The 57160-nt window shown below is 71.2% G+C and carries 49 protein-coding genes, 1 tRNA gene and 1 riboswitch (1 of these 51 running past the window's edge); of the genes, 23 read left to right on the forward strand and 27 right to left on the reverse strand.

Annotated elements, in window-relative coordinates; translation table 11 throughout:
* Window positions 1-98, reverse strand: the beginning of a protein-coding gene (locus ABZ622_RS03480; RefSeq protein WP_360539877.1) for a MerR family transcriptional regulator. Its footprint begins 358 nt before the window's first position; the window shows 98 of its 456 coding nt (coding positions 1-98); it begins with the start codon at window positions 96-98; the stop codon falls past the left edge of the window.
* A 24-nt stretch (window positions 99-122) separates the two neighbouring features.
* On the opposite strand from ABZ622_RS03480, the gene ABZ622_RS03485 reads away from it, so the two are divergent.
* Window positions 123-1592 carry an MFS transporter gene (locus tag ABZ622_RS03485; protein ID WP_360539879.1) on the forward strand — a complete coding sequence of 490 codons (1470 nt, stop codon included), beginning with the start codon at window positions 123-125 and terminating at the stop codon, window positions 1590-1592.
* A gap of 94 nt (window positions 1593-1686) precedes the next feature.
* Here the strand turns inward: ABZ622_RS03485 and ABZ622_RS03490 are convergent, their stop codons facing one another.
* The 3 genes from ABZ622_RS03490 to ABZ622_RS03500 form a co-directional block, all read right to left on the reverse strand.
* Window positions 1687-3597, reverse strand: coding sequence for an ABC transporter permease (locus ABZ622_RS03490; RefSeq protein WP_360539881.1), 1911 nt, complete (start codon window positions 3595-3597; stop codon window positions 1687-1689).
* A gap of 228 nt (window positions 3598-3825) precedes the next feature.
* Window positions 3826-4254, reverse strand: a complete 429-nt coding sequence (locus ABZ622_RS03495) for a hypothetical protein (RefSeq protein WP_360539883.1) — start codon at window positions 4252-4254, stop codon at window positions 3826-3828.
* Between the two features lie 206 nt (window positions 4255-4460).
* Window positions 4461-4925 (reverse strand): hypothetical protein, encoded by a 465-nt coding sequence (locus ABZ622_RS03500; RefSeq protein WP_360539885.1) that lies wholly within the window; start codon window positions 4923-4925, stop codon window positions 4461-4463.
* 568 nt (window positions 4926-5493) lie between these two features.
* Between ABZ622_RS03500 and ABZ622_RS03505 the strand changes: the two genes are divergently transcribed.
* A complete protein-coding gene (locus tag ABZ622_RS03505; protein ID WP_360539887.1) occupies window positions 5494-6327 on the forward strand; it encodes a hypothetical protein in 834 nt (277 codons plus the stop codon).
* A 182-nt stretch (window positions 6328-6509) separates the two neighbouring features.
* Window positions 6510-7751 carry a hypothetical protein gene (locus tag ABZ622_RS03510; RefSeq protein ID WP_360539889.1) on the forward strand — a complete coding sequence of 414 codons (1242 nt, stop codon included), beginning with the start codon at window positions 6510-6512 and terminating at the stop codon, window positions 7749-7751.
* Window positions 7752-8138: 387 nt separating this feature from the next.
* On the opposite strand, the gene groL is transcribed toward ABZ622_RS03510, so the two are convergent.
* The 4 genes from groL to thrC all read right to left on the reverse strand — a co-directional run bounded on the left by groL (window position 8139) and on the right by thrC (window position 12434).
* A complete protein-coding gene (groL, locus tag ABZ622_RS03515) occupies window positions 8139-9761 on the reverse strand; it encodes a chaperonin GroEL (RefSeq protein ID WP_358949377.1) in 1623 nt (540 codons plus the stop codon).
* Between the two features lie 424 nt (window positions 9762-10185).
* The gene (locus ABZ622_RS03520; protein ID WP_003967346.1) at window positions 10186-10392 is read right to left on the reverse strand and encodes a cold-shock protein; all 207 of its coding nucleotides are present in this window, start codon (window positions 10390-10392) and stop codon (window positions 10186-10188) included.
* Between the two features lie 422 nt (window positions 10393-10814).
* Window positions 10815-11093: a MoaD/ThiS family protein gene (locus tag ABZ622_RS03525; RefSeq protein WP_072487929.1), complete on the reverse strand. Its 279-nt coding sequence runs from the start codon at window positions 11091-11093 to the stop codon at window positions 10815-10817.
* Between the two features lie 30 nt (window positions 11094-11123).
* A complete protein-coding gene (gene thrC, locus ABZ622_RS03530; protein ID WP_360539892.1) occupies window positions 11124-12434 on the reverse strand; it encodes a threonine synthase in 1311 nt (436 codons plus the stop codon).
* Window positions 12435-12451: 17 nt separating this feature from the next.
* Window positions 12452-12578: riboswitch (SAM riboswitch) on the reverse strand.
* 153 nt (window positions 12579-12731) lie between these two features.
* Between thrC and ABZ622_RS03535 the strand changes: the two genes are divergently transcribed.
* Together ABZ622_RS03535 and ABZ622_RS03540 are read left to right on the forward strand one after the other, a co-directional pair.
* Window positions 12732-13709: a glucosyl-3-phosphoglycerate synthase gene (locus ABZ622_RS03535; protein WP_360539894.1), complete on the forward strand. Its 978-nt coding sequence runs from the start codon at window positions 12732-12734 to the stop codon at window positions 13707-13709.
* A 54-nt stretch (window positions 13710-13763) separates the two neighbouring features.
* Complete coding sequence (locus tag ABZ622_RS03540; RefSeq protein WP_360539896.1) at window positions 13764-15179, forward strand: trehalose-6-phosphate synthase; 1416 nt, start codon at window positions 13764-13766, stop codon at window positions 15177-15179.
* Window positions 15180-15193: 14 nt separating this feature from the next.
* Here ABZ622_RS03540 and otsB read toward each other — a convergent pair whose 3' ends face one another.
* From otsB to ABZ622_RS03555, 3 genes are all read right to left on the reverse strand, one after another.
* Window positions 15194-16075, reverse strand: a complete 882-nt coding sequence (gene otsB / locus ABZ622_RS03545) for a trehalose-phosphatase (protein ID WP_360539898.1) — start codon at window positions 16073-16075, stop codon at window positions 15194-15196.
* A gap of 345 nt (window positions 16076-16420) precedes the next feature.
* The gene (locus tag ABZ622_RS03550; RefSeq protein ID WP_360539900.1) at window positions 16421-16678 is read right to left on the reverse strand and encodes a DUF3263 domain-containing protein; all 258 of its coding nucleotides are present in this window, start codon (window positions 16676-16678) and stop codon (window positions 16421-16423) included.
* 56 nt (window positions 16679-16734) lie between these two features.
* A complete protein-coding gene (locus ABZ622_RS03555; protein ID WP_360540268.1) occupies window positions 16735-17955 on the reverse strand; it encodes an extracellular solute-binding protein in 1221 nt (406 codons plus the stop codon).
* A 343-nt stretch (window positions 17956-18298) separates the two neighbouring features.
* Between ABZ622_RS03555 and ABZ622_RS03560 the strand changes: the two genes are divergently transcribed.
* The 5 genes from ABZ622_RS03560 (at window position 18299) to ABZ622_RS03580 (ending at window position 23590) form a co-directional block, all read left to right on the forward strand.
* On the forward strand, window positions 18299-19204 hold the full coding sequence (locus tag ABZ622_RS03560; protein ID WP_360539902.1) for a sugar isomerase: 906 nt from the start codon (window positions 18299-18301) through the stop codon (window positions 19202-19204).
* A gap of 135 nt (window positions 19205-19339) precedes the next feature.
* Window positions 19340-20272 carry an ROK family protein gene (locus ABZ622_RS03565; protein ID WP_360539904.1) on the forward strand — a complete coding sequence of 311 codons (933 nt, stop codon included), beginning with the start codon at window positions 19340-19342 and terminating at the stop codon, window positions 20270-20272.
* On the forward strand, window positions 20272-21426 hold the full coding sequence (gene nagA, locus ABZ622_RS03570; RefSeq protein ID WP_360539906.1) for an N-acetylglucosamine-6-phosphate deacetylase: 1155 nt from the start codon (window positions 20272-20274) through the stop codon (window positions 21424-21426). The genes ABZ622_RS03565 and nagA overlap by 1 nt, the downstream gene beginning before the upstream one ends.
* A 169-nt stretch (window positions 21427-21595) precedes the next feature.
* Window positions 21596-22633 (forward strand): 1-phosphofructokinase family hexose kinase, encoded by a 1038-nt coding sequence (locus ABZ622_RS03575; RefSeq protein ID WP_360539908.1) that lies wholly within the window; start codon window positions 21596-21598, stop codon window positions 22631-22633.
* A gap of 105 nt (window positions 22634-22738) precedes the next feature.
* Window positions 22739-23590 carry a class II fructose-bisphosphate aldolase gene (locus ABZ622_RS03580; protein ID WP_360539910.1) on the forward strand — a complete coding sequence of 284 codons (852 nt, stop codon included), beginning with the start codon at window positions 22739-22741 and terminating at the stop codon, window positions 23588-23590.
* A 361-nt stretch (window positions 23591-23951) separates the two neighbouring features.
* On the opposite strand, the gene ABZ622_RS03585 is transcribed toward ABZ622_RS03580, so the two are convergent.
* Entirely contained in the window at window positions 23952-24926 is a 975-nt protein-coding gene (locus tag ABZ622_RS03585; RefSeq protein ID WP_360539912.1) for a carbohydrate-binding protein, read from the reverse strand.
* 153 nt (window positions 24927-25079) lie between these two features.
* Window positions 25080-26723, reverse strand: a complete 1644-nt coding sequence (cdgB, locus tag ABZ622_RS03590) for a diguanylate cyclase CdgB (RefSeq protein ID WP_360539914.1) — start codon at window positions 26721-26723, stop codon at window positions 25080-25082.
* Window positions 26724-27089: 366 nt separating this feature from the next.
* On the opposite strand from cdgB, the gene ABZ622_RS03595 reads away from it, so the two are divergent.
* Window positions 27090-27596, forward strand: coding sequence for a flavin reductase family protein (locus ABZ622_RS03595; RefSeq protein WP_360539916.1), 507 nt, complete (start codon window positions 27090-27092; stop codon window positions 27594-27596).
* A 99-nt stretch (window positions 27597-27695) separates the two neighbouring features.
* On the opposite strand, the gene arfB is transcribed toward ABZ622_RS03595, so the two are convergent.
* Window positions 27696-28130, reverse strand: coding sequence for an alternative ribosome rescue aminoacyl-tRNA hydrolase ArfB (arfB, locus tag ABZ622_RS03600; RefSeq protein WP_342284415.1), 435 nt, complete (start codon window positions 28128-28130; stop codon window positions 27696-27698).
* A 183-nt stretch (window positions 28131-28313) separates the two neighbouring features.
* Between arfB and ABZ622_RS03605 the strand changes: the two genes are divergently transcribed.
* Together ABZ622_RS03605 and ABZ622_RS03610 are read left to right on the forward strand one after the other, a co-directional pair.
* Window positions 28314-28889: a TerD family protein gene (locus ABZ622_RS03605; protein WP_266913805.1), complete on the forward strand. Its 576-nt coding sequence runs from the start codon at window positions 28314-28316 to the stop codon at window positions 28887-28889.
* A gap of 266 nt (window positions 28890-29155) precedes the next feature.
* Complete coding sequence (locus ABZ622_RS03610; RefSeq protein WP_360539919.1) at window positions 29156-30736, forward strand: M4 family metallopeptidase; 1581 nt, start codon at window positions 29156-29158, stop codon at window positions 30734-30736.
* A 29-nt stretch (window positions 30737-30765) separates the two neighbouring features.
* Here ABZ622_RS03610 and ABZ622_RS03615 read toward each other — a convergent pair whose 3' ends face one another.
* From ABZ622_RS03615 to ABZ622_RS03630, 4 genes are all read right to left on the reverse strand, one after another.
* A complete protein-coding gene (locus tag ABZ622_RS03615; protein WP_360539921.1) occupies window positions 30766-32190 on the reverse strand; it encodes a M1 family metallopeptidase in 1425 nt (474 codons plus the stop codon).
* A gap of 107 nt (window positions 32191-32297) precedes the next feature.
* Complete coding sequence (locus ABZ622_RS03620; RefSeq protein ID WP_360539923.1) at window positions 32298-33455, reverse strand: beta-propeller fold lactonase family protein; 1158 nt, start codon at window positions 33453-33455, stop codon at window positions 32298-32300.
* Window positions 33452-34048, reverse strand: coding sequence for an ankyrin repeat domain-containing protein (locus ABZ622_RS03625; protein ID WP_360539925.1), 597 nt, complete (start codon window positions 34046-34048; stop codon window positions 33452-33454). The genes ABZ622_RS03620 and ABZ622_RS03625 overlap by 4 nt, the downstream gene beginning before the upstream one ends.
* A gap of 85 nt (window positions 34049-34133) precedes the next feature.
* Window positions 34134-34691: a heme-binding protein gene (locus tag ABZ622_RS03630; RefSeq protein WP_360539927.1), complete on the reverse strand. Its 558-nt coding sequence runs from the start codon at window positions 34689-34691 to the stop codon at window positions 34134-34136.
* A gap of 320 nt (window positions 34692-35011) precedes the next feature.
* Here ABZ622_RS03630 and ABZ622_RS03635 point away from each other — a divergent pair, with 320 nt between their 5' ends.
* The 3 genes from ABZ622_RS03635 (at window position 35012) to ABZ622_RS03645 (ending at window position 37601) form a co-directional block, all read left to right on the forward strand.
* Window positions 35012-36289 carry a sensor histidine kinase gene (locus tag ABZ622_RS03635; RefSeq protein ID WP_360540271.1) on the forward strand — a complete coding sequence of 426 codons (1278 nt, stop codon included), beginning with the start codon at window positions 35012-35014 and terminating at the stop codon, window positions 36287-36289.
* Window positions 36286-36915 (forward strand): response regulator transcription factor, encoded by a 630-nt coding sequence (locus ABZ622_RS03640; protein WP_360539929.1) that lies wholly within the window; start codon window positions 36286-36288, stop codon window positions 36913-36915. The genes ABZ622_RS03635 and ABZ622_RS03640 overlap by 4 nt, the downstream gene beginning before the upstream one ends.
* Window positions 36916-37103: 188 nt before the next feature.
* Window positions 37104-37601 (forward strand): hypothetical protein, encoded by a 498-nt coding sequence (locus tag ABZ622_RS03645; protein ID WP_093540291.1) that lies wholly within the window; start codon window positions 37104-37106, stop codon window positions 37599-37601.
* Window positions 37602-37629: 28 nt separating this feature from the next.
* Here ABZ622_RS03645 and ABZ622_RS03650 read toward each other — a convergent pair whose 3' ends face one another.
* The gene (locus ABZ622_RS03650; protein WP_360540273.1) at window positions 37630-38319 is read right to left on the reverse strand and encodes a pentapeptide repeat-containing protein; all 690 of its coding nucleotides are present in this window, start codon (window positions 38317-38319) and stop codon (window positions 37630-37632) included.
* A gap of 190 nt (window positions 38320-38509) precedes the next feature.
* On the opposite strand from ABZ622_RS03650, the gene ABZ622_RS03655 reads away from it, so the two are divergent.
* Together ABZ622_RS03655 and ABZ622_RS03660 are read left to right on the forward strand one after the other, a co-directional pair.
* Window positions 38510-39190 (forward strand): rhomboid-like protein, encoded by a 681-nt coding sequence (locus ABZ622_RS03655; protein ID WP_360539931.1) that lies wholly within the window; start codon window positions 38510-38512, stop codon window positions 39188-39190.
* A 114-nt stretch (window positions 39191-39304) separates the two neighbouring features.
* Window positions 39305-40705 (forward strand): FAD-dependent oxidoreductase, encoded by a 1401-nt coding sequence (locus ABZ622_RS03660; protein ID WP_360539933.1) that lies wholly within the window; start codon window positions 39305-39307, stop codon window positions 40703-40705.
* An 82-nt stretch (window positions 40706-40787) separates the two neighbouring features.
* On the opposite strand, the gene ABZ622_RS03665 is transcribed toward ABZ622_RS03660, so the two are convergent.
* Window positions 40788-43397 carry a hypothetical protein gene (locus tag ABZ622_RS03665; protein WP_360539935.1) on the reverse strand — a complete coding sequence of 870 codons (2610 nt, stop codon included), beginning with the start codon at window positions 43395-43397 and terminating at the stop codon, window positions 40788-40790.
* 145 nt (window positions 43398-43542) lie between these two features.
* Entirely contained in the window at window positions 43543-44469 is a 927-nt protein-coding gene (locus ABZ622_RS03670) for an aminoglycoside phosphotransferase family protein (protein WP_360539937.1), read from the reverse strand.
* Between the two features lie 345 nt (window positions 44470-44814).
* Between ABZ622_RS03670 and ABZ622_RS03675 the strand changes: the two genes are divergently transcribed.
* Both ABZ622_RS03675 and ABZ622_RS03680 read left to right on the forward strand, forming a co-directional pair.
* Window positions 44815-46545, forward strand: a complete 1731-nt coding sequence (locus ABZ622_RS03675) for a 5-guanidino-2-oxopentanoate decarboxylase (protein ID WP_360539939.1) — start codon at window positions 44815-44817, stop codon at window positions 46543-46545.
* Window positions 46542-47765 carry a Glu/Leu/Phe/Val dehydrogenase dimerization domain-containing protein gene (locus ABZ622_RS03680; RefSeq protein WP_360539941.1) on the forward strand — a complete coding sequence of 408 codons (1224 nt, stop codon included), beginning with the start codon at window positions 46542-46544 and terminating at the stop codon, window positions 47763-47765. Before ABZ622_RS03675 ends, ABZ622_RS03680 begins: the two co-directional genes overlap by 4 nt.
* A 72-nt stretch (window positions 47766-47837) precedes the next feature.
* Here the strand turns inward: ABZ622_RS03680 and ABZ622_RS03685 are convergent, their stop codons facing one another.
* From ABZ622_RS03685 to ABZ622_RS03695, 3 genes are all read right to left on the reverse strand, one after another.
* Window positions 47838-48623, reverse strand: coding sequence for a MerR family transcriptional regulator (locus tag ABZ622_RS03685; protein WP_360539943.1), 786 nt, complete (start codon window positions 48621-48623; stop codon window positions 47838-47840).
* A 105-nt stretch (window positions 48624-48728) separates the two neighbouring features.
* A complete protein-coding gene (locus tag ABZ622_RS03690) occupies window positions 48729-49904 on the reverse strand; it encodes a serine hydrolase domain-containing protein (protein ID WP_360539945.1) in 1176 nt (391 codons plus the stop codon).
* Between the two features lie 179 nt (window positions 49905-50083).
* Window positions 50084-50157: transfer RNA gene (locus tag ABZ622_RS03695), tRNA-Thr, on the reverse strand.
* Window positions 50158-50335: 178 nt separating this feature from the next.
* Here ABZ622_RS03695 and ugpC point away from each other — a divergent pair.
* The 3 genes from ugpC (at window position 50336) to ABZ622_RS03710 (ending at window position 52853) form a co-directional block, all read left to right on the forward strand.
* Entirely contained in the window at window positions 50336-51472 is a 1137-nt protein-coding gene (gene ugpC / locus ABZ622_RS03700; protein ID WP_093540284.1) for a sn-glycerol-3-phosphate ABC transporter ATP-binding protein UgpC, read from the forward strand.
* 225 nt (window positions 51473-51697) lie between these two features.
* Entirely contained in the window at window positions 51698-52111 is a 414-nt protein-coding gene (locus tag ABZ622_RS03705) for a hypothetical protein (protein WP_124717235.1), read from the forward strand.
* 34 nt (window positions 52112-52145) lie between these two features.
* Window positions 52146-52853, forward strand: coding sequence for a nucleotidyltransferase family protein (locus tag ABZ622_RS03710; protein WP_360539948.1), 708 nt, complete (start codon window positions 52146-52148; stop codon window positions 52851-52853).
* Window positions 52854-52956: 103 nt separating this feature from the next.
* Here the strand turns inward: ABZ622_RS03710 and ABZ622_RS03715 are convergent, their stop codons facing one another.
* From ABZ622_RS03715 to cysS, 3 genes are all read right to left on the reverse strand, one after another.
* Complete coding sequence (locus ABZ622_RS03715) at window positions 52957-54579, reverse strand: DoxX family membrane protein (protein WP_360539950.1); 1623 nt, start codon at window positions 54577-54579, stop codon at window positions 52957-52959.
* A 117-nt stretch (window positions 54580-54696) separates the two neighbouring features.
* Complete coding sequence (rlmB, locus tag ABZ622_RS03720) at window positions 54697-55653, reverse strand: 23S rRNA (guanosine(2251)-2'-O)-methyltransferase RlmB (protein ID WP_124717238.1); 957 nt, start codon at window positions 55651-55653, stop codon at window positions 54697-54699.
* An 80-nt stretch (window positions 55654-55733) separates the two neighbouring features.
* A complete protein-coding gene (cysS, locus tag ABZ622_RS03725; RefSeq protein WP_360539953.1) occupies window positions 55734-57137 on the reverse strand; it encodes a cysteine--tRNA ligase in 1404 nt (467 codons plus the stop codon).
* Window positions 57138-57160 lie beyond the last annotated feature (23 nt).

Consider the following 57160-nt stretch of genomic DNA (forward strand, 5'->3'; position numbering starts at 1 on the left):
AGGGTGTGTGCGCTCACTCCGGTACGGCGGGCAGCCTCGGCGATGCTCAGCCCCGACTCGGGTACGGGTTCGGGAAGTTGCTGGTTGACTTCGACCACGCTCTCAAATCTAGCGTCCCGGGCATGCCCGAATCCGTGCCCGTACTCAGTCCACGCCGTCGGCTCCTGGTTCTCGCGATCTGCTGCGCGAGCGTGATCGTCGTGGTGATGGACATTTCCGTCGTCAACGTCGCCCTGCCGTCGATCCACCGCGACCTGCGGGCCTCGGTGTCCGGCCTGCAGTGGACGGTCGACGCGTACACCCTGGTGCTGGCCGGCTTCCTGGTGGCGGCCGGGTCCGCCGCGGACCGGTTCGGCCGTCGGCGCGTCTTCCAGGCCGGCCTTGTCGCCTTCGGGCTCGGCTCGCTGCTGTGCGGCCTGGCGCCGAGCATCGGCTGGCTGATCGCGGCGCGTGCGCTGCAGGCCGTCGGCGGCACGATGCTGAATCCGGTGGCGATGGCGATAGTCGCCACCACGTTTCCCGAACCGGCTTCGCGGGCCAGGGCCATCGGTGTGTTCGGCTCGATGACCGGCCTGTCGCTGGTACTGGGGCCGATCTTCGGCGGCGCCCTGGTCGACGGCTTCGGCTGGCACTCCGTCTTCTGGGTCAACGTGCCGATCGTGGCCGCCGCGATCGTGTGCACCGCGTTGTACGTGCCCGAGTCCCGGGCCCCCCGGGTACGCCGGTTCGACCCGGTCGGCCAGATCCTGGTGATCCTCGTCCTGGGTGGCGTCGTCCTCGCGATCACCGAGTCCCGGGGATCGGGCTGGACCTCGCCGTTCGTCCTCGGCCTGCTCGCCGTCTCCTTCCTCGGCGGGCCGGCCCTCCTCCGCTACGAATCGCGCCGCGTCGACCCGCTGTTGGAGCTGCGCCTGTTCCGCAGCGTGCCGTTCGGCTCGGCGATCCTGATGGCGCTCTTCGCCCTGTGCGGGTTCAGCGCCTTCCTCTTCATGACCACCCAGTACCTGCAGAACGTGCGTGGCATGTCGGCGCTCGCGGCCGGACTGTGCCTGCTCCCGGTCGGGGCGCTGGTCGTTGTGGTCTCGCCGTTCACCGGCCGGCTGGTCGGTGAGCGCGGCCCCAGAATGCCGCTGGTGGTCGCCGGGTGTGCGCTGGCGCTGGGCGGCGGCGCATCGCTCCGGCTCACACCGGACACCCCGTTGCCGGCCGTGCTCGCGGTCTACCTGCTGTTCGGCGTCTTCCTGAGCACCGTGAACCCGCCGATCACCAACACCGCGGTCTCCGGAATGCCCCGCTCGATGGCCGGGGTGGCCACCTCGCTGGCCTCCGCCGGCCGGCAGACCGGCACCACTCTGGGCGTCGCCGTCTCCGGAACGATCGCGGGACCGGCGTTGACCGACGGCGGGGCGGCGTTCGTCGGCGCGGAGCACGGTGTGTGGTGGATGGTGCTCGGGCTGGGCGTCGGCATCGCGGCCCTGGGGCTGTTCAGCACCGGGCACCGGGCCTTGGGCACCGCCGGGCGAGCGGCGGCACTGTTCGAGGAGGTGGACCGCGGCACGGGCCTTCGAACCACCCCTGCCGACCGCCGGTGACCGGCAGAGCGGCACAGCACGGTCGGACGGCGTCGAAGACCGCCAGGAGGACCGGAAACATCCCGGCCCAGGAGTCCGGGCCCCTCACCGCGGATCAGTCCCGCCGGATCAGCTCGGGGTTCACCCGGCGCCCCACCAACGGCAACGCCCCGACCGCCGCGACCACCACCACGCCCAACGCCGAGAGCAGCAGCAACGGAATGCCCTCTCCGTCCCAGAAAACCGCACCGCCACCGGTGATCAGATAGCTGGACTCGGTGAGCTTCCCGGTCACCAGCGCAAGCAGCAGCCCCACCGCCAGCGGGAGCACCACCTGGGCGCACTGGACCGCACGCAGCGTCCGGGGGCGGGCGCCGAGCAGGGTGAGCGCGGTGACCTGGGCTCTGCGTTCGACGGCCCGGTCGGTCACGGACACCAGGTAGGCGGCAACGCCGATCACCAGCCCCAACACCATCCCGGCCCCGAGCAACGCCTTGACGACCGCGATCTGCTGCATGCCCTCGACGTTCGTACCCACCAGATCGACCGTGGCAGTGGGCGCGATCCCTCCGATGCCATCGAGCACCTCACGCACGACCGCCGGGTCCGGACTGCTGGTCAGAACGAGTGTGGAACTGTCCGGCCGAGCGCCTTTGGGCAACATCGACGGGGGCACCAAGATGTCCGAGTCCACGGCTGACAGCGCATGGGCGTGGAAGTGGACCTCCTGACGCGGAACGGTGAAGGCCACGGACCTCTGCCGTGAGCCCTGCCGGAACCGGAAGGGGTACACCTCGCCGGGCCGGTTCGCCTCGGGCGGTAGACCGACCCGCGTGAGCCGCATGACCCTTCCGTCCACACACCCCGCGGTATCGATCACCGCCTCGGAGAGCTGTGCGCAGGTGGCCACCGTGGCGGAAATCTCCGGCGGAGGCTCATCCAGGTTCGGGTCGAACCAGGACCGCAGCTCAGTAACGCTTCCCTTCACACCGGGCAGGCGTGTCAGAGCCTTCTCGTCGACTGCGCCGATGCCATCCAGCAGGATGCGGTAGTCCTGCTGAACGGTGTTCGGACGGGACACCTGGTTCAACTCGACCAGCACGCCTTGGGCGAGAGAGGCGGCGAAGACCAGCAGCACCAGCCCGGAAGCGACCCTGAGCGCGCTGCCCGGCTCCACCTCGTTCCGGCGCATCGCGAGCCCGAGTGACAAGGAACCGGTAACGGCCGCCACTCGCCGTGAGAGCCGGTGACTGAGGATCGGAAGCGTCAACACCAGGCCGCCGCCGACCAGGACAACGGCGACGGGTACCAACAGAGCGGACACCGTCGTGTCGCGCGGCGGCCGGTCCAGGACACCGAGAACGCAGTACCCGACAACGATCCCCATGCCTGCGAACAGCAGCAGCGCACCCCAGGCCCGGGGCGGTTTCGCCACCGCGCTGCGCCGCGTAGCCAATGGATTCTCTGCTGTCCTGCCTGCCCCGGTCCTCCCCACGAACCACGCCAGCGCCGGGCAGCCGATGAGGCACACGGCCATCGTGGTGGCCGTGAGGGCGCCGTCGTCCACGTACCACTTCAGGCCGGGCAGCCCGACGCGGGCTACAAGCTGGTTCACGGCCCCGTACTCGGCGAGCCCGAGTGCCGCCCCGAACAGGGCGGCAACCACCGTCTCAGCGGCGTTCACCCGCTGAACGCCCTTGATGCTCAGACCGAGCAACCGCAGCGCCGCGAGACGACGGAGCCTTGTGGCCGCGGAAAGCCGGGCACACACGGAGAGGAAGACGGCCAGGGGCAGCAGAACCACGCCGGCCAGGGTGAAGCGGAGGATGTCGAGAGTCGACGGCTCGACGGCCGGGCTGTTGACGTATCTCTTCCCGAACCCGGCGACGCTCGTTCCTTCCGGAAGCTGATCGGAGCGCAGCCCGATGTATGCGAAAAGCTCGTTCGGATGCCCGAGGCCTTCGGGGCCGATCAGACCGTGCACCTTTCCCGGCAGCAGACCGCTCAGACCTGGCTCCCGGTCCAAGACTTCCTGCAATCGAGGCGAGACGAACACCACGCCGGGCCGGGGCACTTCGGGATCGCCACGACCTCACCGCGACTGACAGAGAGCCGAGCATCTCTGACCGCCAACGTGCTGCCGTAGGCGAGGTCGACGCCCTCGGCCGACAGAATCTCCGAACCACTGACCTGGTTGATCTGAACCCCCTCGGGAGAGCGGATCCAGGCGCTTCCGCCCGGCTCCTGGCAGTAGCTACTTCTTCTTGCTCGTGTAGTGCTTGGTCGGTGAGCAGTTGTCCGGACGGAGCGAACCGCGGTCACGGCATGCGCGGATGAAGGCCTGGCCGGTGTACTGGGCCGCACCGTCGAAGACGGTCTTGTGGAGATGAACTGTCTTCTTCTGCTTACCGTTGAAGCGATTCCAGCCGTACCCCTCGACACGCACCTGGGCGTACACGTTGTGGCCATCGCCCGCCTCGGTGTCCACGAGGTCGCCCTGCCATTCGAATCCTCCGTGATTCCGGCCCGCAGGATTGAAGCGGTATTTCGCCCCGGAGAGCTCTACGCCCGCGCTGTGCAGGCCCGTGATCTTCTGCCACCCGGCAGCCATTGCGGCCCCCGCCCCGCCGAAGAACAACCCGGCCGCGAGCACCGCACTCGCCACTGACTGCGACTTCCGCATTGCGCCTCCCGTTCGCCTCCCACCGGACCACCACACGACAGCCCGCGATTACAGAACGTAGCCGCACCTCGCACAGCAAATCCATCACTCTCCGTTACGTTCACCGCATCGAGTGGTTCCGGAGCGTGGTCACCAATGCGCCCCCACGGAGACGTGACCGGGCCCGGAGCTCAAGCCCCGGGCCCGGTCACGGAATGTGCGGCGGACTAGCCGAGCCGCTGCAGGATCCACTGGGGGCGGGCCTCGGGGAGCAGGACCGCACGGTCGCCCTGCGTGGTCAGGTAGCCCAGATCGCCCCGGCCGAGGGCGATGACGGCGGGCTCGCCGTCGCCCGTGTCCTGGATCGACCACTGGTCGGGCTGGTTGCCGCACCGGTCCACCCACACCGCCGGCGGGTAGATCCGGACCGGCGAAAGCGCCAGGCATCGGCCTTCGCCCCGCGCCTCGACGATCCGGGCCAGGCCGTTGCCCTGGTTCTGGATCTCCCACACGGTGCCGGGGTTGCACGGCTCGACGTGACCCCCGAGCGGGCCTTCGCCGCCCGCGAGACACGCGCCGCCGCGCACGTCACGGATGAAGTAGGAACCGTCGTCGGCGGCCTGGGCGGGGGTGGCGAGCGCCATGGCCGCGACGGCGGACACGGCGAGAGAAAGGATCGAACGGATACGCACGGGGATCCTCCGAGAAGTGCAGGAGAGCGGAAACGGGAAGGCGGGCCGACGGCCCGCAGGGTCAAGATCACAAGCACCCGCGTCCGACCGCACGCCCCCTGGCCCCGCGGCCCGCCTCTCCACCTCAACAGCAGGGGGCGCTCACGCATCACGGACAGCGCACTCCCCTCATTCGCGCGCCCCCGACGGAGTACGGATCACCCCCTGGTCACCCCCGGAGCTCAAGCCGCGAAGTCCGAGCGCTCTTTCCAAGGATGGGGAGGTGGGACACCTTCCACCCACCCCACCCGAGCGGCGAGTTGACTTTTCGTGACCGACTTGCCACATACGGTGGTGACGCTCTAGCGTTCCGAATGCAGGACACAACGCAGAACACTCCGCAGGCCCCTCCGCAGGTCACGAAGCGGAACACAAGACAAGACGCAGAACGGCCCCTGCCGGTGCTACCAACACCAAATCAGGGGCCTGACCACTTCGACCGCTTCCAAGGAGCGATCTGATGGCTGTCAGCCAGCTTAGTGCTACCCCGTGCGCGCCGCATGTATCACTGTCCGCACCCCCGCACCCGATGGCCAATCCGGGGTACGGCAAGCGTTCCGCGCCGGGTGAACATCCGGCGGCCGACCGCGAGTTCGGGCACCTTCCGCCGCGCGAGGCTTCCATCGCCGCGTACATCGACCGGCTGCCCGAGGGCGCCGACATCTCCGTGAAGACGCTGGCCAAACACCTCCCGTACGGGCAGTGCGCGCTGCGCACCGCCCTCAACAGGCTCCAGGACGCCGGGCATCTGCGGCGCGGCAGCGAATGCGTCGCCAATGACGAGGTGCTGCTCTGGGTGACCCGGACGTTCTTCTCCCGGACCGCGAGGGACGACGAGTGGTGGGCGGCGTTCACCCGGGGCGACGTACCACCCGAGCGGCCTCAACGCCCCACCCGCTCACGGGCGTTCATGCTCCTCGCCGCACTCGGACGCACCGCCCCCTCACTCACCCTGTCGGCGGCCGACTGCACCTCGCTGGAGCCGCAGGTCGACGCCTGGTTCGAGCGCGGCGCCACAGAACCGGAGCTCCTGCACGCCCTCACCGACGGGCTGCCCACCCCCGTCCACCACGCGGCAGCCCTCGTCCGCAGGCGGCTCGCGGACAAAATGCCACCCGAACGAGTCACCCCGACGCACCAGCGAACGGTGTTGCGCACCCTCGAATGCAGCGAGTGCCGCACACCGGGCAGCGCGGAAGCCCTGATCGGCGGCAGGTGCAGGCCGTGCCGGGGTGAAGAGATCGCCGCACCGGCCGGACCGAGCGGAGCCGTACCGGCGGACGGCGTGCGCAGCCGGATGGACGACGTACGGGCCGGACTGGCCCGACGAACCGTGCGGACGGTCCGCCCGGCCAAACAGTAGGGCCGGTCCGCCCGGCAAAGCAGCAGGACCCATCCGCCCGCCCAAGTCGTAGAACCAGGCCGCCCGATGTCCGAAACCGGCTCCCACCTGGGGGTGGTTTGATCCGCATTCCCCACCGGCCGACTACTCCGCGTGTTCCTCTTGGCACCGACTGTTACGAATCACCCAAAGGGGAACGAACCATGTCCGAACCCACCCACGAGCAGATCGTCTCCGGGCTCCAGGACCGGCCCGCCATCGCGCTGGCCCCCGGCCCCCGCCTGGACGCCGAGAGGCCCAGCTCCCTCCCGTTGCAGCCCAGCGAGGTGTGGGATCTGCCGGGCGGTACCGCCTGGGTCTATTACGGCGAGGGGAACACCGGTCTCGTGCGGCCGGTCATCTTCGCCGACGGTTTCAGCACCGGGCCGAGCGAGCTGGAATTCTCCTGGCAGATCATGGAGTTCGGCGACTACGCGCTCATCAGCGAGCTGCGCCGACGCGGCCACGACGTCGTCCTCCTCGGTTTCGACGACCGCAGTGCGTCGATTCTGGACAACTCCCGTACCGCACAGGCCGCGATCAGGCGGGCCATCGCGGAGCGCCTGGGCAACACTCCGTTGGCGGTCGGCGGGTTCAGCATGGGCGGGCTCGTCACCCGGCACGCGCTGGCCAAGATGGAGAGCCAGGGCATCGACCACGACACCGCGCTGTACTTCTCGTACGACAGCCCGCACCGGGGCGCCTGGATCCCGATCGCGCTCCAGGCGTTCGCGCACTACATCAAGGATCTCGACAGCAGGTTCTCCGACCAGATCAACAGCCCGGCCGCCCGCCAGCTGCTGTGGCGCCACATCGAGAAGTGGGACAGCGCGCCTGACCAGAGCGACGAGCGCGGCGCGTTCCTGGCGGAGATGCAGGCGGTCGGCGAATGGCCGCGCCGGCCCCGGCTGATCGGTGTCGCCAATGGCCGGGGCGACGGCGAGGGCACCGACGTACGGGCGGGCGAACTGGCGCTGGAGGGCAAGGGCCTGTCGGTCGTGGGCACCAAGCTCTACACCCAGGCGCCGGGCCCCGACGAGCTGGTGGCGAAGCTGCGGGTGGTGACGCTGAAGACCAACGAGGACCGTACGAAGGGGCTTCCGTCGATCGACGGCGCCCCCGGCGGCTCGCTGGAAGGCTTCGGCATCCTCGCCGACGGGCTCAACGCCCTCAACGCGATCCTCGGCTTCAAGACCGATGTGCGCATCCGGTCGCACTGCTTCGTACCGTCCGTCAGCGCGGTCGACGTCGCCGACCCGGACACGGACGAGAGCCTGTACCAGGACATCTCCTCGCTCCCGGAAGGCATCGGCGGGCTGGACGAGTTCAAGTTCGCTTCCCGGAACGAGGGACACACCCTGGTGACGGAGGAACTCTGCACCTGGCTGCTCGACCGCCTGCCGTAGCACGGCGCGTCGCCCTGACCGCCGTGCCCGCCCTGCCCCTTGTCTCATACCGGGGAGCCAGGGGGCTCATGACGGAATGGGGACTGCGGTGTCACGCGCTCACGATGCTCCGGCGGGCATCGTGGGTGCGCCCGCCGCAGACCTATGGGGAGCCCGGGCCGCGCACCGGCCGCGAATCGGGCGTACGTGGCGTCGCTCTTCGACCGGTGGCTGCGCGGGCACGACGACCGGCTACTCGACGGGCCCTCCGAACGCTTCCCGGAGCTGTTGTTCGCCCGGTAGCACGCAGGACGGGCGGGAGACGCACGTGGGCCCCGGGACCGAAATGGTCCCGGGGCCCACGCGGCAGAGCTGCGAAGCTGTGCCGGAACTACCGATCCGTCAGGATCAGAAGTCCATGTCACCGCCCGGCATGCCGCCCGGAGCGGCCGCGGAGGCCTTCTCCGGCTTGTCGGCGATGACGGCCTCGGTGGTGAGGAACAGCGCGGCGATGGACGCGGCGTTCTGCAGAGCGGAACGCGTGACCTTCGCCGGGTCGAGGATGCCCTCGGCGATCATGTCGACGTACTCGCCGGTCGCGGCGTTCAGACCGTGGCCGACGGCCAGGTTGCGCACCTTCTCGACGACGACGCCGCCCTCAAGACCACCGTTGACGGCGATCTGCTTGAGCGGGGCCTCCAGCGCCAGCTTGACGGCGTTGGCGCCGGTCGCCTCGTCACCCGAGAGCTCCAGCTTCTCGAAGACGGCCGAGGCCTGGAGCAGAGCCACGCCACCACCGGCGACGATGCCCTCCTCGACGGCGGCCTTGGCGTTGCGCACCGCGTCCTCGATGCGGTGCTTGCGCTCCTTGAGCTCGACCTCGGTCGCGGCACCGGCCTTGATGACGGCCACGCCGCCGGCCAGCTTCGCGAGGCGCTCCTGGAGCTTCTCGCGGTCGTAGTCCGAGTCGGAGTTCTCGATCTCGGCGCGGATCTGGTTGACCCGGCCCTGGACCTGGTCGCTGTCACCGGCACCGTCGACGATGGTCGTCTCGTCCTTGGTGATGACGACCTTGCGGGCGCGGCCAAGCAGGTCGAGACCGGCGTTCTCCAGCTTGAGGCCGACCTCCTCGGAGATGACGGTGCCACCGGTGAGGATGGCGATGTCGCCGAGCATGGCCTTGCGGCGGTCACCGAAGCCCGGGGCCTTGACGGCGACGGACTTGAAGGTGCCACGGATCTTGTTGACGACCAGGGTCGACAGGGCCTCGCCCTCGACGTCCTCGGCGATGATCAGCAGCGGCTTGCCGGACTGCATGACCTTCTCCAGCAGCGGAAGGAGGTCCTTCACGTTGCTGATCTTCGAGTTGACGATCAGGATGTACGGGTCGTCCAGGGACGACTCCATGCGCTCCATGTCGGTGGCGAAGTACGCCGAGATGTAGCCCTTGTCGAAGCGCATACCCTCGGTGAGCTCCAGCTCCAGACCGAAGGTCTGGGACTCCTCGACGGTGATGACGCCTTCCTTGCCGACCTTGTCCATGGCCTCGGCGATGAGCTCGCCGATCTGGGTGTCGGCGGCGGAGATGGAGGCTGTCGAAGCGATCTGCTCCTTGGTCTCCACGTCCTTGGCCTGCTCCAGGAGGGCGGCGGAGACGGCCTCGACGGCCTTCTCGATACCCCGCTTGAGGGCCATCGGGTTGGCACCCGCGGCGACGTTGCGCAGACCCTCGCGGACGAGAGCCTGGGCGAGAACGGTGGCGGTGGTCGTACCGTCGCCGGCGACGTCGTCCGTCTTCTTGGCGACCTCCTTGACCAGCTCCGCACCGATCTTCTCGTACGGGTCCTCCAGCTCGATCTCCTTGGCGATGGAAACACCATCGTTGGTGATCGTGGGGGCGCCCCACTTCTTCTCAAGGACGACGTTGCGACCCTTGGGGCCAAGGGTGACCTTGACGGCGTCGGCGAGCTGGTTCATGCCGCGCTCGAGACCGCGCCGGGCCTCCTCGTCGAACGCGATGATCTTGGCCATGTGAAGTGGTCCTCCCGGACAGGGGTGGATTTCTCCGGACCGAGTGGCGCCCGCGACGGACGGCCTGCGTGACCGGCGGTTCCTTGCCCCACCGACCTGCGGGCCTCACCGGCCCGGTCCAAGTTCTGTCACTCTCACCTGGAGAGTGCTAACGCAATGATTAGCACTCGACCCCCGAGAGTGCAAGCGTCCCCCTCCGGATGTGGACAACGGCGGACGGCCGTGGAGGGCTGTGGACGAGGGCCGCGGCGGCTGTGGGCGAGGGCCGTGCAGGGCTGCGGACGAGGGTCGCGCAGGGCTGCGGACGAAGGCCGTGCAGAGCTGCGGACAACACCCGGCGCGCGTCAGGACGCGCTGAGGGCCCGTACCCCCGGGGTACGGGCCCTCAGCGCGTGAGTGGTGTCGTTGGCCGACCGCGCCGAACTCAGCCGACGGCGAGCTTGACCATGTCTGCCTGCGGCCCCTTCTGGCCCTGCGAGATCTCGAATTCAACTCGCTGACCCTCTTCGAGGGTGCGGTACCCGTCCATCTGGATCGCGCTGTAGTGGACGAAAACATCCGCACCACCGTCGACCGCGATGAAGCCGTACCCCTTCTCCGCGTTGAACCACTTGACGGTGCCCTGAGCCATGCCTAACTCCCCTATTACTGGCCCTTGCGCAGGACCGCACTTCGCGGACCCGGGTCAGAACTCACCCTCCGACAGGAGAGGGTGTGTGCGCCGGAACGCGTCGACCGCGGCTGAATGTATCTGCCCAACTGCCCTCTGCAACAGGTCAATCGGACGAGAATTCTCGGCCGCGCCGAACGCCCGAATATGCGCGATTCATGAGGTTCCTGGGCAAGTCGGGCCAGGCAAAGGCGACTTATGCCGCAAGGGCAACACACACTTTGGCTGCATCTTGTCGCGACCAGGCGCATTCTCATATGCGGGCGGCGCGGGGCAGCTGGGGGGACTTCCCACACTGTACCCCGCTCAACCATGCAGAATTGCCCCCTCCGCTTCAAACGCGGAGGGGGCAATTCGATAACGCGATGCGGCCGGACGGGGCGTCAGCAGCCGCCCGCCACCGCCGGGATGATCGAGATGCCGGCGCCGTCGGGCGTCGCGGTCTCCAGGCCGCCCTCGAAGCGCACGTCGTCGTCGTTGACGTACACGTTCACGAAGCGGCGCAGCTTGCCCTGGTCGTCCAGGACGCGGGCGGCGATGCCCGGGTGGTTCTGCTCCAGGGACTCGATGACCTGGGAGAGGGTCGAGCCCTCGGCCGGGACCTCGGCCTGGCCGCCCGTGTAGGTACGGAGGATGGTGGGGATGCGGACCTTGACGCTCATGGCGGGTGCCCTTCCTGAAGTCTCGGGTGGTCAGCTGGTGGCGAGGCCGGCGGCGCGGAACGCGTCCAGGCTGGGACGGATCGTCGCGGTCGCCTGAGAGGTTTCGGCCACCGCGTCGAGGGTCTTGAGACCGTCACCCGTGTTGAGTACGACGGTGGTCAGCGACGGGTCGATCAGACCGGCCTCGATGAGCTTCTTCGTCACGCCGACCGTCACACCGCCCGCCGTCTCCGCGAAGATGCCCTCGGTGCGCGCCAGCAGCTTGATCGCGTCGACGACCTGCTCGTCGTTCACGTCCTCCACGGCGCCGCCGGTGCGGCGGGCGATGTCCAGGACGTACGGGCCGTCGGCCGGGTTGCCGATCGCCAGGGACTTGGCGATCGTGTTCGGCTTCTGCGGCCGGACGACGTCGTGGCCGCCCTTGTACGCGACCGAGACCGGGGAGCAGCCCTCGGCCTGGGCGCCGAAGAGCTTGTACGGCTTGTCCTCGACCAGGCCGAGCTTGATCAGCTCCTGGAGCCCCTTGTCGATCTTGGTGAACTGCGAGCCGGACGCGATCGGGATGACCAGCTGGTCCGGGAGCCGCCAGCCGAGTTGCTCGCAGATCTCGTACGCCAGGGTCTTGGAGCCCTCGCCGTAGTACGGCCGCAGGTTGACGTTGACGAAGCCCCAGCCCTCGCCGAGCGGGTCGCCGATGAGCTCGGAACAGAAGCGGTTGACGTCGTCGTAGTTGCCCTCGATGCCGACCAGTTCCCCGCCGTACACCGCGGCCATGACGACCTTGCCCTGCTCCAGGTCGTGCGGGATGAACACGCAGGAGCGGAAGCCGGCGCGGGCGGCGGCGGCGCCGACGGCACCGGCGAGGTTGCCGGTGGAGGAGCAGGAGAGGGTGGTGAAGCCGAAGGCGCGGGCGGCCTCGATGGCCTGGGCGACGACCCGGTCCTTGAAGGAGTGCGTGGGGTTGCCGGAGTCGTCCTTGACGAACAGCTTGCCCTGCTCGACGCCGAGCTCACGGGCGAGGTTGTCGGCCTGGACGAGCTTGGTCCAGCCGGGGTTCAGGTTCGGCTTCTCGGCGACGTCGGCGGGGACCGGCAGCAGCGGCGCGTAGCGCCAGATGTTGGCCGGGCCCGCCTCGATGCGCTTCTTCAGCTCTTCGGGAGAGCCGCTCGGCAGGTCGTACGCGACTTCGAGCGGCCCGAAACAGGACGCGCAGGCGAAAATGGGGCCGAGTTCGAATCGCTCGCCGCACTCGCGGCAGGAAAGGCCCGAGGCGGGGCCGAGGTCGACGGATCGGGCGTCGGCGGAGGAATTGGTGCTTACTGCAACGGTCTGCGCAGCCATGGTGGCGAGGCCCTTTCTCCTCATCTTCCTCGCGGCGCGTTTCGCCACGAGACGGAATTGGCACCTTCCCCACCTGACCTCGCGGTCGGCGGGAGGGTTGCCGGGACTTCAACGGGCCGTTCCCTCAGTCCCTCTGGATGAGCGCTGTGGCACCGGATCTTCGATCCGGGCGTTTATCGGCGGACGGACCCCGGCATGCGATGGTCGTCCGCGTTGTTCAAGACTGTAACCGAAGCACCGGACTGTTGAGATAGTCGTCCGAACCGCGAGATGGATCACACACAGGGAGTATCGACCGTGCTGGAAGAGGTCGAATGCTGGCTGGCCAGGCGTTCCTGGTCGGCCGCCGACCGTCCGATGGACCGCCTGCTGGCCGCCAGGGCCGCGGAGGCGGGCCGCGGGAGCGTCAGTGTCGTACTGCCCGCGCTGAACGAGGAGGCGACGGTCGGCGAGATCGTCGCGACGATCCGGCGCGAGCTGATGGAGAAGGTCCGGCTGGTCGACGAGCTCGTGGTGATCGACTCCGGTTCCACCGACGCCACCGCCGAGGTGGCCCGGGAGGCCGGCGCCCGGGTGGTGCACCGCGACGCGATACTCCCCCGGATCCCGGCCGTACCCGGCAAGGGCGAGGTGCTGTGGCGTTCGCTCCTGGTGACCGGGGGCGACATCGTCTGCTTCATCGACGCCGACCTGAAGGACTTCTCGGCGGACTTCGTCTCCGGCATCGTCGGCCCGCTGCTGACCGAGCCGGACGTGCAGTTCGTGAAGGCGATGTACGACCGCCCGTTCGGCACCGGTCCCGATGGGCCCGCCGTCGGCAGGACGGCGGGGCAGGGCGGCCGGGTGACCGAGCTGGTGGCCCGTCCGCTGCTCAATCTGCACTGGCCGCAGCTGGCCGGTTTCGTCCAGCCGCTGGGCGGCGAGTACGCCGTGCGCCGCTCGCTGCTCGAACGGCTGCCCTTCCCCGTCGGCTACGGCGTGGAGCTGGGCCTGCTCGTCGACGCGCTGCACACGGTGGGGCTGGACGCGCTGGCCCAGGTCGATGTGGGGGTGCGCAAGCACCGGCACCAGGACGGGCAGGCGCTCGGCCGGATGGCGGCGGCGATCTACCGCACCGCCCAGCTGCGGCTCTCCCGCGGCCACCTGATCCGCCCGGTCCTCACCCAGTTCGAGCGCGGCGAGAACGGCTTCGTACCGCGCACCCATGCCGTGGACACCGAGGAGCGTCCCCCGATGTGCGAGATCGAGGAGTACGTTTCGCGCCGCGCGGCCTGACGTGGTCTGACTTCGCACGTTTGGGCGGTTCGTGATCGGGCTAGATTCCGCAACATGGTCTCCGAGCACGATGCCCAGCCCGCTGCCCGGTCCGGCGTCCGGTCCGATGCCCAGGTCCTCGTCGCGTCCAACCGCGGCCCGGTCTCGTACACCCTGGGAGAGGACGGATCGCTCGACGCGAGACGCGGCGGCGGCGGTCTCGTCTCCGGGCTGAGCGCCGTCGACGACAAGCTGTGGGTGTGTGCCGCGCTCGGTGCCGGGGACCGGGAGGCGGTCCGGCGCGGGGTCGCCGAGCAGGGCGTACGGATGCTCGACATCGACGCGGAGGTGCACGCCGACGCGTACAACGGCATCGCCAACTCGGTGCTCTGGTTCGTCCACCACATGCTGTACCAGACGCCGCTGGAACCGGTCTTCGACGCGGAGTTCCGGCGGCAGTGGGCGTCGTTCGAGACCTACAACCGGGCCTTCGCCGAGGCGCTCGCCGAGGAGGCGGGGCAGGGTGCGGCGGTGCTGGTGCAGGACTACCACCTGGCGCTGGTGCCGGGCATGCTCCGCGAGCTGCGCCCCGATCTGCGGATCGGCCACTTCTCGCACACCCCGTGGGCGCCCGTCGACTACTTCCGGCTGCTCCCCGACGACATCGCCGAGCAGTTGCTGCACGGCATCCTGGGCGCGGACCGGGCGGCGTTCCTGACCCGGCGCTGGGCGGACGCGTTCATCGGCTGCTGCACCCAGATCCTGGGCGGCACCGGGCGGACCAGGATCGGGGTGCACGGGCTCGGCGCGGACGCGGACTTCCTGCGCCGCCGGGCCCACGAGGCGGATGTGGACGAGCGGATGGCGGCGCTGCGCGAGCAGACCGGTCCCGGCCGGAGGACGATCGTACGGGTGGACCGAACGGAACTGTCCAAGAACATCGTGCGCGGCCTGCTCGCGTACCGCGCACTCCTGGACGAGCGGCCCGAGTGGCGCGAGCGCGTCGTCCATGTCGCCTTCGCCTACCCCTCCCGGCAGGACCTGGCGGTGTACCGCGACTACACGGCCGAGGTGCGGCGGGTCGCCGACGAGATCAACGCCGTGTACGGCACGGCGGGCTGGACGCCGGTGGTGCTGCACGTCAAGGACGACTTCGCCCGCTCGCTCGCCGCGTACCGGCTGGCCGACGTGGCGCTCGTCAACCCGATCCGCGACGGTATGAACCTGGTGGCCAAGGAGATCCCGGTCGTCTCCGACCACGGCTGCGCGCTGGTGCTGTCCCGGGAGGCGGGCGCCTACGAGGAGCTGGGCAGCGACGCGGTGGTGGTCAATCCGTACGACGTCTCCGCGACGGCGGCGGCGCTGCACGAGGCGCTGACGATGGCGGACGACGAACGGGCGGCGCGCACCGAACGCCTGGCAGCGGCGGCGGTCGTGCTGCCGCCGCAGCAGTGGTTCCTGGACCAGCTGGACGCGCTACGGCGGGACTGAGGCGGGGACGGGCGTCAGATCCGCCGGGCCAGCGCCGCCAGGAATCCGACGACGTCGCCCGGTCCGGCCAGCAGCAGATCGGCCCGCTCGGCCAGTTCGGGCACCTCCGCGCTGCCGCTGCACACCAGCAGGCCGGGGATGCCGTCGGCGCCGTCGGCGCGGAGCTTCTCCACCGCGGCGTAGGCGGCGAGGTCGCCGAGGTCGTCGCCCGCGTACAGCACGGACTCGGCGTCCGTCTCCCGTACGTACTGGGCGAGCGCCACGCCCTTGTCCATGCCGGGCGGGCGCAGCTCCAGGACCAGCCGGCCGGGTTCGACGATCAGGCCGTGCCGGGTGGCGAGCTCGCCGAGCGGGCCGCCCAGCGCCTCGAACGCGGCCTGCGGGTCGGCGGCCCGGCGGGTGTGGACGGCGATCGCCCGGCCCTTCTCCTCGACCCAGGTTCCGTGCCAGGAGCCGGACCGGTCGAGCACGCCGGGGAGTTCGGCGCGGACCGAGGCGATGCCGGGGTGCGGGGCGGGGGCGTGGACGGTGCCGGACACCGCGTCCCAGCGCTCGGCGCCGTAGTGGCCGAGGACGACGAGGTGGTCGAGGCCCCGCACCCCGGCGAAGCCGCCGTGCCGGACCGCGACGCCGGCCGGGCGGCCCGTGATCACGGCGATGGAGGCCACTTTCGGGGCGAGCGCGACGAGGGCGTCGACGGCACCGGGGTGGGCGCGGGCCTGTTCCGGGTCCGGGACGATGTCGGCGAGGGTGCCGTCGAAATCGAGCGCGATCACGGCGCGGTCGGGGCGGGCGAGGATCGCGGCGAGGGCCTCTTGGCCGGGTGCGGTGGTGGGGGTCGGGAGTGCGGATGTGGGTGCGGGTTCGGGTGCGGGTGCTTCCGGGTTGCTGCCCATGAGGGGAGCCTATAGCCGGGGCGGGGAGTTGGGGCGGTGCGGGCGTATTCGGGGGCGCTGCCCCCGGACCCCCGCTCCTCAATCGCCGGAGGGGCTTGAGTTCGCGCTGCCGGAAGGCCCTCGGTGAACCGAAGCGCTCGGATTCAGGCCCGCCGGAAAGCCTCGCTGAGCGGAAGGCCATCGAATTCGGGCCGCCGGAAGACCTCGCTGAGCGGAAGGCCATTGAATTCGGACCGCCGAAGGGGCTCCACCGAGCGGAAGGCCATCGAGTTAGAGCCGCCGAAGGGGCTTCACTGAGCCGAGGGTCCTGAATTCCCGGCTCCCGAAGGGGCTCTGATCCGGCTCTCAGCGCCGTTCGCGCCGTGCGTCCCGCACCCGGCGCAGGCGGTTCACCGTCACCGGGTCCGCCGCCAGTGCGCGGCGGTCGTCGAGCAGGGCGTTGAGGAGCTGGTAGTAGCGGGTGGGCGAGATGCCGAGCTGTTCGCGGATCGCCCGTTCCTTCGCACCGGGGCCGGACCACGACTGCCGTTCGACGGCGAGCACGGCACGGTCCCGGTCGGAGAGGCCGTCGGTGTCGTCGGGGCCGGACGTGGGGGCGGTCATATCAGCCAACATATCGCCCGTCCGGAGCGCCGCCACCCGCTGCTCCGCACCGCCCGCTACTCCGCGTGCTCCGCCGCCGCCGAGTCGCGCGCGATCTTCCCCAGCACGTTCTCGGGGCTGCCGTCCGGCTCGACCGCCTTGCCGATGTTCTCCTTGATCGACTCGCTGGACCGGGCCCAGGACGTCTTGCCGAACGGGTAGAACTGCGAGTTCGGCAGCGCGGCCAGGAACTTCCACAGCGGCTTGAACCTGGCGTCGGACTCCATGGCCGCGGAGGCGCTGTCGGTGACCGGGAGCAGGTCGTACTCGTCGGCGAAGTCGATGACGTTCTTGTCGGTGAACAGATAGTCGAAGAACTTGCCCAGCGGCACCCGGTGGCCGTTCTGCTTGAAGCCCATGATCCAGTCGGCCACGCCCAGCGAGCCCTCGCTCGGGCCGTCGATGCCGGGCAGCGGCACCATGCCGACGGAGACGCCCTTGCGCTCGGCCTCCTGCATCAGCGTGGGATGGCCGTTCAGCATGCCGACCTTGCCGTCGGTGAACGCGTCGAACGCCTTCTGCCGGTCGAGCCTGCCGGGGGCGACGGGGCCGACGAGGCCCTTGTCGACCAGGTTCGTCTTCAGCCAGTCGAAGGTCCGGACGTTCTCGGCCGAGTCGATCTCGTACGAGCCGCTGTCGTCGATCAAGCCGCCGCCCCCGCTGAGCAGCCACATCGTGGTCTCGGCCTGCGGCTCCTCCGGTCCGAGCGGCAGCGCGAACGGACAGGTCACCCCGCGCTGCTTGAGCAGCGCCGCGTCGTCGCGTATGTCGTCCCAGGTCTTCGGGGCGTCCAGGCCCGCCTGCGCGAAGAGCTTCTTGTTGTAGAAGAGCAGCCGGGTGCTGGCGACGAACGGCAGTCCGTACTGGGTGCGGTCCAGGCTGCCCGCGTCGGCGAGGGACGGCAGGAAGTTGGCCTGGGTGCGGATGGAGAGCATCTGGTCGGCCCGGTAGAGCTTGCCGGCCTTGGCGTAGCCGGCGTACGCGCCGATCTGGGCGATGTCGGGGGCCTGCCCCTTCTTCACCATCGCGGCGACCTCGCGGTCGATGTCCTTCCAGGAGTAGACGCTGACGTCGACGTCGATGCCGGGGTGGGACGCCTCGAAGCCCTTGACCAGCCGGTCCCAGTACTTCTCGGAGCTGTTGGCCGGACCGTTGCCGTAGTCGGCCGCGACGAGCCTGAGGGTGATGTCCCCCGGGCCGCTGCCGGTGTTGCCGCAAGCCGACAACGTCGCTGTCATGCCCAGCGCGGTCACTGCCGCGATCAGTACCCGGTGGCGCAACCGCACAGCCCAGTCCGTCCTCACCCATCGAGTCGCCCGTACCCGCCACGCCGTCGTGGGGCCCTTCGGACGAGGTGTGATCCTCCCCCAGCCCGTTGCCGATGGTCTACACCACAACGGGTATCGCTTTCGCAACGTAACCGGGCCCTTACCCGGTCGCGCCGGGCTGGGAGCATGGCCCCGCCGCACGCCTACCGCTGAGTAGGCTTCGGCGCGGGATCCTCCGGGATCCGGACCCCGCCCCACCGCTGTGCCGTACCGCCCGCACCGTTACGTCCCACGCCGCAAGGAGCCGTCCAGCATGTCGCGTACCGCATCGGAAATTGCCACCCAGCCCGGCTGCTGGCGGCGTGCCGCCGAGGCGGCGGCGTTCGACGGGCTGCCGCGCCCCGGTGAGCGGGTCGCGGTCACCGGGTGCGGCACCTCCTGGTTCATGGCCATCGCGTACGCGGCGCTGCGGGAGGCGGCCGGGCAGGGCGAGACGGACGCGTACCCCTCCTCGGAGTTCCCAGCCGGGCGCCCGTACGACCGGGTGGTGGCGATCACCCGGTCCGGCACCACGACCGAGGTGCTGGAGCTCCTCGGCGAGCTGCGCGGCAGGGTCGCCACCGTCGCGCTGACCGCCGATCCGGGGACGCCGGTCATGGCCGCCGCCGACGCGGTGGCCGTACTGGACTGGGCGGACGAGGAGTCGGTCGTGCAGACCCGGTTCGCCACCACCGCGCTGGCCTTCCTGCGGGCCGGCCTGGAGGCGTCGGGCCCGCTTCCGGCCGGGGTGAAGACGGTGGCCGCCGCGGTGGTGGACGCGGAGCTGGCGGTGACCGAGCCGCTGGACGCGGCGGTGGTCTCGGCCGAGCAGTGGACGTTCCTGGGGCGCGGCTGGACGTACGGGCTGGCGCAGGAGGCCGGGCTGAAGATGCGCGAGGCGGCGGGCGCCTGGACGGAGTCGTACCCGGCGATGGAGTACCGCCACGGTCCGATCTCGATCACCGGGCCGCACCGGGTGGCATGGGTGTTCGGCCGGCTGCCGGAGGGGCTGGCCGGGGACGTGGCGCGGGTGGGCGGCACGCTGGTCGCGCACGCCACGGCGGATCCGATGGCGGATCTGATCCGGGCGCAGCGGCTGGCGGTCGAGCTGGCGGAGTCGAAGGGGTACGACCCGGACCGGCCGCGCAACCTCTCGCGCAGCGTGATCCTTTCCTCCTGATCCTCTCCTCCTGAAGCCCCCTTGGGGCGGCCCGGGTTCCGCACCGCAAAGTCATGGCCACGATTTTGTATGGATCCGCAACAAACCGGGATAGTGGACTAGACCTTTTTGGTTCCGCGGGCGAAACTGTTTCCCGTGAAACACGTCATCGCCCTCGATGTGGGCGGCACCGGAATGAAGGCCGCACTGGTCGGGGCCGACGGCACCCTGCTGTACGAGGCGCGGCGGGCCACCGGCAGAGAGCGCGGCGCCGAAGCCGTCGTGGAGTCGATCCTCGCCTTCGCCGCCGATCTGCGGGCGTACGGCGAGGAGCACCTCGGCGAGAGCGCGGTCGCGGCCGGCGTCGCCGTGCCCGGCATCGTCGACGCCGAGAACGGGATCGCGGTCTACGCCGCGAACCTGGGCTGGCGCGACGTGCCCATGCGGCAGCTGCTCGGCGAGCGGCTCGGCGGCGTTCCCGTCGCACTCGGCCACGACGTACGCACCGGCGGGCTCGCCGAGGGCCGGATCGGCGCGGGCAAGGACGCCGACCGCTTCGTCTTCGTACCGCTGGGCACCGGCATCGCCGGCGCCATCGGCATCGCGGGCACGATCGAGGCCGGCGCGCACGGATACGCGGGCGAGATCGGGCACATCGTGGTCCGGCCGGACGGGCCGGACTGCAGCTGTGGCCAGCGCGGCTGTCTGGAGACCCTGGCGTCCGCGTCCGCAGTCAGCCGTGCCTGGGCCGCCGCCTCCGGCGACCCCGAGGCGGACGCCGCGGACTGCGCGAAGGCCGTCGAGTCCGGCGACCCGGCGGCCGTGGCGGTCTGGCAGAACGCGGTCGACGCGCTCGCCGCCGGGCTGGTCACCGCGCTGACGCTGCTCGACCCGCGCACCCTCATCATCGGTGGCGGTCTCGCCGAGGCCGGGGAAACCTTGTTCACACCACTCCGTGCGGCCGTCGAGGAACGGGTCACGTTCCAGAAGCTGCCCCACATCGTCCCGGCGGCCCTCGGGGACACCGCCGGATGCCTGGGCGCAGGGCTGCTCGCCTGGGATCTTCTCTCCACGGAGGTATCCGCCTGATGGCCGGACGCGCAGACAGCACAGTTCTCGCAGGTGCCCGGGTGGTGCTTCCCACCGGGACGGTCGAGAACGGCCGGGTGATCGTCGAGGGCACCCGGATCACCGGTGCCGCGGCGGAGGGCGCACCGACCGTCGACCTGAGCGGCCACTGGGTGGTCCCCGGCTTCGTCGACATGCACAACCACGGCGGTGGCGGCGCCTCCTTCACCTCCGGCACCGTGGACGAGGTCCTCACCGGCATCCGGACCCACCGCGAGCACGGCACCACCACCCTGGTCGCCTCCATGGTCACCGGCGAGATGGACTTCCTGGCCCACCGGGCCGGAGTCCTGTCCGAGCTGGTGGAACAGGGCGACCTGGCGGGCATCCACTTCGAGGGGCCGTTCATCTCGCCGTGCCGCAAGGGCGCGCACAGCGAGGAGCTGCTGCGCGACCCCGACCCGGCCGAGGTCCGCAAGCTGATGGACGCGACGCGCGGCACGGCGAAGATGTTCACGCTCGCCACCGAACTGCCGGGCGGCATCGACTCGGTGCGGCTGCTCGCCGAGCACGGCATCATCGCCGCGATCGGCCACACCGACGCCACGTACGAGCAGACCGTCGAGGCGATCGACGCGGGCGCCACCGTCGCCACGCACCTCTTCAACGCGATGCCGCCGCTCGCCCACCGTGAGCCCGGCCCGATCGCGGCGCTGCTGGAGGACGAGCGGATCACCGTCGAGCTGATCAACGACGGCACCCATCTGCACCCCGCGGCCCTGCAGCTGGCCTACCACCACGCGGGCGCCCACCGCGTCGCGCTGATCACGGACGCCATGGACGCGGCCGGTTTCGGCGACGGGCTCTACCAGCTCGGCCCGCTCGCGGTCGAGGTCAAGGACGGCGTCGCGCGGCTGGTCGAGGGCAACTCGATCGCGGGCTCCACGCTCACCCAGGACACCGCCTTCCGCCGGGCCGTGACCGTCGACCGGATCCCGGTCGGCGACGTCGTGCAGTCCATCTCCGCCAACCCGGCCCGGCTGCTCGGCGTGTACGACCGGGTCGGCTCGCTGGAACCGGGCAAGGACGCCGACCTGGTGGTCCTGGACGCGGACTTCGGGCTCAAGGGCGTCATGCGAAAGGGCGAATGGATCAAGGAGCCGCAAATCGGCTGATCCGTCCCATTGTTGACGGCGGGTCGAATACGTAACGAAGAGACAGCGGTTGGTCCACGGCTCTGGGCCGACCGCCACCTCTTTGGCATGATCGCCTGGAAAACAGCTGGAGAAAGCGCATTCCCCCAAGGTCTCGCGCTTCGGAGCAGGGATCGAGGGAGCGGCCGCGGTGATCCTCACGGTCACACTGAATACGGCACTCGACCTGACGTACGGCGTCCCGGAACTCGTCCCGCACGCCAGCCACCGCGTCAGCGAGATGTCCGAGCGACCCGGCGGCAAGGGGCTGAACGTGGCCCGGGTGCTCTCCGCGCTCGGCCACCGGACCGTGGTCACCGGCTTCGCCGGAGGCGCCACCGGGGCGGTGCTCCGCGAACTGCTGGCCGGCCTGTCACCGCGGGAGCCCGCCGACCCGGGCGGCACGGACGCGCCCGAGCCCGGAACGGCCCCCGAGGCCGGAGCCGCCCCCGGGGCCGCCCCCGCGGCGACGGCCCCCGCCCCGGTCACCGACGCCCTCGTCACCGTCGCCGGGAACACCCGCCGCACCATCGCCGTCGTGGACCGGGCCACCGGCGACACCACCCAGCTCAACGAACCCGGCCCGCTCGTCACCGCCGACGAGTGGACCGCCCTCCTGGCCCGGTACGAGGAGCTCCTCGCCGGAGCCGACGCCGTCGCGCTCTGCGGCAGCCTGCCGCCCGGCATCCACGTCGGCGCCTACGCGGAACTGGTCCGGGCGGCCCGCACCGCCGGCGTCCCGGTGCTCCTGGACACCAGCGGCGAACCGCTGCGCCGGGGCATCGCCGCCCGCCCCGACCTGATCAAGCCGAACGCCGACGAGCTCGCCCAGCTCACCGGGTCCCGCGAACCGATGCGCGCCACCCGCGACGCCCGCCGTCGCGGCGCGCACGGGGTCATCGCCTCGCTGGGCCCCGACGGCATGCTGGCGGTCACCCCCGACGGGATCTGGCAGGCAGCGCCGCCCGCCAGGGTCCCGGGCAATCCGACCGGCGCGGGCGACTCCGCCGTGGCCGGGCTGCTGTCCGGACTCGTCGAGGGGCTGAGCTGGCCGGACCGGCTGCGGCGGGCGGTGGCACTGTCGACGGCGACCGTGCTCTCCCCGACGGCCGGTGATTTCGACCGCGCGGCCTACGAGGAACTGCTGCCGCGCGTCGGAATCGAGGAACACGCACCGGCGGCCCGATGACTGCCGGGCGACCTCCGGCCGGAAGTCGCCCGACAGCCTCTGAGAGGCCGCGCCCGTCCCGAACCCGCGCGATCGCTGGTTCGAAAGAAGTAGCAAGAGGTCAGCATGCCGCTCGTCAGCACCGGTGAACTCGTCTCCGCCGCCCAGGCCGAGGGACGCGGGATCGCCGCCTTCAATGTCATCACGCTGGAGCACGCGGAGGCCATCGCGGCCGGCGCGGAGCGCGCCGGATCCCCCGCCATCCTCCAGATCTCCGAGAATGCCGTGAAGTTCCACGGCGGACGGCTCGGTGCGATCGCCGCGGCGGCCGCCGCCGTCGCCCGCGCGTCCAGCGCCCCGCTCGCCCTCCACCTCGACCACGTCGAGTCCGTGGAGCTGCTGCACCAGGCGCACACCGAGGGCTTCGGCTCCGTCATGTTCGACGCGTCCAAGCTGTCGTACGAGGAGAACGTGCGGGCCACGGCCGCCGCGGTGGCCTGGGGCCACGAGCACGGCATCTGGATCGAGGCCGAGCTCGGCAAGGTCGGCGGCAAGGAGGGCGAGGCCCCGCTCGACGCCCACGCCCCCGGCGTCCGTACCGACCCGGCCGAGGCCGCCGCGTACGTCCGCGACACCGGCGTCGACGCGCTGGCCGTCGCGGTCGGCTCCTCGCACGCGATGACCGAGCGCACCGCCGCCCTGGACCACGAGCTGATCGGCCGGCTCCGCGACGCCGTCCCGGTCCCGCTGGTGCTGCACGGCTCCAGCGGCGTCCCGGACGAGGAGATCCGCCGGGCCGTCGCCGCCTCCGGCATGGTCAAGATCAACGTGGGCACGGCCCTGAACACCGCGTTCACCGGCGCGGTGCGGGCGTACCTGGCCGAGAACACCACGGGCGTGGACCCGAGGAAGTACATCGCTCCGGGGCGCGAGGCGATGGCCGCGACGGTGGCGGGGTTCCTGGCGCTGATGGGCTGACCGCGGCACGCAACGCGTTCGCGTTGTGCGCTGTGTGTTGCGCGCGCCGAGCAACGGAGTTCCTCATCCTTGCTCGGCGCGAGGTTGTTCTTGGGCAGGCGGAGTCCTGGTGCGCCGCCGGGTTCTCCGCGACCCTCGGGGTCGTGGGCAGACGGGGGTATTCCGGTCAGCCGACGGGCCGGGGCAGCGCGGCGAAAAGCCGTGGCCGGGCGCGAGGTGCGGGAACTACTCCGGGCGAACGAGGTCCTGCGGACGGCCTCGGCCGTCCGCCGCGCAACTTGACCTGCCCCGGCCCAGGTGAGGGTACTCACGCGGCCTCCCCCGGGATCGGGCACCGGGAGAGGCCGCAGAGCGTTCGCCCTCAGTGGGCTCCATTGGCAGGAGTGACCTTCAGCCAGTCCAGGATCACGTCGCACTGATTCCCGTCCTGGCACGAGATGCTGACCTCGTTCTCACCCTTGACCAGGTCGACCGGCGCCCAGGTGGTCTGCCAGTTCTTTTCCCAGTTCGGGTCGGACGAGTCGATGAAGTTCTTGAGACCGATGGGCTGCGAATTCGGCTTCCCGTTCACCGTCAGCGTCGCATTGGCGTCCTTGGCGGGAATCGCATAGCGCACCGTCAAGCGGTACTTGCCTTCCTCCTTCATCGCCGCCTTCCACGTCACGGATGACCCAACCGCGTTGAAGCCCGTGACGTACGAGCCGTTCGGGCCGTCCGCGCCCTTGACCGACTGGCTGACCTCCGCCGAACCTCCGAGCTTCAGCGTCGCCGCGTCCTGCTCGGGCAGATCGGCCGGGGCATCGGAGCCGGCCGACTGCTCGGGCTTCGGGGACTCCTCGACCTGGTTGCCGGGGCCCGCCGAGGAGGTGGCCTCGTCCTTCTTCTTGTCCTTGTCCTTGTCACCGGTGATCAGCGCGGCGCCGATCCCGATGAGCACGACCAGGACCACCGCGACCGCGGCGATCAGCAGGCCCTTGGTGTTCGGCCCGCCGCTGCCCGAGGAACCGCCGGACCGGCCGCGGCCGCCCTGCTGCGGGACCTGCCCGGTGGCACCGGGGTACGTCTCGGGGGCGGCGTACTGCGCGTTCGGCTGGTTGTACGCCTGCTGCTGGCCGTACGGCTGCTGCGGCACCTGCTGGCCGTACTGGCGCTCGCCGACGGTGCGCACCTGGTTGTACGAGGTCCTGGGCACGCCCGGCTGCGGGGCCGCCGGTCCCGGGTAGCCGTAGCCGCCCTGCCCAGGCGGCTGGGCGCCCGCCGCCTGTCCGTCCTCGTACAGGTAGCCGAACGGATCGTCGTCCTCGGGCTTGTTTGCGCCGTTGTTGCCGGCCGTCATCCCTGGGTCACTCCTCACCATGTCGCCAGCCGTCGCCTGATATCGCCAGCCGTGGCCGACCGGCCGAGCCTACCCCGAACGGACCACACCGAGAATTGCCGACGGCGGTACCGGAACAACGGCCGAGCACCGGGGGCCGCGCCGCCGTGAACGTCAGCCGGCCCTGCGGTGAACCTTCGACCGCGACCGCTTCTCCACGTACATCCGCTGGTCGGCGGAGCGCAGCACCTCTTCGGCCGTCATCCCGCAGGCGGCCCAGCCGATGCCGAAGCTCGCCCCCACCCGCACCGCCCGGCCGTCGACCCGGATGGGCGGAATGATGGCGTTACGCAGGCGTACGGCCAGATCCGCGGCGTCCGCGTCGCCGAGCCCGTCGGCCAGGACGACGAATTCGTCACCCCCGAGCCGGGCCACGGTGTCGCCGTCGCGGACACAGGTGGTGAGCCGCCGGGCGACCTCGATCAGCACGGCGTCACCGGTGTGGTGGCCGAAGCGGTCGTTGATCGACTTGAAGCCGTCGAGGTCGCAGAAGAGCACCGCGAGCCCCTTCGCCCCGTCGTCGTGCTCGGTGTCGGGTGCGACGGAGTGCACATGGTGGTCGTACGGGCCGCCGGGCGCCGGGTCCACCTCGTAGCCGTGGGTCCGCGCGTCCGCATCGTCGACGTCTCCGTAGGCCGCGTCCAGCGCCTCCACCGGCGTGGTCACCGCCGCGTTCGGCCGGTCGCAGAGCCGGGCGCTCAGCCGGGAGCGCAGCTCGGCGCTGTTGGGCAGGCCGGTCAGCGCGTCATGCGAGGCGCGATGCGCCAGATGCAGCTCGTGGCGCTTGCGCTCCTCTATGTCCTCGACGTGGGTGAGCAGGAAGCGCGGGCCGTCGGCGGTGTCGGCGACGACGGAGTTGCGCAGCGAGACCCAGAGGTAGGTGCCGTCCCGCCGCCCGAGCCGCAGCTCGGCGCGACCGCCCTCGGCGGAGGTGCGCAGCAGCGTGCCGATGTCCTCGGGGTGGACCAGGTCGGCGAAGGAGTAGCGGCGCAGGACGGACGCGGGGCGGCCGAGCAGCCGGCACAGCGCGTCGTTGGTGCGCAGCAGCCGGCCGTGCTGGTCGCCGCCCATCTCCGCGATGGCCATGCCGCTGGGCGCGTACTCGAACGCCTGGCGGAAGGACTCCTCGCTGGCCCGCAGCGCCTGCTGCTCCCGCTCCAGCCGGACCAGCGCCCGTTGCATGTTTGCTCGCAGCCGGGCGTTGCTGATCGCAATGGCCGCCTGCGACGCGTACATCTGGAGCGCCTCGCGGCCCCAGGCGCCCGGGCGGCGGCCGTTGCGCGGGCGGTCCACGGAGATCACGCCGAGCAGATCGGCGCCGCCGCCGGACGCGTGCATCGGGGCGTAGAGCCGGTCCTGGGGGTGCCACTCGTCCTCGAAGCGGGGGTCCGGCCCGTCGGTGTGCCACTGCGGTACGTCGTCGTCGAGGAGGACCCAGCCGTCGGTGTGCGGTATGAAACGGAGCTCGTCCCAGACCTGTCCCATCGACAGCCGGCGCTCCCAGGAGGTGCGCGAGCCGACCCGGCCGGTGATCAGGGCCTCGGCGGCGCTGTTGCCCGCGAAGGCGGCGACGACGAGATCGCCGTCGGGGCGGACCAGGTTCACGCAGGCCAGCTCGTAGCCGAGACCGTTGACGATTCCGTCGGCGACGGTCTGCAGCGTGTCGGCCAGGCTCCGCGCCGTGTTGAGATCGGCGACGGCCTGGTGCAGCTGCCGCATCGTCGCAAGACGGACGTACGGCTCCGACTCGGCCTCCATTGCTCGCACTCCCCGAGACCTCGACAGCACTCCAGGTTTCATATCGACGTACTTACTGCAGTGTCACGGCCACTGAATCACAGTGAGCTGCGCAGTCGGTACACAGGGTCAACAAATATTGCGCTCTGTGACTCAAGTCACAACAGATGGTGAAGGGTTGGGAGTGGCCCGCGAATTCGCCCTGTCCTTTTCTTGAACGCAAATCCGTACGTTGCAGTGCCCGCCCGGGCGGACCGCGGGTCCTAGGACCCGACTGGTCCCCTGGCCCGATGCGGAGGTACGCGTACCGCGATTAGCGTGCCCGGTGTGTTGCAGCAGACGAAGACCCCCGCCCCGCATCCCCGGCCCGTCCCCCATGCTGAGGGGGTGAGCAACGATGAGTTCCGAGGCGCCCTCGCCCGGCTGGCCGCCGGTGTCGTGCTGATCACCGCCCAGGAGCCGCCGCTGGACGAGAACGGGCGCGGCGAGGACGTCGGCATGACGGCGACCGCCTTCATGTCCGTGTCGCTGGACCCGCCCCTGGTGATGGTCAGCCTGCGCAACGACTCCCGGATGGACGACCTGCTGTCGGAGCAGCCGCTGTGGGCGGTGTCCGTGCTCGCCGAGAGCCAGCGGCACATCGCCGGGCGGTTCGCGATGAAGGGCCGGATCAGCGACCGGCTGCTGTTCGAGGACATCCCCTATACACGGGGGGAGGTCACCGCGGCGCCGCTGGTAGGAGGGGCGCTGGCCACGCTGGAGTGCCGGACCGAGCAGCGGGTCGTGGCCGGTGACCACACGCTGGTGATCGGCCGGGTGCTGAGCGCGGCCCTGCCCAGCGGGGACGGTTCACCGCTGACGTACTTCCGGGGGCGGTACCGGCAGCTGGGGTGAGGAAGCACGGGGGGCGGATCCGGCGCGAAGGGCCGGAGTCAGTGCAGGAGCCGGAGCCCGTGCAGGAGCCGGAGCCCGAGTCGGCGCGGAACCGGACCGTCACCAGTCGCGGTTGGAGCGGCCTCGCTTGGTCTCGCCGCGCTGCTTCTTCTCGCGCAGCCGCCGTTCGTTGATGCCCCGCGGGATCCTGGTCTTTCGCCGCGGCCGAGGCGGCGGCGCCGTCGCCTCGGCGAGCAGCGAGGCGAGGCGTACGAGAGCCGTCTCGCGGTTGCGCCACTGTGAGCGGTGCTCGGAGGCGCGTACCGAGAGCACCCCGCCCACGAGCCTGCTCTCCAGACGCTGGAGTGCCCGCTCCTTCCACACCTCGGGGAGCGACTCGGTCGCCGCGAGGTCGAAGCGGAGCTCCACCTGGGAGTCGCTGGTGTTGACGTGCTGACCGCCGGGCCCCGAGGACCGCGAGAAACGCCACATGAGCTCGGCCTCCGGCAGGGAGACCGAACCGCGGATGACATAGGGCCCGGACATGACACCCATGTTCCCCGCACCGGAGGGTGTTCGTCACCTTCTTTTGCGGGACCGGCCGCCGGGCCGTCCGGAGCATTCAGGTAAAGAAAGCAAAGGGAGCAGGAACCTCCTGGTCCTCTGCCCACGTTATGACCTGTGACGGTAGCTTCGTGATGGCATGAAGCCCGCGATCGACGATGAAAGGGACTTCCCATGGCTGTAAGCCTGTCCAAGGGCGGCAACGTCTCCCTCACCAAGGAGGCCCCGGGCCTGACCGCCGTCACGGTGGGCCTCGGCTGGGACGTCCGCACCACCACTGGCACCGACTTCGACCTCGACGCCTCGGCGATCGCGGTCAACCCCGCCGGGAAGGTCGTCTCGGACGGCCACTTCGTCTTCTTCAACAACAAGTCGACGCCCGACCAGACCATCGTCCACACCGGTGACAACGTCACGGGCCAGGGCGAGGGCGACGACGAGCAGATCAACGTCAACCTGGCGGGCCTGCCGGCCGACGTCGACAAGATCGTCTTCCCGGTCTCGATCTACGACGCCGAAACCCGCAGCCAGAACTTCGGCCAGGTGCGCAACGCGTTCATCCGCATCCTCAACCAGGCCGGCGGCACCGAGATCGCCCGCTACGACCTGAGCGAGGACGCCGCCACCGAGACCGCCATGGTCTTCGGCGAGCTGTACCGCAACGGCGCGGAGTGGAAGTTCCGCGCCGTCGGCCAGGGTTACGCCTCCGGCCTGCGCGGCATCGCGCAGGACTTCGGCGTCAACCTCTGACGCACCGGCACCACCCCAGAAGCCCCCGGCCGACGGCCGGGGGCTTCTGCGTGCGCGCCACGACCGGACCCGTGCACACCATCCGGTATGCGGCGTCATCGGACACGAACGCCCAACTCCCGCCGATTAACGGACACATGTGTATTCCATTCGGACAAGAACTAGTCAAATAAATGTGAGGTAATTGTTAGTACTCCGTCAATGTCGCTCATTCAGTGGCACGCTCTCGGCTCGTAACCCCCCACGGAACGAGCAACGGAGAGCGCATGACCCCCCACATGAACACCCGTCGCGCCGCAGCCCTGGCCGCCGTGGCCGCGATGGTCGTCGTAGGCATGCAGACCGGTGCGGCGAATGCCGTGCCGGACAACGGAAATGACGGCCCCTCCGCCACTCGCAGCGTTGTCCCCTTCAGCGCGAACAAGGCCTCGGTGCGCACCGCCGCCATCAAGTCGGCACAGAGCGACGTCGCCGCCACGGCCGACTCGCTCGGGCTCGGCGGCAAGGAGAAGCTGGTCGTCCGCGATGTGATCAAGGACGCCGACGGCACCGTCCACACCCGCTACGAGCGCACCTACGACGGCCTGCCCGTCCTCGGCGGCGACCTCGTCACCCACACCGCCCCCGGCGGAAAGCTCAAGGGCGTCACCAAGGCGACCAAGGCTCGGATATCGGTGCCGTCCACGACGCCGAAGATCAAGACCGCGGCCGCCGCCCGCAAGGTGATCTGGGCGGGCTCGGGCAAGCCCGTCCTCGCCCTGGAGACGGTGAAGACCGGTAAGCAGAAGGACGGCACGCCGAGCCGGCTGCACACCATCACCGACGCGAGCACCGGCAAGAAGCTCCAGAGCTACGAGGCGGTCGAGACCGGTGTCGGCAACAGCCAGTACAGCGGCGAGGTCGAGCTGTCGACGACCGCGTCCGGTTCCGGCTTCGAGCTGACCGACGGCGACCGCGGCGGCCACAAGACGTACGACCTCAACCAGGGCGAGAGCGGCACCGGCGACCTCGTCACGGACGACGACGACACCTGGGGCGACGGCACTGGCAACGACCGCCAGACCGCCGCTGTCGACGCCGCCTACGGCGCCGCGCAGACCTGGGACTTCTACAAGTCGGCGTTCGGCCGCGACGGCATCGCCGGTGACGGCAAGGCCGCGTACTCGCGGGTCCACTACGGCGACGCGTACGTCAACGCGTTCTGGGACGACAGCTGCTTCTGCATGACGTACGGCGACGGCGCCGACAACAAGAGCGCGCTGACCGCCCTCGACGTCGCGGGCCACGAGATGAGCCACGGCCTGACCGCGTCCACCGCCAACCTCGACTACTTCGGCGAGTCCGGCGGCCTGAACGAGGCGACCAGCGACATCCTCGGCACCTCGGTCGAGTTCGCCGCCGACAACAGCACCGACGTCGGCGACTACCTCATCGGCGAGAAGATCGACATCAACGGCGACGGCAGCCCGCTTCGCTACATGGACGAGCCGAGCAAGGACGGCGGCTCGGCCGACAACTGGGACAGCAGCGTCGGCGACCTCGACGTGCACTACTCCTCCGGCGTCGCCAACCACTTCTTCTACCTGCTGTCCGAGGGCAGCGGCGCGAAGACCATCAACGGGGTCGACTACGACTCCCCGACCTCCGACGGCTCGACCGTCACCGGCATCGGCCGGGACAAGGCCGTCCAGATCTGGTACAAGGCCCTCTCCGAGTACATGACGTCGTCCACCGACTACGCGGGCGCCCGTGAGGCGACCGAGAAGGCGGCGACCGACCTGTACGGCGCGGACAGCGCCGAGCTCACCTCCGTCCAGGCCGCCTGGAGCGGCGTCAACGTGAAGTAGCCCGAACAGCGCGGTACTCCGGGAGCCGGTCAGTCCTTCGGGGCGGGCCGGCTCCTGCCGTACAGCCAGGTGTCCCACAGCTCCGTCAGATCCTTGCCGGTCGCCTTCTCCGCATAGGCGGTGAAGTCGGCGGTCGACGCGTTGCCGTGCCGGTGCGCCTTCGTCCAGCCCCTGAGGAGCGCGAAGAACCGCCTGTCGTCGTCCACAGCCTGCCGGACCTTGTGGACGACCATCGCCCCGCGCCCGTAGACCGGCGCCTGCGAGATGTCCGCGGCCGTCGGCGGATCGGCGGGCGGGAAGGCCCAGTTGTCGTCGTCCTCGTAGGCGGCGTCGAACAGGTCCTGGATCGGGACGCCCTCCTTGTCGGCCTCCCACAGCCACTCCGCGTAGGTCGCGAAGCCCTCGTTGAGCCACATGTCGCGCCAGCTCCGGGGTGTCACGGAGTCCCCGAACCACTGGTGGGCCATCTCGTGGACGAGCAGCCCGGCGTCCGGCGGCCCGGGGAAGAAGGGCCGGGTCTGGGTCTCCAGGGCATAACCGGCGTCCCCGTGGCGCTCGACGACCGCGCCCGTGGCGGAGAAGGGGTACGGGCCGAACCGCTCCGCCTGCCACTTCACGACCTCGGGGACCCGGGCGACGATCCGCGCGCTGTCCTTCGCCACCGTCGTGTCCGCGGCGGTGAACACCTCGATGCCGTCCGCGGTGGTCGAGGACTTCGTTTCGAAGCGGCCGATGGCGACGGTCGCGAGATAGCTCGCCATCGGTTCGGGGGCGTGCCAGCGGAACGTGGTGGTGGTGCCCGAGCCGCGCCGGGAGGCCAGCTCGCCGTTGGACACCGCCGTCAGCCCCTTGGGGACGGTGACGGCGATGTCGTACGACGCCTTGTCGCTGGGGTGGTTGTTGCCGGGGAACCAGGCCATCGAGCCGGTCGGTTCACCGAGCGCGACCGAGCCGTCCGCAGTCCTCAGCCAGCCCTCCTTCGACCCGTCGGGATCGATGATGGTCTTCGGGGAGCCCGAGTAGCGGACCACCGTACGGAAGGTGCGGCCCTTGCGCAGCCGGTCGCCGACCCCTGCGTCCGGGCGCAGTGTCAGCTCGTGCCCCGCCCGGTTGACGGCGGCGGGACGGCCCTCGACGGTCGCGGAGCGCACGGTGAGTCCGTCGAGGTCGAGGTTGAACGCGCTGAGGTCCTGGGTGGCGCGCGCGGTGATCGTGGCGGTGCCGCTCAGCCGGCGGGCGGCCGGGTCCACATCGAGCACGAGGTCGTAGTGCGTGACGTCGTAGCCGCCGTTGCCGAGCTTCGGGAAGTACGGGTCGCGCAGACCGGCGGCACCGGGTCTGCCCTCGACGCCGCCGGTGCAGCCGGTGGACGTCGTCAGCACCAGCAGGACGAGAGCGGCGGCACGAGCCGTGCGGCGGACGGGTGTTCGCTCACTGGCTGGTCGCTGGTCCACACCGGCGATCCTAGACATGGAATGTCCGATTCGAGGGATGCCCGATCCGAGGAATGTCCGGTTCGGGGGATGACCGGTTCGGGGGATGACCGGTTCGGGGGTCTCGCTCAGAGGATCGCGATCCCCAGCGGACGGGCGCCCGCGACGACCTCGAACGGCCGCTTCCCGCCGGTGAGGTCGACGACGGTGACGCCGTTGCCGTACCCGTCGCGGGTGAAGCCCTCGGTGACGTACGCCGTCCGGCCGTCGTCGGAGACCGTCACGTCCTCGTGCGGCCCGTCCAGTGGCACGACCCGCTCGGACCCCGCGGGGGTACGGACGGTCAGGGACGGGCCCCGGTCGTCGGAGAGGACCGGGCCGGTGCCGACGACGAGGAGGGTGCCGTCGGGGGCGAGCGTCGCGCCGTGCTGGTGGGTGTTGGCGGTCATCGGCTCGACGGTGCTCCGCCCGGTGCGCGGATCGAGGACCACCAGCCGTTCGCCCTCGAACGGCAGCAGCAGCCTGCCGTCGGCCGGGCGCACCACGGCGTAGTGCGGCTTCAGCCAGGAGCCGAGGCCGCCCTCGGTGCCGTACGGGGCGACCTCGAAGCGCCTGCTCTTCCGGTCGGCCGTGGCGACCGCCGTGACGTCGAAGGAGTCGTGACCGGTGGCGTACACCTCGGTGCCGTCCGGCGAGACGTCCACGTCGAAGGGGCGGCGGCCCACCGGGACCGTGCCGGTCACCTCGCGGGTCGCGGTGTCGACGATCTCCAGCACACCGTTGCGGCCGGGCACATTGACGCCGACATAGACGTGCCGGCCGTCGGGGGCCAGGGCGATGCCCATGCCCCCGCCCCGGTACTCGCCGGTCGTGACGGGGCCGGTCCGCGTCTTGTACGGAATCCGGGCCAGGCGGGTGCGGGTCGCCGTGTCGACGACCGCGACGCTCTCGGCGGTCGCCACCCAGGCGATGCCCCGGTCGTCGACGACGAGGCCGTAGGGGGCGGTGCCGACCTCGACGGAGCCGAGCGTGTGCCGGTCGTGGCCGGGGTCCGGGTCGACGAAGGTCACGGTGTCGGCGCCGAAGTCGGCGACGAGGAGTGTGCCGTGCGGGGTGGCCGCGGCGGAGGGCTTCGACGAGACGGAGGACGGGGCCGGGGAGGCCGGTGCGCCGCCGGGCGAGCTGCCCGGTGCACGGGGTGTGGCCGGGGCGGCCGGGGCGCCACCCGCGCAGCCCGCGAGGACCGAGACCGCGGCGAGTGCCACCACCGCGTGGCGCACGTTCACCGGGCGTCCCGCAGCCGCGCGGCGATGCCCGCGAAGCCGCGGCGCTCCGCGTGCTCCAGCGCGGTCGGCCCGGCGCCGTCCGGCAGGTCCACGTTCGCACCGGCCGCCAGCAGGAGTTCGACGACCTCCTGGTGCGCCCGGCCGCCGTCGCCGAGGATCACGGCCTCCAGCAGGGCCGTCCAGCCCAGCCGGTTGACGTGGTCGACGTCGATGTCGGTGACCCGGAGCAGCTCCCGTACGTAGGCGGCGTGGCCGCGCTCACTCGCCGGGATCAGCACGATGCCGCCGAAGCGGTTGCGAAGCTTCAGATCGGGGCCGGCCGGCAGCAGCACGTGCAGCATCGGAACGCTGCCGGTGACCCCGGTCGCCAGCCAGGGGCTCTCCTCGCGCCGGTCCTGGGCATCGGGGTCCGCGCCCGCCCCGACCAGCAGCCGGGCGGCCTCGACGTGGTCACCGTGGACGGCGAGGAGCAGCGGGGTGCGCAACTCCTCGTCGCGGCAGTCGACCCGGGCGCCGCCCTCGATCGCGGATCGCACCCGGTGGGTGTCACCGGTGCGTGCGGCGTCGAGCAGTTGTCGATCGAGGGCGTTCATCTCGTACTCCTGTTACTGGGCTCGTACTCCTGATGCCGGGCACGCGCTCCTGATGCCGGGTGTGCTCGACGGGCCGGGCTGCCCGCTACCGGGCGAGGGAGGCGACGCCGGCCTGGGCGAACTTCTCGTCCAGGTCGCCCGACGGGGCACCGGCGACACCGATGCCGGCGATCGGGGCGCCCTTGGCCGTGACCGGGGCACCGCCGGCGAGGAACAGGGTGCCGGGGATGTCCTTCAGGGTGGGGGCGTTGGCCAGGCGCTTGGCGAGCTCGGAGGTGGGGGCGTTCCAGGAGACGGCGGTGAACGCCTTCTTCTGGGCCGCGTCGTAGGACTGCGGGCCGGCGCCGTCGCCGCGCAGGGTGACGACGGTGTTGCCGTTGCGGTCGACGACGGCGACGGAGACGCGCTGGTTCTCCTTCTTCGCGGCGTCGAGGGTTGCCCGGGCGGCCTTGGTGGCGGCGGCCACGGTCAGGTGGGTGGTCTGCTGAAGGTTGTCGTTCGCGGCGTCGGCCTTGACGGCGGCGGCGGGGGCGGCGGCCGGGGTGGAGGCGTTGGCGGACATAGCGCCGAAGGTGCCCGCGCCGAGGGCGGCGACGGCGACGGCACCGGTCAGGACACGGGTGCGCAGCGACAGCTTCTTCATGGTGGGCTCCTCAGCAGCGGTGGATCGGGGTGTGCGGGGCGGTGGACGAGCTTGTCCGGCCCCGGGTCCAATCCTCCGGCCGCGACCGGCACCGCACGGTCGGCGGACCGGCTCGACGCCGCACGCGGGACGGTCGACGGCCCCATCAGCCGATCGGTTGATGCGGGGGTGGTCGTCCGGCGCGACCATGGGGACATCCGGGGTGACCATGGGGACATCCGTGCAGCTCGGCGGCGCCGCCGACGGCGAGGAGCGAGAGGCACGACGTGAAGCACCGAAGCCGACCGGCACCCGGCGCGGGCACGGACACGGTCGCGGACCTGGCCCCGGGAACGGGCAGGACGCCCGGGAAAGCGGTCCGGGACCGGGCCGGCGACCCGGACGCCCGGTGGCTCACGGCTCTGATGCACGCCGCGTTCTTCCTGCTGCTCGGCGCCTCGCTCACCCGCTTCCTGCTGCGCCACCCCGGCGAGGCCCGCACCCCGTGGATCATCGCGCTCTCCGTCGCCATCGCCGTGCTGTACGTGATCGGGCCGGTGCTCGGCTCGCGCCCGACGCCGCGCTCCCTGGTGTGGCTGGGGGCGCTGGTCGCCGTCTGGATGGTGCTGGTCGTCCTCGCGCCGAGCTTCGCGTGGTGCGCGGTGCCGCTCTTCTTCACCGGGCTGCGCATCCTCCCGCCGCGCGCCGCACTCGCCCTGGTCGCCCTGCTCACACTGTTCGTCGTCGCCGCCCAACTCCGGCTGGCCGAGGGCTTCGACCCGAATCTGGTGCTCGCCCCGCCCGCCGTCGCGGCGGTCGCCACGGCGGTCTTCGTCCATATGCAGCGCCAGGCCGAGCGCCAGCGCGAACTGTCCGAGCGGCAGCGCGAACTCATCGACGACCTGCTGCGCACCCGCCGCGAACTGGCCGCCACCGAACGCCGTGAGGGAACCCTCGCCGAACGCCAGCGGCTCTCCATGGAGATCCACGACACCCTCGCGCAGGGCCTGTCCAGCCAGCAGATGCTGCTCCAGGCCGCCGACCGCACCTGGGACGCCGACCCGACGACCGCCCGCCGCCATGTCCGTACGGCAACCGGCATCGCGGAACGCAACCTCGCCGAGGCCCGCCGCTTCGTCCACGACCTCGCGCCGGCCGATCTCGCGGCGGGCGGCGGCCTGGAGGCGGCCCTGCACGCGCTGGCCACCCGCGAGACGGCGCAGGGACAGGGGCGGCTCACCGTCCGCTGCCATGTGGAGGGCGAGCGGCACACCGCGCTGCCGGACCGGGTGCAGTCCGCACTGCTGCGCATCGCACAGGGCGCGCTGGCCAACGTGAAGGAGCACGCGAACGCGACGGAGGCGGCGCTGACGCTGACCCACCTCGACGACCGGGTCGTCCTGGACATCGCCGACAACGGGCAGGGCTTCGTACCCACCGAACGCACCGGGACCACCGGCAGCGTGCGCGGTCACGGGCTGCCCGCCATCCGGGCCCGGCTGCACCAGCTCGGCGGCACACTGACGATCGAGTCGGTGCCGGGCGAGGGTACGGTGCTGTCCGCCGCCGTCCCCCTCTCCCCCACCGCCCCGCCGACCGCCCCGGAGGACCTCGTATGACCGCGACGCCGCCCGTACGCATCCTGCTCTGCGACGACCACGTCGTCGTACGCGCCGGTCTCCTCGCCCTCCTCGGCAGCGAACCGGACATCGAGGTCGTCGGCGAGGCCGGCAGCGGCGAGGAGGCGGTCGCCCTGGCCGCCAAGCTCTCCCCGGACGTCGTCCTGATGGACCTCCAGCTCGGCGAGGGCATCGACGGCGTCGAGGCCACCCGCCGCATCGCCGCCACCGGCGTCCACGTGCTGGTCCTCACCACGTACGACACGGACGCCGACATCACCCGGGCCATCGAGGCGGGCGCCACCGGCTATCTGCTGAAGGCCGAGCGCCCCGAGGAGCTCTTCGCCGCGATCCGCTCGGCGGCCCAGGGCCGTACGACGCTCTCCCCGCCGGTGGCCAGCCGGGTCATGGCCCGGATGCGCAAGCCCCTGCCCACCCTCACCGACCGCGAGCTCGACATCCTGGCGCAGCTCTCCCAGGGCCTGGGCAACCGCGACATCGCCCGCGCCCTGTTCATCAGCGAGGCCACGGTCAAGACCCACCTCGGCCGGATCTACGACAAGCTCGGCGTCGACACCCGGGCGGGCGCCGTGGCCGTGGCGAAGGAGCAGCGGCTGCTGCCGTAGCGCCCGAAGCCTCCCGGCGAGACTGCCGCCACAGGGCCCGCAGCCTCCCCGCGAGACTGCCGCCACAGGGCCCGCAGCCTCCCCGCGAGACTGCCGCCACAGGGCCCGCAGCCTCCCGGCGAGACTGCCGCCATAGGGCCCCAAGCCTCCCGGCGCGGGCGCGCCCCGGGGCATGACACCATCGAAGCGTGCTCGACATCGGCTACTCCCTCTCCCGACGCTTCCCCGATCCTCCGCAGACCGACTACCGCCGCGCGGACGTCCACGCCCTGCGGCACGATCTGTTCTCCGGGGACGTCTATCTCGCGGACACCAAGGAGGACCGCGAGGTGTCCACCGCCTGGGGATGGGTGCCGGTGCTCGACTTCGCGTGGGCGCTGTGCGACATCGTCGAGCAGATCGACCAGGACCCGCGCGGCAACCGCTCGCACCGGCGGCAGTTCGCCGAGCTGGACTTCACCGAGTCGTCCGACCGGATGCTCTTCGAGCGCCGCTTCGGCTGGGTCGACGTCGAGGCCGACTGGATGCCCGGCGAGGAACCCCCGCTCACCTTCAGCCACTCGCTGCTGCGCCGCGAGGCCCGCGACTTCCTGCACGACCTGATCGCCGACCTCGCCGACATGCACGAGGGCCTCGCCGACAACCCCGTGATCTGGGACCTCCAGGCCCGCTTCCCCCGTATCTGAACCCCGTCCGGGCAGCCGGCCCGGCGGGCTACGCCTCCACCCGCACCCCGATCTGCGCCGCGAACGCCGGCGCCAGCTCCATCAGCTGGGCCGGGCTGATCACCGCGCCGGCCAGCCGCTCCACCCCACGCGCGATGTCCAGCTCCGCGACCGTACGCAGGTCCACCGACTCCATCCGTACGGAGCTGAAGTCGGCCCGCTTCAGCACACAGTCGCGGAACTCCACCCGCACCAGCTGCGCGTCCCCGAAATCCGGCTCGGACAGCACACAGCCCTCGAACACCACGTCCTTCAGCCGCGCCTTCCGCAGATTCAGGTAGTCGATCTTCCCGCCGCGCACCAGCACCCGCTCCAGCACCGCACCGTGCAGCTGCACCCCGCCCAGCCGCGCGTCCACCACCTCCACATCGCGCAGCGACGCCCCCGCGAGATCGGTGCCCACACCCCGTACGCCGGTCAGCACCGAATCGATGAAACGGGCCCTGACCAGCTCCGTACGGTCCAGTGCGCAGCCGTCCAGCGCGCAGTCCATGAACCGGGCCCCGGAACCCGACTCGTCCGCGAGATCCGCCCCGTCGAACCGCACACCGTCATAGTCGCCGTCCGGCTCCAGCCCTCCCCCGTCGTACGGAACGAGCGGTGGGAGCCGCACTTCCGGCCGCCGGGCCGCCGCGATGGTGTCCGTCTTCCTGCTGTTGCTGCGTGCCATGCCCTCCATCGTGACCCATGCCACTGACAACGCCCCCGCCCCGATGTCACGGACGGGTCGACGCCGGACAGCCCGCCGATCCGCTCGACGAACCGTCCGGCTCCTCCAACGCCCCGCCACCATCCCGCCAACGCCCCGCCACCACCCCGTCCGGAATGTCGATCACGCCGACGATCACCGGGCCGTGCGTCAATCGGATATGACTCCGAGCAGCCCCGCACCACCCACCCGGCAACGCACCGCCGCCGGCTCGTGGCTCCGCAGCGCCGGATCATGGATCCGCAGCGCGCCCGGCACGTACATCTGGCTGACCGCGCTCTTCGTCACCACGGTCATCGTCCACCAGATGTCACCGGACTTCGAAGAGGACTTCCTGCGCCAGCGCTCGACCAACATCCACGAACTCACCCAGGACCCGCTGCGCGTCCTGATCACCAGCGCGCTCTGGATCGACGGCGGCCGCTGGATCCCCTACGCCGTGCTGTACACCGTCTTCCACGCCCCCGCCGAGCGCTGGCTCGGCACCCTGCGCTGGCTCGCCGTCGTCGTACTGGCGCACGTCCTCGCCTCCCTCCTCAGCGAAGGCGTACTGGCCTGGGCGATCCGGCACGGGCACGTGCCCTGGTCGGCGGCGAACACCCTCGATGTCGGTGTCAGTTACGCGCTCGCGGGGGTCGTCGCCGTGCTCACGTACCGCATCCCGCGGCCCTGGCGGCACGTGTACCTCTTCGCCGTACTCGTCTTCTACGGCATCCCCCTCCTCACCGGCCGCTCCTTCACCGACCTCGGCCACTTCACCGCCGTCCTCATCGGCCTCGCCTGTTACCCGCTGACGCCGGCCGGGTCCCGGCACAGGACGGGAGCACCGAAGGCGCAGTAACGTCCCGCCCCAGGACAACGCAGTGAAAGCCGGGGACACCCCTGAGCCAGGGACAGCACCCCCAGAGCCAGGCCACACACCACAGGGCTTCACACCGGACAAAGCAGGGGCAACATGAGCACCGTCAGCACCGTCAACGGCGGCATATCGTTCTGGTACGCGGACCAAGGAACCCCGCTCGCCCGGGAGCCTCTGCCCGGCGACACCACCGCCGACATCTGCATCGTCGGCGGCGGATACACCGGCCTGTGGACCGCCTACTACCTCAAGAAGGCCGTCCCCTTCCTCAACATCACGGTGCTGGAAGCCAAGTTCTGCGGTTACGGCGCCTCCGGGCGCAACGGCGGCTGGCTCTACAACGGCATCGCGGGCCGCGACCGTTACGCGAAACTCCACGGCCACGAGGCGGCCGTCCGTCTCCAGCAGGCGATGAACGAGACGGTCGACGAGGTCGTCCGGGTGGCCGCCGAGGAGGGCATCGACGCCGACATCCATCAGGGCGGCGTCCTCGAAGTCGCCTACACGCCCGCGCAGCTGGCCAGGCTCAAGGACTTCCACTCCGTGGAGATCGCCTTCGGCGAGACCGACCGCGTCCTGCGCGGCGCCCGCGAGACCTGCGAACGCGTCAACGTCACCGGAGCCGTCGGCTCCACCTGGACGCCGCACGGCGCCCGGCTGCACCCGGTCAAACTCGTCAAGGGGCTCGCCGCGGCCGTCGAGGCGCTCGGCGTCACCATCCACGAGTCGACCCCCGTCACCGAGATCAAGCCCAAGCACGCGCACACCCCGTACGGCACCGTCCGCGCCCCCTACATCCTGCGCTGCACCGAGGGCTTCACCGCGAACCTCAAGGGCCAGCGGCGCACCTGGCTCCCCATGAACTCCTCGATGATCGCCACCGAACCGCTCCCCGCGTCGGTCTGGGAGACCATCGGCTGGGACGGCCGCGAGACCCTCGGCGACATGGCGCACGCCTACATGTACGCCCAGCGCACCGCCGACGGCCGCATCGCGCTCGGCGGCCGCGGCGTCCCGTACCGCTTCGGCTCGGGCACGGACAATGACGGCCGCACCCGGCCCGCCACCATCGAGGCCCTCCGCGACATCCTCGTCCGCCTCTTCCCCACCACCGCGGGCGCCCGCATCGACCACGCCTGGTCCGGGGTCCTCGGCGTCCCCCGCGACTGGTGCGCCACCGTCACCCTCGACCGCTCCACCGGGCTCGGCTGGGCGGGCGGCTACGTCGGCTCCGGCGTCGCCACCACCAACCTCGCCGCCCGCACCCTGCGCGACCTGATCCAGCAGGACTCCGGCCAGTCGGGGCCCACCGATCTGACCGCCCTCCCCTGGGTCGGCCACAAGGTCCGCCGCTGGGAGCCGGAACCCTTCCGCTGGCTCGGCGTCCACGGCATGTACGCCGCCTACCGCGCCGCCGACCGCCGCGAACTCACCTCGCCGCGCCCCGGCACGGACCCCGTCGCGAAGGCCGCGGACCGGCTGGCCGGCCGCCACTGACCGGAGGAACGGACGGGCACCCGCCACCGGGTGGTGACGGGTGCCCTTGTTCGTTCGTTCGGTCGGCTCAGCGGAAGCGGTGTCACTTCATGTGGCAGATGCTCTTACCGTGACACGGCTTGGGCTTCGGCTCGCACTTCTTGTCGTGCTTGTCATGCTTATCGTGCTTGTCATGCTTGTCGTGGCACGGCTTCGGCTTGGAGGGCGGCTTCGGCTTGCAGTGCTTGCCCTCACAGGACTTCTTCTCGACGGAGATGCGGGCCTGGTCCTGGTTCGACCGGACGGTTCCGTTCTCGGCGGTGGCCACCGCCCGGTTGACGACCTCGCCGCGTTTCGCGTCGGCGGCCGTGACCCGGTAGGTGCCGGTACAGGTGGTGCTGTCACCGGACTGCCCGGCCGGGGCGAGAGTGGTCGCCTCACAGGTCACACCGGTCACCCGGTCATCGGCGACCGACACCCCCGTCAGCTCCTGCGAACCGGTGTTGGTGACGGTGTACGTGTACGTCACCTCGTCACCCACCTCGTACGTGCGCGAGTCGTCCACCGTCTTCGTCAGCCGCAGCCCCGGCTCGGTCTCGGCCTCGGTCCGCAGCCGGACGCTGTCCGGCTCCGACTCCACCTGCGTGGAGCCGGACCGCCCGTGCGCGGCGGCCACGTTGACGACCGTCCCGCGCGCGGCGTCCGCCTCGGTGACGGTGTAACTGCCGGTGCAGGTGGTGACGGCCCCCGGGGCCAGCGTCGTCGACCGGCAGGTCACGTCCGGCACGAGACTGTCGGTGACCCCGACGCCGGTCAGCGTCGCGTTGCCGGTGTTGGTGACGGTGTAGGTGTACGTCACCTCGTCGCCGGCCCGGTACACCCGGGTGTCGTCGGCCGACTTCTCCAGGTGCAGCCCCAGTTCGGAGGCGACCAGCACGGTCTCGTCGTCGGGCTCCGACTTCACCGCGGTGCCGCCGGACTGCCCTTGCGCGGTCGCGGTGTTGGTGACCGATCCCTGATCGGCGTCGGCGTCCGTGACCGTGTAGCTGCCGGTGCAGGTGGTGCTGTCGCCGGACTGCCCGGCCGGGGCGAGAGTGGTCGCCTCACAGGTCACACCGGTCACCCGGTCATCGGTGACCGACAGCCCCGTCAGCTCCTGGGGGCCGGTGTTGGTGACGGCGTACGTGTACGTCACCTCGTCGCCGACCTCGTACACCCGGGTGTCGTCGGCCGACTTCTCCAGCCGGACTCCGGGCCCGGACTGGACCGGGAGGGTGACGTCGTCCGGGGGCGAGGTGACCGGGGTGTCCCCGGACCGCCCGTGCGCGGTCGCCGTGTTGGTGACCGAACCGGCCGTGGCGTCCGCGGCGGTGACGGTGTACGTGCCGGTGCAGGTCATCGTCTCGCCCACGGCGAGCGTGGTCTTCGGACAGGTGATGCCGGTGACCCGGTCGTCGGTCACGTTCACGTCGGTCAGCGGGGTGTTGCCGCTGTTGGTCACCACGTACTCGTACGGCACCTCGGTGCCCGGCGTCAGCGGGGTCGGCAGCGGCGGTTCCTGGGAGACCTGCTTGACCAGGTTGAGCCGGGGCAGCGCGGCGGCCGGGTGGACGCTGAGGTTCCGGATCAGGTGGACGTCGGTGAACAGCCCGGTCGACGCGGCGAAGCCGAACTTGTAGGTGCTGGGCACCGGCTGGGGCGCCGGGGTCGAAAGCACCTGCTGGGTTCCGTTGCCGTCGTGGAAGTCGATCGAGACCGTGACCACCGGGTTCGGCGACGGGGAGACCTCGACGGTCACCGTGCGGCGCGACGGCTCCAGCAGCGCTTCGGCCTCCTGCGGGGTGGCGGTCGGCGGCACCGAGGTGGTCGGCCCCTGCAACTGCCCCGGCAGCGTGGAGGGCCAGGGCCCGGTGGTCGAGAAGTTGCTGGTCGTCGCGGAGAGGAAGCAGTAGCCCTCGGTGCCGTCGCCCGGCCCGCGCAATGTCACCATGTTCGCGCCGGGCGCCGGGATCCGGAAGGACGTACCGGCCGGGGAGCGGTTGGCGCAGCCGTTGCCGCGGTGCTCCCAGTCACCGAAGTAGTTGCCGAGGACGTCCAGACCGACCCCGAGGTAGCCGCGGTTGACACCCGGCAGGAAGGTCGCGGCCGGGTCGTCGTCGGGGAGCTTCTGCGCGTAGCCCAGGCTGCCGCCGAAGGCCCCGGGCGAGGTCAGCGACGCGGCGCCGTCGATGAGGAAGAACGAGATGCCGTCGGCCGGAGGGTTGGTCGTACCGCCGTACTGCCACTGGTCGAAGGTGGTGACCAGGCCCTGGTTGGCCGGGAGCGCGTGGTTGTAGAGCACCGCGGCGGACTGGTCGTTGGAGGCGTCGGTCAGCCTCAGGTAGCCGTGCGGTGCCGCGTCGTTCGGCGGTACGGGGCCGGTCGCGCCGGCCGGGCAGCCGGTGAGCGGATGGGTGCCGGGCCCGGGCGCCGGAGCCTCCGGCGCACCGGTCAGGCAGGCGGGCCCGAACGCCTCGAACCCCGCGATCGCGTCGGCCCCGGTGAACGTCTCGTCCACCAGCGGAACGCCAACGGGCTGCGCGGCGGCCGTCTGCCCCGGCAGCCCCAGCCCTGCCGCCAGCAGCCCGAGCACACCGAGCCCGCCCGCGGTCCAGCGTCCCAGCCTGTTCTGCCCACGTCTTCTTCCCGGGGCACGGAAGTCTCTCAGCCTCATGCGGGGAACGTAAGGATTCCTTCCGGCCGCCGGACGCAACGCGCCCCGCGGCCGCCGTCCGCCCTCCCACCGGCGTACGCATCCGAGTTACGGCCGTCGGCCAGTCGTGGCCCCCCGAGGGCGGAGTAGCGAACGGCCGGGAGGTTCACGTACCGGACCGGTGGTCCGCCAGTACCTCCCCGATCACATGGCGCGAGCGGGCGGCGAGCCGGGGATTCGTGTGCCGGTAGTAGGGCAGCTGGATCAACGCGACGGACAGTGCCCAGCCGTGGCCCCGCTCCCAGGCCGCGGCGTCGGCCGGCATCGCGTCGCGGAAGTCCTCGCGGTGCGCGGCGGAGAAGATCTCCCACGCGACGAGCAGGTCGCAGGCGGGTTCACCGACGGCCAGTCCCCCGAAGTCGATGACCGCGCTCAGGCCGTCCGGCCGGAACAGCAGGTTCCCCGAGGACAGATCGCCGTGGATCCAGACGTCCGCCCCGCCGTGCGCCGGCGCCCGCAGCGCCGCTTCCCACACCGAGGTCACCACGTCGGTGTCGATCGCCCCCGCCAGCGCGGCGATCGCCTCACGGGTGGCGGCGTCGCGGGCGGCCAGCGGCACGCCCCGGAAGAAGTTGTGCCTGCCCGGGGACGGTCCACCGCCGGTGTCGATCGTGTGCAGGGCGGTGACGAACCCGGCCAGGTCGACGGCGGCGCGGCGCGGATCGGCGACGCGGCGCGGATCGGCGACGCGCTCCACGTTCTCGCCCGCGAGCCAGGAATACACCGACCAGTTCCAGGCATAGCTGGCGCCCGGAGTGCCCTCACCGAGCGGCTCGGGAACGGGCAGCGGCAGCAGCGGCGCGAGCCTCGGCAGCCAGCGCTGCTCCTTGGCGACCTGCGCCGCCGCTCCCGGGACGCGGGGCAGCCGTACGGCCATGTCCGCGCCGAGCCGGAACATGGCGTTGTCCGTCCCGGAGAAGGCGACCGCTTCGAGCGGAAGCTCCGCCCACTGCGGAAACTGCGCGCCGATCAGCCTCCGTACGAGAGGGACATCGAGCTCTGCTTCGTCGGCATGCATCTTTCCCGCAGCCACGAGAACCCCTTCACCGGCCCGGCGGCCCCGCTGACGTCCGGCCCACCGTCCCGGAACACCCGCCCCGCCACAACCGAATTCCGAGCGCGTCGATCGTGGCCGGATCACACGTCAAGCGAATCCGCCCGCCCTGCGACCGCCCTCGTGCGAGTGCGTGTCGTTCTCTCCCCGTACGCCCCCCACACACACCGACCGCCCCGGCAGCCGCCCCCGACAACCACGCCCGACAACCACCTCCGACAACTGAACAAAGGTTCAGTACCCACGCGCATTGACATGGGTGACCCCCACTCCAAATACTGACTACTCATTCAGTAAGGAGCCTGTGCAGTGCCTGGAGCCACCATGTCGGATCCCCCCGCCGCCCCCACCCTGATCACCGGCGGGGAAGCCCTGGTCCGGGCGCTCGCCGCACACGGCGTGACCAGGGCGTTCGGCATTCCCGGCACCCACAACCTGGAGATCTACCGGCACCTGGCCGCCCACCGGATCGACCACCTCAACCCCCGCCACGAGCAGGGCGCGGGCTACGCCGCCGACGCCTACGCCCGGGTCAGCGACCGGCCCGGCGTGGCGATCACCACCACCGGACCGGCCCTGCTGAACATCGCGGCCGCCGTCGGCCAGGCGTACTCCGACAGCGTCCCGCTGCTCGTCGTCTCACCGGGCATGCCGCTGCGCCACCCCAGGCAGTCGACCGGCCTGCTGCACGAGATGCGCAGCCAGACCGAGGCACTGCGGGGCATCGCGGCCATCAGCCACCGGGTGTCCTCGGTCGAGGAGATCGGCGTGGCGGTCGCCCGCGCCTTCACCCTCTTCCGCACGCGGCGCCCCCGCCCCGTGCACATCGAGGTCCCGCTGGACCTGCTCACCGCCACGGAACCGGCCGGGCCGGTACGCACCGCCCCACCCGCCTCCCCCGCGACGGCGGACCCGGACGCCCTCTCGGCGGCCGCCGAGGCGCTGCGCTCGGCCGCCCGGCCCGCGATCGTGCTCGGCGGCGGTGCGCGCGGCGCCGCCGCCGAGTGCCTCCGGCTGGCCGAGGAGCTGGGCGCCCCCGTGGTGACCTCCGCCAACGGCAAGGGGATCGTCGCGGAGACCCACCCGCTGTCGCTCGGCGTCTCGCTGCACAGCCGGGCCGTCCGGCGCCGGCTGGCGGAGTGCGACGTGCTGCTCGCTGTCGGCACGGAACTCGCCGAGTCCGACCTGTGGGAGCCGCTGCCCGCGCTCACCGGCACGCTCGTCCGGGCCGACATCGATCCGGCACAGATGTACGCGGGACTGCCCGCGGACATCCCCCTGCTCGGCGACGCCCGCCACACCGTGCGCGCCCTCCTCGACGCCCTGCCGGGCGCCCCGGCACCCGCCATCGATACCGACACCGACACCGCCCACCAGGCGCGCACGATCCACCGGGCCGACACCGCCCAACGGGCCGACACCGTCCACCGGGACGTCGCCGCACTGCGCGAGGAGCGGAACGCCGAGACCCGCAGCGAGGACACGCACCTGCTGCCGTACCTGGCGGCCATCAGGGCGGCGCTCCCGGCGGACACGGTGCTCACCTCCGACAGTGCCCAATGCTGCTACTACGGCGCGATCCCGCACCTGCCCGTCGCCCCGGAAGGCCGCTATCTGCACCCGACGGGCTTCGGCACGCTCGGCTACGCGCTGCCCGCCGCCATCGGCGCGAAGACCGCGGACCCCACCCGTCCCGTCGTCGCCCTGAGCGGCGACGGCGGCCTCCAGTTCTCCGTACAGGAGCTGGCCACCGCCGTGCAACTGCAACTCCCCCTGCCCGTCGTGGTCTTCGACAACGGCGGCTACGGCGAGATCCGCGACGAGATGGTGTCCCGCGGCGACCGCCCCACCGCGGTCGACCTGCCGCCGGTCGACCTCCCCGCCCTGGCCCGCGCCTACGGCGGCCACGGCGTACGGGCCGACTCGCCCGAGGCGCTCGCCGACGCGCTGCGCCACGCCCTGAACACCCCCGGCCCCACCCTCATCAGCGTCCCCCTCACTCCCTTCCCCCTCACACCTGCCCCCGCCCCCGCCCCCGAGGAGCTCCCCCGATGACCGCTTCCGCCCCCACCCCTCCCCTGATCTCCCTGACCTGGACCGACCAGGAAACCGGGCACCAGGGGCACCTGGTCATCGACCGCCTGGTGCGCGGCGTCTCCAGCGGCGGACTGCGGATGCGCTCCGGCTGCACGCTGGAGGAGGTCACCGGCCTGGCCCGCGGCATGACGATGAAGGAGGCACTGCACTACGACCCGCAGGGCCGCTACATCCCGCTGGGCGGCGCCAAGGGCGGCATCGACTGCGACCCGCGCGACCCCGCCGCGTACGGCGTCCTCGTCCGCTACCTGCGCGCCCTACGCCCCTATATCGAGCAGTTCTGGACCACCGGCGAGGACCTCGGCCTCACCCAGGACCTGGTCGACCGGGCGGCCGCCGAGGCGGGCCTGGTCTCCTCCATCCAGGCGGTCTACCCGCTCCTGGACGACGAGGAGGCCGCCCGGCGGCGCCTCGCCGACGCGTTCACCATCGACGTGGACGGCATCGGCCTGGGCGAGCTGGTCGGCGGCTGCGGCGTCGCCGAATCGGTACTCACCGCCCTGGACCGGGCCGGCGTCGCCCACCGGGGCACCCGCGTCGCGGTGCAGGGCCTCGGCACCATGGGCGGCGCCACCGCCCGCTTCCTGGCCCGTGCCGGGCTGCGCGTCGTCGCCGTCGCCGACATCAAGGGCACCATCGCCAACCCCGCCGGCCTGGACGTCGAGGCGCTGCTCGCCGCCCGCGACGGCCACGGCACCGTGGACCGCGCCACACTGCGCGCCGAGGACCGCGAGCTGCCGGCCGACGCCTGGCTGACCGCCGACGCCGAGGTACTGGTGCCGGCCGCCGTCTCGTACGCCGTGGACGCCACCAACCAGGCGGGCATCACCGCCCGTTGGATCGTCGAGGCCGCCAACATGCCGGTGGTGCCGGAGGCGGAGGCCCTGCTGGCCGCCCGCGGCATCACCGTACTGCCGGACGTCGTCGTCAACTCCGGTACGAATGCCTGGTGGTGGTGGACCCTGTTCGGCGACATCGGAGCCGACGCCGACGAGGCGTTCACGCACACCCGCCGGTCGATGCGCGCCCTGGTCGACCGGATGCTGGCCCGCGCCGAGGCCGAGAACAGCACCCCCCGGGCCGCCGCCCACGCCCTGGCCGCCGACCGGCTCCCGATCGTCACCGAACGCTTCGGACAGTTCCGCGAACAACCCGAACAACCCGAACAAAGCAACTGAGACACAACACCCGGGCACAACAACCGAGACACAACACCCGAGGTGCAGCAACTGGTCGCGGGCCGATCGTGGTCAGCGAGGGCGCGGTCCGGGGATACGGACACCGGCGGCGCGCAGCCTGGCCTCGACGAGCGTGGCCAGCCGGGCCGCGGCCGGCGCCTCTTCCTCGCCGTGGTGGGCGATCATCTCGTACCGGGTCGCGGACTCGGTACGGGCTTGCAGCCCGGTCACGATCTTGAGCTGCGCGGGGCTGGCGAGGTAGTGGTCGGCCGTGGCGGTGGCGAGTTCGGCGATGCGTGGGTCGTCGGGCTCCCAGGCCGCGGATTCGGCGGCGCGCCTGCTCAGGGCGACGAACCGGGGGTCCTGCAGGGCGAGTTCGACATGGGCGAGGTGATCGTCGAAGCCCTCGGGAACCAGGGCCCTGGCGAGCACCAGCCCCTCCCGGGCGGCCGCCACCTCGTCCGCGGTGAAGCCGAGACCGGGCATCCGCTCCAGCAGTGCCACGGCACGGTCGGGCAGCAGCGCCCGGTTGCCGTCGCCGAGCCGGTGCAGCGTTTCACGCCGAGCAGCCAACTCCTCGATTCGTTCGTCCAGTTGCCGTTCGACATCGACGAGCGCGGCGGCGAACTGCGCGGCGTCGGCATCGAGCAGCGGCCCGATCCCGGCCAGCGGGACCCCGGCGGCGGCCAGCGTGCGGGCCTGCACCAGTCGCAACAAGTCGGCCGATCCGTACCGTCGATAGCCGGAGCTGTCGCGCTCCGGCTCCCCGACCAGGCCGAGCTTGTGGTAGTGCCGCACCGTCTTCACCGTGACGCCGACGAAGGCCGCCGCCTGCCCGATCGTGACTCCATTACTCATCCGCCAAGCCTGCCTCGCGCTCGGGCCCGGCGCGGCGCGGATCCGCGCACCGCCCGATGCGAGTCCGAGAGGAAACGCGTCTCCAGCCGTACGGGGCACCGGCGTTCAGCCCGCCGACCGGGCCGGACCGGCCGGACCGTCGCAGAACACCTCATCCATGAGCAGCTGCGTCGCCCGCTGGAATGCGGCGGCCTGCGACAGCGCGGCATCGTCCACGTAGTTCAGCGTGCCGGTCAGGGTCCTGCTGCCGTCGGGCGTGCTGTACATCAGCGCCGCATGACCGGCGGCGCCGCCGTTGTGGGTGACGACGGTGCCACCACGCCCCGTGTCCTGCACGAACACCCCCAGGCCATAGCCCATGCCCGGAATGGGCGTCGGGCGCGGCGCGCACATCTCGGCCAGCAGCTCGGCCGGCAGGAGTCTGCCGCCCACCAGTGCGGAGATGAACGTGTGCAGGTCCCGGGAGGTCGAGACCATGTCGCCACCGCTGGAGATCCAGGACGGATTCAGGCTGGTGACGTCGACCGTCCGCTCCTCACCGGCGTCCTCGTACCGGTAGTAGGCGTGGGCGTGCGGCTCCGCGATCTCCGTCCCGGTGGTGGGCACCGCGGTGCCCGACAGCCCGAGCGGTCCCAGGACCAGCCGCCGCATCTCCTCGCCGGCCGAGCGGCCGGTGACCTGCTCGATCAGCAGCCTGGCCAGCACGTAGTTGGTGTTGGAGTAGCTCCAGTCCGCCCCCGGCTCGAACCGCGCCGGCCTGGACAGCGCCAGCCGCACCAGCTCCACCGGCCGGTAGGTCTTGAAGCGGTTGTCCACCCACTCCTTGCCCGCGGTGGTGGCCGGGATCCCTGCCACCACCGTCCCGTCCTCGTAGTACTCGCCGGTGAAGTTGAAGATCCCGCTGGTGTGCTGGAGCAGCATCCGCACCGTGATCCGCCCGTCCACCCCGAACCCGGGCAGGTAGCCGGCCACCGGGGCGTCCAACTCGATCCAGCCCTCGGCCACCAGTCGCAGCACCAGGGCCGCGATGAAGGTCTTGGTACTGCTGCCGATCCGGACATGCCCGTCCACCGGCGGCTTCGCGGCCCCGCCCAGCTCGCTCACCCCCGCACTGCCGACCCACTCACCCCGCTCGTCGTGCACGCGCAGCGTGATCCCGGTGATACCCGAATCGACGATCTCCTCCAGGGCCTTCTGAAGCCCCGGCCGCTCCTGCCCGGCAGCGGCAGCGGCATCGAGCGTGCTCTTGTCCTGGCCGGAAAAGTTGGTGGACGTGGACATGGTGGTCGCTCCCTTGAATCCGCCGTACCCGGATCGGCGCCCGTAGCGGCCTGCCGATGAGCCGAGCGTCCACCCTGACCCGAGGTCAACCTCAACCGTGATCCGGCTCACACCATGAATTTCGGCCGCGGGACGCAAAAAGGCCCAGGTCAGATGTGCTCTGTCCTGGGCCTTCACGGAGCCCCCTGTCGGATTCGAACCGACGACCTACGCATTACAAGTGCGTTGCTCTGGCCAACTGAGCTAAGGAGGCGTGCCGGAGCAGTGTAACCAACACCGCACCCGCACTGTCCCGGAATTTCGCGGGCGTCGAACTACTGACAGATTCGAAATGGCCAGGTAGCGTCGCTGAAGGTTCACTCAAGTGGACCAGACCACTCCCGCACTCGGATCGTCCGGCACGTTCCTGCCGGTGAAGGAGAAGATTCAGCATGGCCAGTGTCACGTTCGACAAGGCGTCCCGCGTCTACCCCGGCTCCACGAAGCCGGCCGTGGACCAGCTTGAGATCGACATCGCGGACGGTGAGTTCCTCGTCCTCGTCGGTCCTTCCGGTTGTGGCAAGTCGACCTCCCTGCGCATGCTCGCGGGTCTTGAGGACGTCAACGGCGGCGCGATCCGCATCGGTGACCGCGACGTCACGCACCTGCCCCCGAAGGACCGGGACATCGCCATGGTGTTCCAGAACTACGCGCTGTACCCGCACATGACCGTCGCGGACAACATGGGCTTCGCGCTCAAGATCGCCGGTGTCAACAAGACCGAGATCCGGGCGAAGGTCGAAGAGGCCGCCAAGATGCTGGACCTCACCGAGTACCTGGACCGCAAGCCGAAGGCGCTCTCCGGTGGTCAGCGCCAGCGTGTCGCGATGGGCCGCGCCATCGTCCGTGAGCCGCAGGTCTTCCTCATGGACGAGCCGCTGTCGAACCTCGACGCCAAGCTCCGTGTCTCCACCCGTACGCAGATCGCCTCGCTCCAGCGCCGTCTGGGCATCACGACCGTGTACGTCACGCACGACCAGGTCGAGGCCCTGACCATGGGCGACCGGGTCGCGGTCCTCAAGGACGGTCTGCTCCAGCAGGTCGACTCGCCGCGCAACATGTACGACAAGCCGGCGAACCTCTTCGTGGCCGGCTTCATCGGCTCCCCCGCCATGAACCTGATCGAGGTCCCGATCACCGACGGCGGCGTGAAGTTCGGCAACAGCGTCGTCCCGGTCTCCCGCGAGGCGCTCTCCGCCGCCGCGGACAAGGGCGACACCACCGTCACGGTCGGCATCCGCCCCGAGCACTTCGACATCGTCGAGCACGGCGGCGCCGCCGCGAAGTCCCTCTCGAAGGACAGCGCCGACGCCCCGGCCGGCCTCGCCGTCTCGGTCAACGTCGTCGAGGAGCTCGGCGCCGACGGCTTCGTCTACGGCTCCGCGCGGGTCGGCGGCGAGGACAAGGACCTGGTCGTCCGCGTCGGCGGCCGCGCCGTCCCGGAGAAGGGCACCAAGCTGCACGTCGTGCCGCGCCCGGACGAGCTGCACGTCTTCTCGACCTCGACGGGTGCCCGTCTCACCGACTGACGCCCCGCACACCCGCACCACGGCGGCCCCGCACGTACTTCGTGCGGGGCCGTTCGCGCGCCGCAGGACGTCCGGGAGGTTTGGCCCCGTACGGCGCCTGATTCCCCGGCACACCGGTCATTTCGGCTCCGTTCGTCAACACCGAATTCGAAAAGCACCCTCGAACCATCCCCCTCAAGGGTGACGAATTGTCGCCATATCATCACTGCCCGCTACGCTCGCTGCGTGACCCACACTGCGCGCCGCATCGGCCGATCCCTCGCCTTCGTCCTGCCCGTCGTGATGGTCCTCTCCGGGACCCTCGCCGTCACCAGCGTGCCGTGGGCAGCGCACGGCTCCGAGCCGCAGGTCCTGACCGCGTCGGCCCACGACATCTCCAAGCGCGCCAAGACGCGCACCCCGCAGGACGCCCTCCGCGACCGGCTGCTCCTGGAGCTCCGTGAGAAGGACCCGACGGTCGCGCTCACCGACCTCCAGCGCTCCGTCGAGGGCCGCCCCTCGCTCGCCCGGCACTGCATGTCGATCGCCAAAGCACTGGGCCGCGCCGCCGTCGAGAAGTACGGCCCCACCCACGCCCACCGCTTCTCGCGCCCCGTCTGCGACACGTCCTTCGCCTCGGGCGTCGCCCAGTTCAGCTGACCGACCGCTCCGGGCACCGCATATCGTGCCTGGCATGCATACGTATCCGACGCAGGCCGTGGTCCTGGCAGGTGGCCAGGGGTCGCGGCTGCGCCCGTACACCGATGACCGCCCCAAGCCGATGGTCGAGATCCCGGGCACCGGGACGCCGATCATCGGCCATCAGCTTTCCTGGCTGGCCGCCGAAGGCGTGACCGACGCCGTGGTGTCGTGCGGTCATCTCGCCGAGGTGCTGCAGGAGTGGCTGGACTCGGCGGTGCTGCCGCTGCGCGTGACGACCGTCGTGGAGTCCGAGCCGCTGGGCCGCGGCGGCGGGCTGAAGTACGCCGCCGCCCGGCTCCCCGACCCCGGGCAGCCCTGGTACGCCACCAACGGCGACATCTGGACGCGCTTCTCCCTGCGCGAGATGGCCGCGTTCCACGCCGAACGCGATGCGACCGCCACCCTGGCCCTGGCCCGTCCCCGCATCCCCTGGGGTGCCGTGGAGACCGACGCGTTCGGGCACATCACCGACTTCATCGAGTCGCCGCCGTCGCCGTATCTGATCAACGCCGGCGTGTACGTCTTCTCCCCGGAATTCACGACGCTGCTGCCGGACCTGGGCGACCACGAGCGGACGACGTTCCCCCGGCTCGCCCGCGAGCGCAGGCTGGCCGGGTACCCGCTCCCGCACGGCGCCTACTGGCGGGCCATCGACACGGCGAAGGACCTCACCGAGGCCGCCAAGGAGCTCGGGCAGTAGCACCAACCCTTGAAGCAGTAGCACCACCCCTTGAAGCAAAAGGGGCGGTCACCGGTACGGGGATACCGGTGACCGCCCCTTCCGGCCCATACGGGCCGGTGGCTCAGCCGAGCAGGCCGCCGATGGGGTTCTGCCCGCCGCCCGACGTGCCGCCGGACGTACCGTCGCCGTCCGAGCCGCCGGTGGAGCCGCCACCCGTACCGGTGGAACCGGACGACGACGGGCCGGAGCTGCTGGACGGGGGCGGCTGCGGGGCCGTCTGCTGCGGGGTCTGCCGGCCGGTGCCCTGGGTCTGGCTGGGCTGGCCGGCGCCGGCCGCCTGGCCGGACTCGCGGACCGTGCCCGCGGCGGGCGTGGACGGCGCGGTGGACGGTGTCGTGGCGGCGCTGCTCCGGGACGGCACGGGGCGCTGCCCCTCCGGGGAGTGCGAGGCACGGCCGCTGCGGGACTCCTGCGGGAGCGGGGAGCCGGGGAGCTGGTTGGTCGGGTCGGTGTTCGGGCCGGGCACGGTGACCACCCCGGAGGACCGGACCGCGCCACCGAGCACCGAGCCCACCAGCAGGGTGAGACCGACGACGACGGAGGCGACCACGGCGCCCCGGCGCAGCACCCGGCGGCGCAGATCCCAGATCGCCGAGCGCGGGCCGAGCCTGCGCCAGGCCTCACCGGCGAGCCGCCCGTCGACGGAGTAGACGGGCGCGCCCGCGATGATCAGCGGGCTCCAGGCGGCGAGGTAGATGATGTCGGGCGCGTCGTAGGCGGCGACGGTGCGCCAGCTCACGGTGACCAGCAGGGCGGCGGACAGCAGCGCGCCGAACGAGGCGGCGACCCGCTGCCAGAGGCCGAGGACGGTGAGGACGCCGACGACGACCTGGAGGAAGGCGACGGTGAGTCCGGCGCCGACGGGGTGGGAGAGCGCGAAGTCGCGCAGCGGCTCGGCCAGCGCCCAGGGGTGCAGCGAGTTCAGCCACTTGACCATGGAGCCGCGGTCGCCGCCGTCGAAGTAGACCGGGTCGCACAGCTTGCCCATGCCGGCGTAGATGGAGATGAAGCCGAGGAAGACGCGCAGCGGGAGCAGCACGACGCCGAGGTTCATCCGGCGCCCGGGGTAGTACGCGTGCCGGACCGAGTCGCTGCTCTGGCGCCCGCTCCGGGCCTCGCCCTCCTCGTCGAATCCGTCCTCGTCGTCGTACGCCTCCCGTGCGTACGGCGCGCCGTCGTCGTCGAAGGCGCCGACGGCCCGGCGCATGGGCGGCAGCAGCGGTCCGTTGCCGTAGCGGCCCGGCTGGTGGGGGGCGGTGACGACGGGGTTGGGCTGGGTCTCTTCGAAGAGGTCGATGACCTGGGTGCCGGCCGTGCCGGGTCCGCCGTCGCGCTCCGGGACCGCGTAGGGGTCGTACGCGTTGTACCCGGCCGGGGCCGGGCGGCCCGCGGTGGAGTTCCGCACGGCCTGGAGGAGCCCGGTGGCGCCGGGGTCGCCGGGGGCCGACCTGCCGCTCCACACGACGGGCGAGCGCCTGCCGCGGGCCGCTCCTGCGCCGCTCATGGCGGGGATCCTGGGCGCGCCGGCCGGGGCCAGACCGCGCAGCCGCGGGCGCTGGCCCGGTGCGAGCTGCACCCGGAAGCTGGCGTGGTTGACGATGACCTGCGCAGGGTCGCAGTCCACCTTGGTCATGCTCAGGGCGGGTTGTTCGTCGAACCGAGGCGTTCTGGTGTCCACACTCATCTAACCGAGTGATCTGTGTTTAGGACACTGTCTTGACGGGCCCGATGTGTCCGAGGCCCGTCAATGAGGTCCGGCGGGGGGAGGCTCCACTCGGCCGCCCCCCGGCCGGGTGGACTTTCAGGCCCGGCGCCGCGCGACCTCGTACAGCACGATCCCGGCCGCGACACCCGCGTTCAGCGACTCCGCGCCGCCCGGCATGGAGATGCGGACCCGGTAGTCGCAGGTCTCGCCGACGAGGCGGCCGAGGCCCTTGCCCTCGCTGCCGATGACGATGACGACGGGGCCGGCGAGCTCCGCCAGGTCCTCGACGGTGTGCTCGCCGTCGGCGGCCAGGCCGACGACCGTGAGACCGGCCTTCTGGTAGCCCTCCAGCGCCCGGGTCAGGTTGGTCACCCGGGAGACCGGCGTACGGGCCGCCGTACCGGCGGAGGACTTCCAGGCGCCCGCCGTCATCCCGGCCGCACGCCGCTCGGGCACGACCACGCCGTGGCCGCCGAACGCGGAGACGGAACGGACGATCGCGCCCAGGTTGCGCGGGTCGGTGACGCCGTCGAGGGCCACGATCAGCGGGTCCTCGCCGTTGTCGTACGCGGCGGCGGTGAGGTCCTCGGGGTGCGCGTACTCGTACGGCGGGACCTGGAGGACGAGGCCCTGGTGGTTCAGGCCGTTCGTCATCCGGTCCAGCTCGGGGCGCGGGGCCTCCATCAGGTTGATGTTGCCGCGCGCGCCGGCGAGCTGGAGCGCCTCGCGGACCCGCTCGTCGTTGTCGATGTACTGCTGGACGTACAGGGTCGTCGCGGGGACGCCGTCGCGCAGGGCCTCGTAGACCGGGTTGCGGCCGACGACCATCTCGGACGTGCCCTTGACGCCGCCGCGCCGGGGGGCGGGGCGGCGGTTGGCGGCCTGCTTGGCCTTGGCGGTCGCGATGCGGTTCTTCTTGTGCTTCTTGCGGGCTTCGGCGGGCGGCGTCGGTCCCTTGCCTTCGAGGCCACGGCGTCGCTGCCCGCCGCTGCCGACCTGCATGCCCTTCTTGTTGGACGTGCGGCGGTTCCTGCGCTGGCTGTTCCCGGCCATGACCTACCTGTTTCGTTGCTTCTCAGACAGTACGTAAGTGAAGTGTGCCGCCCGGAACGCCGGGCGGCACATGGTGGGGACTACTGGCGCGGGCCGAGTGTCCACCGCGGTCCGGTGGGACTGTCCTCGATGACGAGTCCGGACTGGTTGAGCTGGTCGCGGATGGCGTCGGCGGCGGGCCAGTCCTTGCGCTCGCGGGCCGACTGGCGCTGGTCGAGGACGAGGCGTACGAGCGTGTCGACGACCCCGTGCAGATCGTCGCCGCGGTCGCTCTCACCCGCCCAGTGCTCGTCCAGCGGGTCGAGGCCGAGGACGCCGAGCATCGCGCGGACCTCGGCGAGCCGGGCGACGGCGGCTTCCTTGTCGTCGGCGGCCAGTGCGGAGTTGCCCTGGCGGACCGTGGTGTGGACGATCGCGAGCGCCTGTGGGACGCCCAGGTCGTCGTCCATCGCCTCGGCGAAGGCCGGCGGCACCTCGGCGGCGGGCTCGACCGTCTCGCCCGCCTTCTCGGTGACGCGCTGGACGAAGCCCTCGATCCGCGCGAACGCGGACTCGGCCTCGCGCAGGGCCTCCTCGCTGTACTCGATCATCGACCGGTAGTGCGGGGTGCCGAGGTAGTAGCGCAGCACGATCGGGCGCCACGCCTTGACCATCTCGCTGACCAGCACCGAGTTGCCCAGCGACTTCGACATCTTCTCGCCGGACATGGTGACCCAGCCGTTGTGCACCCAGTACTTCGCGAACTCGTCGCCGTACGCCTTGGCCTGGGCGATCTCGTTCTCGTGGTGCGGGAAGATCAGGTCGATGCCGCCGCCGTGGATGTCGAAGGCGGTGCCGAGGTACTTGTGCGCCATGGCGGAGCACTCCAGGTGCCAGCCGGGGCGGCCGCGGCCCCACGGGGTCTCCCAGCTGGGCTCGCCCGGCTTGGTCGCCTTCCACATGGCGAAATCGCGCTGGTCGCGCTTGCCCGTCTCGCCGTCGCCGGAGGGCTGGCGCAGGTCGTCCAGGCCCTGGTTGGAGAGCTCCAGGTAGCCGGGGAACGAGCGCACGTCGAAGTACACGTTGCCGTCGGCCGCGTAGGCGTGACCGCGTTCGATCAGGCCCCGCATCATCTCGATCATCTCGGGGACGTGGCCGGTGGCACGGGGCTCGTAGGTGACCGGGAGGCAGCCGAGCGCGTCGTAGCCGGCGTTGAACGCCCGCTCGTTCTCGTAACCGATGGCCCACCACGGGCGGCCCTGCTCCGCCGACTTCGCGATGATCTTGTCGTCGATGTCGGTGACGTTCCGGATGAACGTGACGTCGTAACCGCGGTACGCGAACCAGCGGCGCATGATGTCGAAGTTCAGCCCGGACCGGATGTGCCCGATGTGCGGGGCGGCCTGGACAGTCGCGCCACAGAGGTAGATCGAGACACAGCCCGCTGTGAGCGGTACGAAGTCACGGATCTGCCGGGCGCTGGTGTCGTACAGGCGAATAGTCACGCCTCAAGGGTAGTGGGCGCGCA

The sequence above is a fragment of the Streptomyces sp. NPDC007164 genome, assembly GCF_040634135.1.
Lineage (GTDB): Bacteria > Actinomycetota > Actinomycetes > Streptomycetales > Streptomycetaceae > Streptomyces > Streptomyces sanglieri.

Bases quoted from the DNA above. Each gene is read 5' to 3' on its own strand.
- ABZ622_RS03630 (WP_360539927.1), bottom strand. From the start codon at position 34,691: ATGAAGAAGCTGTCGCTGCGCACCCGTGTCCTGACCGGTGCCGTCGCC.
- ABZ622_RS03660 (WP_360539933.1), top strand. From the start codon at position 39,305: ATGAGCACCGTCAGCACCGTCAACGGCGGCATATCGTTCTGGTACGCG.
- rlmB (WP_124717238.1), bottom strand. From the start codon at position 55,653: ATGGCCGGGAACAGCCAGCGCAGGAACCGCCGCACGTCCAACAAGAAG.
- ABZ622_RS03610 (WP_360539919.1), top strand. From the start codon at position 29,156: ATGACCCCCCACATGAACACCCGTCGCGCCGCAGCCCTGGCCGCCGTG.
- ABZ622_RS03685 (WP_360539943.1), bottom strand. From the start codon at position 48,623: ATGAGTAATGGAGTCACGATCGGGCAGGCGGCGGCCTTCGTCGGCGTC.
- ABZ622_RS03665 (WP_360539935.1), bottom strand. From the start codon at position 43,397: ATGAGGCTGAGAGACTTCCGTGCCCCGGGAAGAAGACGTGGGCAGAAC.
- otsB (WP_360539898.1), bottom strand. From the start codon at position 16,075: ATGGGCAGCAACCCGGAAGCACCCGCACCCGAACCCGCACCCACATCC.
- ABZ622_RS03585 (WP_360539912.1), bottom strand. From the start codon at position 24,926: ATGACGGCCGGCAACAACGGCGCAAACAAGCCCGAGGACGACGATCCG.
- ABZ622_RS03605 (WP_266913805.1), top strand. From the start codon at position 28,314: ATGGCTGTAAGCCTGTCCAAGGGCGGCAACGTCTCCCTCACCAAGGAG.
- arfB (WP_342284415.1), bottom strand. From the start codon at position 28,130: ATGGGTGTCATGTCCGGGCCCTATGTCATCCGCGGTTCGGTCTCCCTG.
- ABZ622_RS03505 (WP_360539887.1), top strand. From the start codon at position 5,494: ATGGCCAATCCGGGGTACGGCAAGCGTTCCGCGCCGGGTGAACATCCG.
- ABZ622_RS03560 (WP_360539902.1), top strand. From the start codon at position 18,299: ATGTCGCGTACCGCATCGGAAATTGCCACCCAGCCCGGCTGCTGGCGG.
- ABZ622_RS03625 (WP_360539925.1), bottom strand. From the start codon at position 34,048: ATGAACGCCCTCGATCGACAACTGCTCGACGCCGCACGCACCGGTGAC.
- ABZ622_RS03650 (WP_360540273.1), bottom strand. From the start codon at position 38,319: ATGGAGGGCATGGCACGCAGCAACAGCAGGAAGACGGACACCATCGCG.
- ugpC (WP_093540284.1), top strand. From the start codon at position 50,336: ATGGCCAGTGTCACGTTCGACAAGGCGTCCCGCGTCTACCCCGGCTCC.
- ABZ622_RS03555 (WP_360540268.1), bottom strand. From the start codon at position 17,955: ATGACAGCGACGTTGTCGGCTTGCGGCAACACCGGCAGCGGCCCGGGG.
- cdgB (WP_360539914.1), bottom strand. From the start codon at position 26,723: ATGGAGGCCGAGTCGGAGCCGTACGTCCGTCTTGCGACGATGCGGCAG.
- ABZ622_RS03540 (WP_360539896.1), top strand. From the start codon at position 13,764: ATGGTCTCCGAGCACGATGCCCAGCCCGCTGCCCGGTCCGGCGTCCGG.
- ABZ622_RS03640 (WP_360539929.1), top strand. From the start codon at position 36,286: ATGACCGCGACGCCGCCCGTACGCATCCTGCTCTGCGACGACCACGTC.
- ABZ622_RS03520 (WP_003967346.1), bottom strand. From the start codon at position 10,392: ATGGCTCAGGGCACCGTCAAGTGGTTCAACGCGGAGAAGGGGTACGGC.
- groL (WP_358949377.1), bottom strand. From the start codon at position 9,761: ATGGCCAAGATCATCGCGTTCGACGAGGAGGCCCGGCGCGGTCTCGAG.
- ABZ622_RS03495 (WP_360539883.1), bottom strand. From the start codon at position 4,254: ATGCGGAAGTCGCAGTCAGTGGCGAGTGCGGTGCTCGCGGCCGGGTTG.
- ABZ622_RS03550 (WP_360539900.1), bottom strand. From the start codon at position 16,678: ATGACCGCCCCCACGTCCGGCCCCGACGACACCGACGGCCTCTCCGAC.
- ABZ622_RS03680 (WP_360539941.1), top strand. From the start codon at position 46,542: ATGACCGCTTCCGCCCCCACCCCTCCCCTGATCTCCCTGACCTGGACC.
- ABZ622_RS03675 (WP_360539939.1), top strand. From the start codon at position 44,815: ATGTCGGATCCCCCCGCCGCCCCCACCCTGATCACCGGCGGGGAAGCC.
- ABZ622_RS03485 (WP_360539879.1), top strand. From the start codon at position 123: ATGCCCGAATCCGTGCCCGTACTCAGTCCACGCCGTCGGCTCCTGGTT.
- ABZ622_RS03690 (WP_360539945.1), bottom strand. From the start codon at position 49,904: ATGTCCACGTCCACCAACTTTTCCGGCCAGGACAAGAGCACGCTCGAT.
- ABZ622_RS03710 (WP_360539948.1), top strand. From the start codon at position 52,146: ATGCATACGTATCCGACGCAGGCCGTGGTCCTGGCAGGTGGCCAGGGG.
- thrC (WP_360539892.1), bottom strand. From the start codon at position 12,434: ATGGCTGCGCAGACCGTTGCAGTAAGCACCAATTCCTCCGCCGACGCC.
- ABZ622_RS03715 (WP_360539950.1), bottom strand. From the start codon at position 54,579: ATGAGTGTGGACACCAGAACGCCTCGGTTCGACGAACAACCCGCCCTG.
- ABZ622_RS03525 (WP_072487929.1), bottom strand. From the start codon at position 11,093: ATGAGCGTCAAGGTCCGCATCCCCACCATCCTCCGTACCTACACGGGC.
- nagA (WP_360539906.1), top strand. From the start codon at position 20,272: ATGGCCGGACGCGCAGACAGCACAGTTCTCGCAGGTGCCCGGGTGGTG.
- ABZ622_RS03510 (WP_360539889.1), top strand. From the start codon at position 6,510: ATGTCCGAACCCACCCACGAGCAGATCGTCTCCGGGCTCCAGGACCGG.
- ABZ622_RS03655 (WP_360539931.1), top strand. From the start codon at position 38,510: ATGACTCCGAGCAGCCCCGCACCACCCACCCGGCAACGCACCGCCGCC.
- ABZ622_RS03580 (WP_360539910.1), top strand. From the start codon at position 22,739: ATGCCGCTCGTCAGCACCGGTGAACTCGTCTCCGCCGCCCAGGCCGAG.